At 63.1% G+C, this 57,200-nt stretch carries 51 protein-coding genes and 2 tRNA genes (2 of these 53 running past the window's edge); 24 read left to right on the forward strand and 29 right to left on the reverse strand.

Features of this window, described 5'->3' with window-relative positions; all coding sequences use genetic code 11:
• Window positions 1-76: the end of a saccharopine dehydrogenase family protein gene (locus GOX53_RS15020; protein ID WP_171177715.1), read on the forward strand. 1,058 nt of this gene lie to the left of the window's left edge; the window shows 76 of its 1,134 coding nt (coding positions 1,059-1,134); its start codon lies off the left edge, out of view; its stop codon occupies window positions 74-76.
• 56 nt (window positions 77-132) lie between these two features.
• On the opposite strand, the gene GOX53_RS15025 is transcribed toward GOX53_RS15020, so the two are convergent.
• Window positions 133-2,241 (reverse strand): tetratricopeptide repeat-containing sulfotransferase family protein, encoded by a 2,109-nt coding sequence (locus GOX53_RS15025; protein WP_171177717.1) that lies wholly within the window; start codon window positions 2,239-2,241, stop codon window positions 133-135.
• A 238-nt stretch (window positions 2,242-2,479) separates the two neighbouring features.
• Here GOX53_RS15025 and GOX53_RS15030 point away from each other — a divergent pair, with 238 nt between their 5' ends.
• The 3 genes from GOX53_RS15030 (at window position 2,480) to GOX53_RS15040 (ending at window position 7,998) form a co-directional block, all read left to right on the forward strand.
• Window positions 2,480-2,980, forward strand: coding sequence for a LuxR C-terminal-related transcriptional regulator (locus tag GOX53_RS15030; RefSeq protein WP_171177719.1), 501 nt, complete (start codon window positions 2,480-2,482; stop codon window positions 2,978-2,980).
• A 265-nt stretch (window positions 2,981-3,245) separates the two neighbouring features.
• Window positions 3,246-7,262, forward strand: a complete 4,017-nt coding sequence (locus tag GOX53_RS15035; RefSeq protein ID WP_171177722.1) for an autotransporter outer membrane beta-barrel domain-containing protein — start codon at window positions 3,246-3,248, stop codon at window positions 7,260-7,262.
• 268 nt (window positions 7,263-7,530) lie between these two features.
• Window positions 7,531-7,998 (forward strand): hypothetical protein, encoded by a 468-nt coding sequence (locus GOX53_RS15040; protein ID WP_171177724.1) that lies wholly within the window; start codon window positions 7,531-7,533, stop codon window positions 7,996-7,998.
• A 53-nt stretch (window positions 7,999-8,051) separates the two neighbouring features.
• Here the strand turns inward: GOX53_RS15040 and rtcR are convergent, their stop codons facing one another.
• A complete protein-coding gene (rtcR, locus tag GOX53_RS15045) occupies window positions 8,052-9,614 on the reverse strand; it encodes an RNA repair transcriptional activator RtcR (protein ID WP_171177727.1) in 1,563 nt (520 codons plus the stop codon).
• Between the two features lie 175 nt (window positions 9,615-9,789).
• Between rtcR and GOX53_RS15050 the strand changes: the two genes are divergently transcribed.
• The 4 genes from GOX53_RS15050 (at window position 9,790) to GOX53_RS15065 (ending at window position 13,642) form a co-directional block, all read left to right on the forward strand.
• Window positions 9,790-11,346 (forward strand): RNA-binding protein, encoded by a 1,557-nt coding sequence (locus tag GOX53_RS15050; protein ID WP_171177729.1) that lies wholly within the window; start codon window positions 9,790-9,792, stop codon window positions 11,344-11,346.
• Window positions 11,347-11,619: 273 nt separating this feature from the next.
• Window positions 11,620-11,693, forward strand: a tRNA-OTHER gene (locus GOX53_RS15055).
• A 281-nt stretch (window positions 11,694-11,974) separates the two neighbouring features.
• Window positions 11,975-12,049: transfer RNA gene (locus tag GOX53_RS15060), tRNA-Asn, on the forward strand.
• A gap of 177 nt (window positions 12,050-12,226) precedes the next feature.
• Window positions 12,227-13,642: an RtcB family protein gene (locus GOX53_RS15065; RefSeq protein WP_171177731.1), complete on the forward strand. Its 1,416-nt coding sequence runs from the start codon at window positions 12,227-12,229 to the stop codon at window positions 13,640-13,642.
• Window positions 13,643-13,704: 62 nt separating this feature from the next.
• On the opposite strand, the gene GOX53_RS15070 is transcribed toward GOX53_RS15065, so the two are convergent.
• Window positions 13,705-14,352: an RluA family pseudouridine synthase gene (locus GOX53_RS15070; RefSeq protein ID WP_171177733.1), complete on the reverse strand. Its 648-nt coding sequence runs from the start codon at window positions 14,350-14,352 to the stop codon at window positions 13,705-13,707.
• A 98-nt stretch (window positions 14,353-14,450) separates the two neighbouring features.
• Between GOX53_RS15070 and GOX53_RS15075 the strand changes: the two genes are divergently transcribed.
• Entirely contained in the window at window positions 14,451-14,861 is a 411-nt protein-coding gene (locus tag GOX53_RS15075; RefSeq protein WP_171177736.1) for a nuclear transport factor 2 family protein, read from the forward strand.
• Between the two features lie 2 nt (window positions 14,862-14,863).
• Window positions 14,864-15,610: an SGNH/GDSL hydrolase family protein gene (locus GOX53_RS15080; RefSeq protein ID WP_171177738.1), complete on the forward strand. Its 747-nt coding sequence runs from the start codon at window positions 14,864-14,866 to the stop codon at window positions 15,608-15,610.
• On the opposite strand, the gene rarD is transcribed toward GOX53_RS15080, so the two are convergent.
• The 9 genes from rarD to GOX53_RS15125 all read right to left on the reverse strand — a co-directional run bounded on the left by rarD (window position 15,568) and on the right by GOX53_RS15125 (window position 26,336).
• Entirely contained in the window at window positions 15,568-16,473 is a 906-nt protein-coding gene (gene rarD, locus GOX53_RS15085) for an EamA family transporter RarD (protein ID WP_171177740.1), read from the reverse strand. The genes GOX53_RS15080 and rarD overlap by 43 nt on opposite strands.
• A 291-nt stretch (window positions 16,474-16,764) precedes the next feature.
• The gene (locus GOX53_RS15090; protein WP_171177742.1) at window positions 16,765-19,218 is read right to left on the reverse strand and encodes an FAD-dependent oxidoreductase; all 2,454 of its coding nucleotides are present in this window, start codon (window positions 19,216-19,218) and stop codon (window positions 16,765-16,767) included.
• Window positions 19,219-19,307: 89 nt separating this feature from the next.
• Complete coding sequence (locus GOX53_RS15095; protein WP_171177744.1) at window positions 19,308-20,291, reverse strand: GlxA family transcriptional regulator; 984 nt, start codon at window positions 20,289-20,291, stop codon at window positions 19,308-19,310.
• 12 nt (window positions 20,292-20,303) lie between these two features.
• Window positions 20,304-21,197, reverse strand: coding sequence for a homocysteine S-methyltransferase family protein (locus tag GOX53_RS15100; protein WP_171177746.1), 894 nt, complete (start codon window positions 21,195-21,197; stop codon window positions 20,304-20,306).
• Window positions 21,198-21,206: 9 nt separating this feature from the next.
• Complete coding sequence (locus tag GOX53_RS15105) at window positions 21,207-22,253, reverse strand: alcohol dehydrogenase family protein (protein WP_171177748.1); 1,047 nt, start codon at window positions 22,251-22,253, stop codon at window positions 21,207-21,209.
• 38 nt (window positions 22,254-22,291) lie between these two features.
• Window positions 22,292-24,742, reverse strand: coding sequence for an FAD-dependent oxidoreductase (locus GOX53_RS15110; protein WP_171177750.1), 2,451 nt, complete (start codon window positions 24,740-24,742; stop codon window positions 22,292-22,294).
• 19 nt (window positions 24,743-24,761) lie between these two features.
• On the reverse strand, window positions 24,762-25,139 hold the full coding sequence (locus GOX53_RS15115) for a GFA family protein (protein WP_171177752.1): 378 nt from the start codon (window positions 25,137-25,139) through the stop codon (window positions 24,762-24,764).
• Window positions 25,140-25,143: 4 nt separating this feature from the next.
• Window positions 25,144-25,767, reverse strand: a complete 624-nt coding sequence (locus tag GOX53_RS15120; RefSeq protein WP_171177753.1) for a LysE family translocator — start codon at window positions 25,765-25,767, stop codon at window positions 25,144-25,146.
• Window positions 25,767-26,336, reverse strand: a complete 570-nt coding sequence (locus tag GOX53_RS15125; protein WP_171177755.1) for a helix-turn-helix domain-containing protein — start codon at window positions 26,334-26,336, stop codon at window positions 25,767-25,769. Before GOX53_RS15125 ends, GOX53_RS15120 begins: the two co-directional genes overlap by 1 nt.
• A 131-nt stretch (window positions 26,337-26,467) precedes the next feature.
• On the opposite strand from GOX53_RS15125, the gene GOX53_RS15130 reads away from it, so the two are divergent.
• Window positions 26,468-26,734: a DUF1294 domain-containing protein gene (locus GOX53_RS15130; protein WP_254446578.1), complete on the forward strand. Its 267-nt coding sequence runs from the start codon at window positions 26,468-26,470 to the stop codon at window positions 26,732-26,734.
• 21 nt (window positions 26,735-26,755) lie between these two features.
• On the opposite strand, the gene GOX53_RS15135 is transcribed toward GOX53_RS15130, so the two are convergent.
• The 3 genes from GOX53_RS15135 to GOX53_RS15145 all read right to left on the reverse strand — a co-directional run bounded on the left by GOX53_RS15135 (window position 26,756) and on the right by GOX53_RS15145 (window position 30,184).
• Window positions 26,756-27,370 (reverse strand): hypothetical protein, encoded by a 615-nt coding sequence (locus GOX53_RS15135; protein WP_171177759.1) that lies wholly within the window; start codon window positions 27,368-27,370, stop codon window positions 26,756-26,758.
• 234 nt (window positions 27,371-27,604) lie between these two features.
• Window positions 27,605-28,000, reverse strand: coding sequence for a DUF1801 domain-containing protein (locus GOX53_RS15140; RefSeq protein ID WP_171177761.1), 396 nt, complete (start codon window positions 27,998-28,000; stop codon window positions 27,605-27,607).
• A gap of 156 nt (window positions 28,001-28,156) precedes the next feature.
• Window positions 28,157-30,184, reverse strand: coding sequence for an NADPH-dependent 2,4-dienoyl-CoA reductase (locus GOX53_RS15145; protein WP_171177763.1), 2,028 nt, complete (start codon window positions 30,182-30,184; stop codon window positions 28,157-28,159).
• A 135-nt stretch (window positions 30,185-30,319) separates the two neighbouring features.
• Between GOX53_RS15145 and GOX53_RS15150 the strand changes: the two genes are divergently transcribed.
• Complete coding sequence (locus GOX53_RS15150) at window positions 30,320-30,826, forward strand: RNA pyrophosphohydrolase (protein WP_171177765.1); 507 nt, start codon at window positions 30,320-30,322, stop codon at window positions 30,824-30,826.
• Between the two features lie 27 nt (window positions 30,827-30,853).
• On the opposite strand, the gene GOX53_RS15155 is transcribed toward GOX53_RS15150, so the two are convergent.
• Together GOX53_RS15155 and GOX53_RS15160 are read right to left on the reverse strand one after the other, a co-directional pair.
• The gene (locus GOX53_RS15155) at window positions 30,854-30,994 is read right to left on the reverse strand and encodes a hypothetical protein (protein ID WP_171177767.1); all 141 of its coding nucleotides are present in this window, start codon (window positions 30,992-30,994) and stop codon (window positions 30,854-30,856) included.
• A 166-nt stretch (window positions 30,995-31,160) separates the two neighbouring features.
• Complete coding sequence (locus GOX53_RS15160) at window positions 31,161-31,496, reverse strand: hypothetical protein (protein WP_171177769.1); 336 nt, start codon at window positions 31,494-31,496, stop codon at window positions 31,161-31,163.
• Window positions 31,497-31,603: 107 nt separating this feature from the next.
• Between GOX53_RS15160 and GOX53_RS15165 the strand changes: the two genes are divergently transcribed.
• Window positions 31,604-33,274, forward strand: coding sequence for a winged helix-turn-helix domain-containing tetratricopeptide repeat protein (locus GOX53_RS15165; RefSeq protein WP_171177770.1), 1,671 nt, complete (start codon window positions 31,604-31,606; stop codon window positions 33,272-33,274).
• 319 nt (window positions 33,275-33,593) lie between these two features.
• On the opposite strand, the gene GOX53_RS15170 is transcribed toward GOX53_RS15165, so the two are convergent.
• Window positions 33,594-34,460, reverse strand: a complete 867-nt coding sequence (locus tag GOX53_RS15170; protein ID WP_171177771.1) for a branched-chain amino acid aminotransferase — start codon at window positions 34,458-34,460, stop codon at window positions 33,594-33,596.
• Between the two features lie 163 nt (window positions 34,461-34,623).
• Between GOX53_RS15170 and GOX53_RS15175 the strand changes: the two genes are divergently transcribed.
• From GOX53_RS15175 to dxs, 6 genes are read left to right on the forward strand one after another with little or no spacing between them, the layout of a single operon-like run.
• Window positions 34,624-35,136 carry a MarR family winged helix-turn-helix transcriptional regulator gene (locus tag GOX53_RS15175; RefSeq protein ID WP_171177772.1) on the forward strand — a complete coding sequence of 171 codons (513 nt, stop codon included), beginning with the start codon at window positions 34,624-34,626 and terminating at the stop codon, window positions 35,134-35,136.
• Window positions 35,133-35,834: a response regulator gene (locus GOX53_RS15180; protein ID WP_171177773.1), complete on the forward strand. Its 702-nt coding sequence runs from the start codon at window positions 35,133-35,135 to the stop codon at window positions 35,832-35,834. The genes GOX53_RS15175 and GOX53_RS15180 overlap by 4 nt, the downstream gene beginning before the upstream one ends.
• Before the next feature lie 48 nt (window positions 35,835-35,882).
• Window positions 35,883-36,809 (forward strand): histone deacetylase family protein, encoded by a 927-nt coding sequence (locus GOX53_RS15185; protein ID WP_171177774.1) that lies wholly within the window; start codon window positions 35,883-35,885, stop codon window positions 36,807-36,809.
• A complete protein-coding gene (locus GOX53_RS15190; protein WP_171177775.1) occupies window positions 36,806-37,048 on the forward strand; it encodes an exodeoxyribonuclease VII small subunit in 243 nt (80 codons plus the stop codon). The genes GOX53_RS15185 and GOX53_RS15190 overlap by 4 nt, the downstream gene beginning before the upstream one ends.
• Window positions 37,049-37,915, forward strand: coding sequence for a polyprenyl synthetase family protein (locus tag GOX53_RS15195; protein WP_171177776.1), 867 nt, complete (start codon window positions 37,049-37,051; stop codon window positions 37,913-37,915).
• A gap of 22 nt (window positions 37,916-37,937) precedes the next feature.
• Window positions 37,938-39,869: a 1-deoxy-D-xylulose-5-phosphate synthase gene (dxs, locus tag GOX53_RS15200; protein ID WP_171177777.1), complete on the forward strand. Its 1,932-nt coding sequence runs from the start codon at window positions 37,938-37,940 to the stop codon at window positions 39,867-39,869.
• A 119-nt stretch (window positions 39,870-39,988) separates the two neighbouring features.
• On the opposite strand, the gene GOX53_RS15205 is transcribed toward dxs, so the two are convergent.
• The 3 genes from GOX53_RS15205 to GOX53_RS15215 all read right to left on the reverse strand — a co-directional run bounded on the left by GOX53_RS15205 (window position 39,989) and on the right by GOX53_RS15215 (window position 43,111).
• Window positions 39,989-41,170, reverse strand: a complete 1,182-nt coding sequence (locus tag GOX53_RS15205; protein WP_171177779.1) for an MFS transporter — start codon at window positions 41,168-41,170, stop codon at window positions 39,989-39,991.
• A complete protein-coding gene (locus GOX53_RS15210) occupies window positions 41,163-41,921 on the reverse strand; it encodes a DeoR/GlpR family DNA-binding transcription regulator (RefSeq protein ID WP_171177781.1) in 759 nt (252 codons plus the stop codon). Before GOX53_RS15210 ends, GOX53_RS15205 begins: the two co-directional genes overlap by 8 nt.
• A gap of 344 nt (window positions 41,922-42,265) precedes the next feature.
• The gene (locus GOX53_RS15215) at window positions 42,266-43,111 is read right to left on the reverse strand and encodes an SDR family oxidoreductase (protein ID WP_171177782.1); all 846 of its coding nucleotides are present in this window, start codon (window positions 43,109-43,111) and stop codon (window positions 42,266-42,268) included.
• Between the two features lie 88 nt (window positions 43,112-43,199).
• Here GOX53_RS15215 and GOX53_RS15220 point away from each other — a divergent pair, with 88 nt between their 5' ends.
• Window positions 43,200-43,832, forward strand: coding sequence for a class I SAM-dependent methyltransferase (locus GOX53_RS15220; protein WP_171177784.1), 633 nt, complete (start codon window positions 43,200-43,202; stop codon window positions 43,830-43,832).
• A gap of 76 nt (window positions 43,833-43,908) precedes the next feature.
• Here GOX53_RS15220 and GOX53_RS15225 read toward each other — a convergent pair whose 3' ends face one another.
• The 3 genes from GOX53_RS15225 to GOX53_RS15235 form a co-directional block, all read right to left on the reverse strand.
• A complete protein-coding gene (locus GOX53_RS15225; RefSeq protein ID WP_171177786.1) occupies window positions 43,909-44,688 on the reverse strand; it encodes a carnitinyl-CoA dehydratase in 780 nt (259 codons plus the stop codon).
• Window positions 44,685-46,700 (reverse strand): acetate--CoA ligase family protein, encoded by a 2,016-nt coding sequence (locus GOX53_RS15230; protein WP_171177788.1) that lies wholly within the window; start codon window positions 46,698-46,700, stop codon window positions 44,685-44,687. The genes GOX53_RS15225 and GOX53_RS15230 overlap by 4 nt, the downstream gene beginning before the upstream one ends.
• Window positions 46,701-46,775: 75 nt before the next feature.
• The gene (locus GOX53_RS15235; RefSeq protein WP_171177790.1) at window positions 46,776-47,936 is read right to left on the reverse strand and encodes an acyl-CoA dehydrogenase family protein; all 1,161 of its coding nucleotides are present in this window, start codon (window positions 47,934-47,936) and stop codon (window positions 46,776-46,778) included.
• A gap of 78 nt (window positions 47,937-48,014) precedes the next feature.
• Between GOX53_RS15235 and GOX53_RS15240 the strand changes: the two genes are divergently transcribed.
• Window positions 48,015-48,962, forward strand: a complete 948-nt coding sequence (locus GOX53_RS15240; protein ID WP_171177792.1) for a GlxA family transcriptional regulator — start codon at window positions 48,015-48,017, stop codon at window positions 48,960-48,962.
• Window positions 48,963-49,047: 85 nt separating this feature from the next.
• Here the strand turns inward: GOX53_RS15240 and GOX53_RS15245 are convergent, their stop codons facing one another.
• Genes GOX53_RS15245 through GOX53_RS15260 form a run of 4 tightly spaced genes read right to left on the reverse strand, consistent with a single transcriptional unit; the run spans window position 49,048 to window position 53,006 of the window.
• Window positions 49,048-50,079, reverse strand: a complete 1,032-nt coding sequence (locus GOX53_RS15245; RefSeq protein ID WP_254446579.1) for a sterol desaturase family protein — start codon at window positions 50,077-50,079, stop codon at window positions 49,048-49,050.
• A 26-nt stretch (window positions 50,080-50,105) separates the two neighbouring features.
• Window positions 50,106-51,422 (reverse strand): Xaa-Pro peptidase family protein, encoded by a 1,317-nt coding sequence (locus GOX53_RS15250; RefSeq protein WP_171177794.1) that lies wholly within the window; start codon window positions 51,420-51,422, stop codon window positions 50,106-50,108.
• The gene (locus GOX53_RS15255; RefSeq protein ID WP_171177796.1) at window positions 51,401-52,240 is read right to left on the reverse strand and encodes a 3-methyl-2-oxobutanoate hydroxymethyltransferase; all 840 of its coding nucleotides are present in this window, start codon (window positions 52,238-52,240) and stop codon (window positions 51,401-51,403) included. The genes GOX53_RS15250 and GOX53_RS15255 overlap by 22 nt, the downstream gene beginning before the upstream one ends.
• Before the next feature lie 10 nt (window positions 52,241-52,250).
• Complete coding sequence (locus GOX53_RS15260; RefSeq protein ID WP_171177797.1) at window positions 52,251-53,006, reverse strand: class II aldolase and adducin N-terminal domain-containing protein; 756 nt, start codon at window positions 53,004-53,006, stop codon at window positions 52,251-52,253.
• 126 nt (window positions 53,007-53,132) lie between these two features.
• Here GOX53_RS15260 and GOX53_RS15265 point away from each other — a divergent pair, with 126 nt between their 5' ends.
• On the forward strand, window positions 53,133-54,008 hold the full coding sequence (locus GOX53_RS15265; RefSeq protein ID WP_171177798.1) for a LysR family transcriptional regulator: 876 nt from the start codon (window positions 53,133-53,135) through the stop codon (window positions 54,006-54,008).
• Window positions 54,009-54,216: 208 nt separating this feature from the next.
• Here GOX53_RS15265 and GOX53_RS15270 read toward each other — a convergent pair whose 3' ends face one another.
• Complete coding sequence (locus tag GOX53_RS15270) at window positions 54,217-54,648, reverse strand: glyoxalase (RefSeq protein ID WP_171177799.1); 432 nt, start codon at window positions 54,646-54,648, stop codon at window positions 54,217-54,219.
• 125 nt (window positions 54,649-54,773) lie between these two features.
• Here GOX53_RS15270 and ade point away from each other — a divergent pair, with 125 nt between their 5' ends.
• Both ade and GOX53_RS15280 read left to right on the forward strand, forming a co-directional pair.
• On the forward strand, window positions 54,774-56,576 hold the full coding sequence (gene ade / locus GOX53_RS15275) for an adenine deaminase (protein ID WP_171177800.1): 1,803 nt from the start codon (window positions 54,774-54,776) through the stop codon (window positions 56,574-56,576).
• Window positions 56,573-57,200, forward strand: the beginning of a protein-coding gene (locus GOX53_RS15280; protein ID WP_171177801.1) for an AMP nucleosidase. It continues 836 nt past the right edge of the window; the window shows 628 of its 1,464 coding nt (coding positions 1-628); it begins with the start codon at window positions 56,573-56,575; the stop codon falls past the right edge of the window. Before ade ends, GOX53_RS15280 begins: the two co-directional genes overlap by 4 nt.

The raw sequence follows: 57,200 nt of genomic DNA on the forward strand, positions 1-57,200 counted from the left end.
CAGCGATCCGAAGCTGGTCGAGGCTTGGATGGGTGAGATCGACAAACTGGCACAGCACCTGCAGGTGGTGGGGTAGCCTGAGCCCCTGCGGCCTTTGGCTGATCCTGGCCCGGGGAAACTGTCACCGCAGGGCTATGCTGTCTGCCCGCACCATTTCTCAACGATGTCGTGGAGCGGCTGCAGATGATCCTGATACCGGCGCCATTTCTCGATTGAGCCCCGGTACACGGGCTGGCGCACCTGGGACAAGCTGGCGGTGCGGACCCGTCGGCGTGATTTGTGAAAGTCCAGACACCGCTCATCCCAGTCCAGCCCGCAATATTGCAGCAGGTTCCTGGCCTCCTGCTCGGTATCGGCCACCAACGCCTCGTATTGCAGCTCGTGGAATGCGGTTGGGGGCAGAACACGCCTCCAGTGCTGCATCAGCCGGCGATAACCGTCATAGGCCCGCCCCAACTCCTCCAGATCATAGCTATGATGCTGGCTGCGTTCGAACAGCCGGGTAAAACAGGACAGGCAGGTGTCCATCGGGTGCCGCTGGATATGGACAATCCGGGCATTCGGCAGCAACGCGTGGATCAGTCCCACCATGTGAAAATTCGCGGGCATCTTGTCGGTGATCATGGCCGCATCCGGCGCGTGCGCCGTCAACCGGTCCACATAGTCCCGCGCGAGGGCAGAGAGTGCCTCGTCGGACAATGCCTTCAGGGTCTCGGGGAACTGCTTGGATTTGCCCTGAGCGTCGAAGCCGAAAATCCGCTGCAGGTCGTTCAGTTCACCCGCGCCGTGAACCTGCGGGTGGCTGGCGAGGATGGATTCGGTCAGGGTTGTGCCCGACCGGGGCATTCCCAGCACGAAGATCGGTTTCGCCGATGGCAGGGCCGCCGACCGCAAATGATCAATGAACTCCGGCGTAAATGTCTGAATGATCTGATCGACGTGCCGGTCATACAGGTCCGCGTCATAGCTCAGCAGCGACCGCTTGACCCTCGCCCCCATCGCGTATTGCCCGAACGCGTCGTCATGCCGGCCGAGGGCGTCGTAGCATTCTCCGAGTGCGAAGTGGAACGAGGCCCGTTTCTGAGGTGCCATGTTCTCGGAACGCGGCAGGTTCGCCTCAAGCGCGGCCAGCAACGGATCGTCCGGTGTTTTCACCTTGTCGAGCCGGCAGAGCGCCATCGTCGGGGACAGATCGTCCAGGTCCAGATCACGCGCCTGTTCGAACGCATCCCGCGCCGAGGCCATGTCGCCCATTTCCATGAGCAGGTGACCGCGCCCCATGATGCTGGCGGAAAAGGCGGGATCGATGGCCAGCGCCTTGTCATAAGCATCAAGGGCCAGTTTCTCGTCCGACAGATTGCTGTGGCACAGCCCCATCTGGTGCAGGCAAAGCGCGCTGTCCGGCTCGATCTCCACGGCCTTGCGCGCCGCGGCAAGGGCGAGGTCGGGATGGTTCTTTTCCAGCATCACCTGCGACAGCCCCACATGAGACTGGGCCAGTGCCGGGTTGATTTCGATCGACCGGCGGAACGACGTCTCGGCGGCATCGAGCCGGGCATACATCAGGTGAATGCGCCCCTGGTTGCGATGCGCTTCGGCGTTGTCGGGGGCCTTGGACAGCAGCCGTGACAGCTCGGTCTGGGCGAGATCGAGCTGCTCGTCCTCGATGAGGACCGTCACGAGATTGTTGTGCGTTTCAGCATTGTCCGGCGCCAGTTCGAGGACGCGGCGATAATACGTGATGGCCAGCGGGCGGTTCTTTTCATCCCGTGCCATGCTGCCCAGATTGTTGAGGGACGAAATGTGACCGGGGGCAAGCTGCAGAGCGCGCTCATGCAGGTCTTTAGAAAGGTCGAACTCTCCACAATCGTAATAGGCCAGCGCCAGATTGGCGAGCGCCGGGGCCGAGTTGGGTGCGGCCGCAACGGCACGCTTTCCCAGTTCGATCGCCTCCTGCCGGTGACCGGCGGATCGCATGATCTCAACCGCATTGGCCAACAGCGCCGCGTTTTTCGGGGCAAGGTCCAGCGCGCGGCGCAGATGGGAAAGCGATTGCTGCATCTGCCCCTGCCGAAACCGCGCAAGGCCGATCAGATGCAGCGCCTCGACATGTTCGGGAAGGCTCGCCAGAATCCGGTCGCAGAGATAGGCGCAGGCCTCAAGCTCTCCAGCCTGAAAGTTCTGCCGGGCCATCGCTATCGCCTGATCGGCGCTGAGTGTCTGAGTGGTTTGGGTCTGCATGCGCGGGCTTCTTCCTGAGATCTGCCACTTGTTAGTCTCAACCCAGTCACCCGGCAACTAAACATAAGTTGGACGTGGCGGCGCGGGGCCGGTTTTTGATGCCGAGATGCCGGTTTTCGGGCTGGATGGCCCCCGGGCCGGAACCGTTCCGTGAGTCGCAGCGTTCCGGGTTGTGATTCGAGTGCCGAATGCAATAAGCAGCCGCCCGACAGAACTCAGCAAACTCGGGAACCCATCCATGCCGTCCAAAAGCCGCCTTACAATCATATTCTTCGCCGCCCTGTTTTGCGCCTGCATCATGCTGTTTGAGGATATTGGCGAGGCCATGGGGGTGGCGTGGATCGACGAATGGGACGAGATCCACGTGTGGGAGGTTCTGATCATGCTGTCCCTATTCGGGGCCATCATCATGCTGGGCCTCGAAATCCTGAAAATGCGCCGCTATCAGGACACGCTTGAGGACAAGGTGGCCCGGGCCTCGGGCGCGTTCGAAGAGTTGCTGAACGCCTATTTCGACAAATGGGCCTTTTCGACCGCCGAGCGCGAGATCACGCGCCTTTTGATCAAGGGATGCTCGACCGCCGAGATGGCAGAGATTCGCAACGCCAAGGAAGGCACCATCAAGGCGCAGACCAGTTCGATTTACAAGAAATCCGGCTATGCGGGTAAGGCGCAACTGCTCAGCGCGTTCCTCGAAGACCTGACCGATGGCGGATCGGTTGCCAGCTCGTCACGATGAGGTTCCGGGATGCGCCCCCGTGTCACGATGAGACGTCCAGGGCCCCACCCTGAGACTTCTGACGCCGGGTCACCTAAACTATTGCCAATTAGGGCATAAACCAAAGTCATAACGGGCCATATTGGCCTCAATTACGCCTCTTTTACCCCTATACCGAGGTTTTCGGGTGTGCCACGAAACGGCGCAAAATGCACCAGAACGGGTGACCCTAAGGAAACAAACCCGAAGGTGCTGGGAACGGAAACTCAGGCCAGAAGAGGCAGGAATGAATCTGACAGAGCAACGAAAACGCGCCCTGGCGCGCGGGGGGCGTTTGACCAAGTGGAAAGGCAAGGTAGCGAGTATCGCGCCCTCGGTTTTTTTGTGTTCGGTGTCCGTACTGGCGATCTCTGCCGGTGAGGTCCGGTCGGACGTGATCGACTCGGCGCAAACCAGCGCCTTCGTCAGTTCCGATGACGTGGATCACACGATTACCGCATCGGGTTCGATCAATGTCGATCCGCTCACCACGTCCGGACTGGTCGTAATCAATGTCAGCGAATATTCCAGCACGCTGGAAAACGCGGGTCAGCTGATCTCGGACGGGGGGCTGGTCCGCAACCGTGCCGGGATCCACATCAACGGAGACGTTTCGGGCGCGGTGGTGAACTCCAACCTGATTACCCTGGGCGAAACCAACGGAGACAGCGCGGATCTCAGGGGTATCGACGTGGCCGGAACGGTCTCGGGCACGGTCGAAAACACCGGCACCATCCGTATCGCCAACTCTGCCCTGACCTTCGGCACGGCGGTCGGCATCGCGGCGGATAACATCGCCGGAGATGTGTCGAACAGCGGCACAATCGATCTGCTGGTCGAGACAAGCACTCAGGCCGACGCAAACGGCATTCAGGCCAACACCGTGGACGGGTCCGTCAGCAACAGCGGCGCCATCACCATCACCGTTGCAGGCGACGGGTCGCGCGGCGCTGCAAATGGTATCGTTCTGGATACGGTCAACGGAAGTCTGGAAAACTCCGGTCAGATCACGGTCGACGCGTGGGGCGGGTCCAGAGCCGGTGCCGACGGTATCGGGATCGGTACCCTGAACGGCACTCTGGTCAATTCCGGCAATATCTCGGTCTCCGGCAACGCGACCTCGAATGCGAATGGCGACGCCCTCGAGGTGCTTCGTATCAGTGGAAGTCTGGAGAACAGCGGCAACCTTACGGTGTCAATGACCGGCAGCGACTCAGGCGCCGCTTTCTTCGACATCATCGAGTCGCTGGACGTGAGCGGCAGTGTTCTGAACACCGGCACCCTCATCGGCGCGGCGACGGCGGGTCGGGCATCCGTTGACGGGATCGACGCCGGGGACATCAGCGAAACCGGCAGTTTCGAGAATGCCGGCGCGATCACGGTCGAGGCGACGGCCACGACATCCAGCGCCTATGCCGACGCGCTGGATTTCTCGACCATCGACGGATCGGTGACAAACAGCGGAACCCTGTCAGCGGTCGCAAGTGGCGTCACCTCGGCCCGGGCCAGAGGGATCGAGGCCAACGACATCAACGGCACCTTGTCGAACGGCGGTGCCGTCACCGTACAGGCCGATGCGTCCAGCGGGTCGGTACGGGCGCAGGGGATCGAGGTATCCGATATCGACGGTCAGCTCAGCAATACCGGGACGCTGACCGTGTCCGCCACGGCAACCTCTCAGGCATTGTCTCAGGGGATTTCGGCGCACAAGGTTTCCGGCACGCTCAACAACAGCGGCTCGATGTCCGTCGTTGCCAATGGGTCCACCGCGACCGCCGAAGGGATCGACGTCTTTGACGTCACCGGCACCGTAAGCAACAGCGGGACACTGACGGTGCAGGCGGTTGGCGATTATTCCGCCTCTGCAACCGGCCTCGATGCCCAGGATATCGGCGGTCAGTTCTCGAACACCGGGATGATCTCGGCCACCGCGCAGGGTTCTTCGGCCTTTGCCGAGGGCATCGACATGAGCACAGTCACAGGCACCGTGACCAACAGCGGCGATGTGACGGTATCGGCTACCGGCGTCTCATCCGCACATGCAAACGGCATGGATATCCGCGATGTCGACGGGCAGGTCACCAATTCAGGCGCCATCACGGTGGCCGTCGAGGGTGAGTTTGCGCGTGGCGACGGGATCGAGGTGGATGATATCACCGGGTCCTTTGTCAACGCCGGCACGCTGACCGTGCAGGCCACCGGCGCCTCAACCGCCAACGCAACCGGCATCGAAGCCGACGCCATCGGCGGCAGCTTTTCGAACTCAGGCGATATCGTGACGTCTGCCAGCACCGCAGGCGGCAGCTCGGTCTCGGCCTATGGCATTGAGACCGACAATGTCGAGGCCGGCGGAACCCTGACGAACTCTGGGGCGATAACGGTTCTGGTGCAGGGCGACAGCGCGCTTTACGCGGACGGACATGGTTTCACGCAAGGCCACATCGACGGCACGCTGACTAATACCGGGGACATCGCGGTCTCGGTGAGCGGCAGCCGGGGTGAAGAGGCGATGGCCTTCGGTATCGATGCGGGCGACATCGGCACCGACGGGCAGTTTTCCAACGCGGGTGCCATCAATGTTGCGCTGGCCGCGACCGATGTCACCGATGCAAGCGCCTTTGGCATCGACGTTTCCCATATCGAAGGAACGTTTGAGAACAGCGGGGATATCGCTGTCCAGCTTGAGCACAACGGCGGCCTGTCGGCCGCTGCGCTTGGAATGGAGCCCAACGATATTCTGGCGGATGCCACGTTCCTGAATTCCGGCGCGATCTCAGTCTCGGCCGCCGCAACAGACGTCTCGGACCTGTTTGCGCTTGGCATCGCCGCGTCGGACGTGGACGGCATGTTGGAGAATGCAGGCGACATCTCGGTCTCGGCCACGGGCGATCAATCCGTGCGCGCCTATGGCCTGGGCGCCGGAACGCTGTCATCCGACGGGGTGCTGACCCATAGCGGCTCGATCACGGTTTCGGCCCAGGGCACCGACGTTGAGGCCTATGGCCTCTACGTGGATACCGCCCAAGGCACGATCAACGTGACCGGAGACATCTCCGTCACGTCGTCCGGCGACGCCTATGCGGTGTTTCTGGGGGACGGTGGCGGCACGCTGAACATCGAGACCTCGGCAGATATCGACGGTACGATCCGTGTGAGCGATCACGACGTGAACCTGAAGAACGTGGGCGAAAGACGCGTCTACCGGTTCCAGGATGACGACACCGCAAACGGGACCTTCACCACCGAGGTGACCTCCGCCACCCAGGGGTGGTTCGTGGGTGACGAAGGCGGAAGCGCACCGGTCTATGCGACATTCGACACCGACAACGTTCAGCCCAACAGCAATCAGGCCTTCGAGATCGCCGGGCTGTCCTACACGCTTGGGCAGCAACTCAATCGCGCCTCGGGCGACGGTGTCGGGGGTGGGGATTTCATCCTCAGCACCAGCGGCAGCGGCCCGATCGAAGGCTTCCGGCCTTACGTCCTGATCTCTGGCAGCCGGAGCGATCGTGACGGCAACAGCAGCGCCCCCGCGCTCTCGTCCAACATGTGGAGCGTCAGTGCCGGGCTGACACGCGATCTGGGCACCGGGCTGAGATACGGGTTCGGGGCCAGCTATCTGGAAAACGACGGCACATTCGGGGCCAGCTCCTTCGAGACCTCGGGGGCCTACCTCAGCGCCATCGTCGCCCAGAACTTCGGTTTTGCGGATGTGAGTTTCGGGCTGGGCTACGGCAATCTGGACCACAGCGAAACGCGCACGATCATCGGTGCGTCCGATGCCAACGCGGACTATTCCAGCGACATGTTCACCGCCCTTGTCGCGGCTGAGCGCGAGCTGGCCCTGACGAACGGAATGACCCTGACCCCGCGGGCAAGCTTCCTCTATGGCGAGCAGAACCTGGATGGGTACACCGAGACGGGATCCGTGACGAACGCCACCGTGGGCGACCGCAAAATCACCTTCAACGAAACCCGGATCGGAGGCGCGTTTGCCACCCCGGCCGCAGGCGGAACATTCTCGGCCTCGCTGGCGGCGGTGCATCAGGACGCCGACGCGCCCTCGGCCATCGACGTCGTGATCTTCGGCAACAGCGCGACCCTGGCGTCCGGTGGCAGCGGCTCGGATACGTTCGGCGAACTGGGGCTCAGCTATGAAAAGACCTTTGATCATGGCGGCCTTTTGCTGTTGGAGGCGAAATCCACGCTGGGCGCGGACGTATCGACGCAAGGCGTCTGGGCCTCTTACGAGTGGGGGTTCTGAAGCCTGCAGGCGATCCCTGAACCGCGCCTGCCCCTGGCAGCGCGGTCAGGGAGACGGGCCGATTCTGCTTCTGAGCGGATGCAGCTCTCAACAAACAAGGCGCCCTGGACTCCGGCCAGGGCGCCTTATGCGTTGAACGACACTGTCGTGGCGTATTTCCCGAACGGGCAGTGAAGCAGCAGGTCGGATGGGATGGATAGGGCGCAATCTGGCGATGTGATATCCTCTCCCCGTCAACCCCAGTGTCAATTTCCAACCGCCCGGCCCGATGCCGAACCAAGCCGCAATCGTGTTTCCAATCCTCGTTATGCTGTCCTCGCAGCCAACTCAGGCGGAGGCGATTGATCCCTGTGCGCTCCTCACCCTGCAAGACGCCGAGCAGCACTTGGGAGCTGCCGTCGACGGGCCGCTGAACACGCCGGACAGCTATTGTGGATACTCCAATGCAGCTTACCAATCGGTCGCGGTCAGCATTGAGAACGCCAGCGCCTATGCCGACGGCAACGCACAGGATCTGGCGGACAAGCTGAACGAGATACAGCGCGCCAGCAGCTTCACCGCGGATTTCCCGCCCTGGCAAGTGGTGGATATCCAAGGGTATCTGGCCGTGGGTCAGGAGCTGTCAAACATGGCGTCCGTTCGGGTCGTGCACGGCGAGGTGGGTCTGCTGGTGGTCGCGCCAACTCTGGACGTCGCGATTGAGTTGGCGCGGGAACTGGCATCCCGGGTGCCATAAATCCTGCCTGTTTGTTTGGATCACATCCGGTGAGCATGCCCCTCATGCCACCCTCAAATCGCCTCCCACTCCAATCCGAACTTGGCCATGTACTTTCGCAACCGATCCGCGTCGTTCTGCGTTTTCCGCTTGCTGCGCGACACCGAAAACAGGGTACGCCCGGCCTCGCTCAGGCTGGAGGATTCGCGGCAGACCCGGATGACCTCGGCAAGCTGGACCAGATCGAACCGGTCGAGGTCGTTGACCCCGTCCCCCAGCACAGCGTGAACCAGCCGGAAATCGTGGTCCGCATCCGCCCGGCTCCACCCGCTGCGAAGGGCTGCGATTTCTTCGTCCACCATGGCCCGCGTGATCCGCCCCCGGGGCGCCAGAGTGCACAGCCGCCGGACCGAGGCGCTGAAATCCCGGAAGTTGCCCGGCCAGAGCGTGGCCGGGTTTTCTGCAAAGCGCAGAAACTTCTCGCGCGCGTCGGTGTTGAAGCCGACCTGAACGCCCAGGCTCTTTTCCGAGCGGACAAGCTCGAACGCCAGATTGGCCTCGATATCCTCGCGCCGGCTCCTCAGCGGCGGCAGCACGAAGCTCCACATATCAAGCCGCGCCAACAGATCGGGGCGAAACCCGCCGTCAGCGGCCAGCGCGCGCAGGTCGCGGTTGGCGCCGGCAATGACCTGAAACCGGCTGGTCACCTCATGATCGGAGCCCAACGGGTAAAAACGTCCGGTTTCCATCGCGTGCAACAGGATCGATTGGGCATTCGGGTTCAGCTCGTCCACCTCGTCCAGAAACAGGACCCCGCCATCGGCCTCGCGCAACAGCCCGCTGCGCTCGGACCCGGCCTGACCGGTATAGCTGCGGCGCTGGCCGAACAGCGATGCCAGCGCATCCGGGCCATTCAGGGTGGCGCAGTTGACATGGACCAGCCGGCCCTTGACGCGGCGGCGATCCAGTTTGAGGTTGTAGATCCGCTCGGCCAGTTCTGTCTTGCCGGTGCCGGTTTCGCCCAGCAACAGGATCGGCTCATCCGAATTGCTGGCCACCAGTTCGATCCGGTCGATCAGGGTGTTGTACGCGGCGTTTTTCGTTTCGATCCCGCCCTTCAGCTGATCGCTGTATTCGCGCGAAAGCTGATCGAACCGCTGTTGCAGCGCGTTGTACCGGCTCAGGTCCAGATCGATGATGTCGAATTTTGGCGCGTCCTCGCCAGCACCGGGCGGTCCGGTCTGGATCAGACGGGCCGGGATGTGACGGCTTTCAGTCAGCAGGAACCAGCAAATCTGCGCCACGTGCGAGCCGGTGGTCAGGTGAACGTGATAGCGCTCGCGCTCTTCATCGAACCCGTAGGTGCGCGCAAAATCGAAAAGCTTGCCATAGACCTCCTGAAAATCCCACGGATCGTCCAGATCCAGGTTCTGTAACAGAACCTCGGTATCCGGCGATGCCTCCTGAATCTCGCGCTGCACCTGCCGGGCCAGACGATGGAAATTCATGTCGTACAGAATCTCCAGCCGCTCGATCGGGAAATCGTCATGCTGGATCAGGCTGAGCGTCGGCCGCCAGCGCCGCTTTTTGCCCATATCGAGCTGCGTACCCAGAAAGCCCAGAACGACATTCTTCATGTGTATATCCATTTGGATAAGTTTGTATCTACACGTATAATATTTTGCAGAGCGTATTTCAGCAATATCGGATTTTATGATTTAGGAACAATGCATTAAGCGAAAAACGATTTCTTGTCGGAAACCAGGGCGTTCCATGCCAAAAACATCCTCGCTAACTAAGAGGATCAGAGAAATGGCAAACAAATCCATGTTTGCATCGATTAAAGGCCGGTTGCTGCCAAAGGCAACTGCAAGGAACGCCCACGCGGCGCCGGCCTACGCCTATTCCGAAGCACATGCCTTGGCTCAGGTTGCCGTGACCGGCACCTTCGGGGGCATGTTCTATCAGTCTCCGCAGGAGGAACTGGAATATGTCGTGGACGTGGCCGAGGCCGTCGACACGCGGTTTCTGGCCCGGGCAGCAATCTATGCGCGCAAAAGCGGGCACATGAAGGACATGCCGGCGGTGTTGCTGGCGGTTCTGGCCCGGCGCGATCCGGTGCTGTTCCGCGCCGTCTTTGATCGCGTGGTCGACAACGGCAAGATGCTGCGCACCTTTGTGCAGGTCGTCCGCTCGGGGCAGACCGGGCGCAAATCTCTGGGGTCGGCCCCGAAGGCGATGGTGCAGAACTGGCTGAACGCGGCATCCGAACGCGCGCTGCTGAACGCCAATATCGGCAACGATCCGTCCCTGGCTGACGTGATCAAGATGGTGCACCCGAAACCGGCAAGCCCGGAGCGGGAGGCGCTGTTTGCCTGGATCGTCGGGCGGCCGTGCAATCTGGCACGGCTGCCAGGGGCCCTGCAGAATTGGATCGCGTTCCGGGAGACCGGGAAAGGCCCGGTGCCGGATGTGCCGTTTCAGATGCTGACGCAGCTGGATCTGTCCGCCCATGACTGGGCCCGGATCGCGCGCAACGGGTCGTGGCAGATGGTGCGCCAGAACCTGAACACCTTCCACCGCCACGGCGTTTTCGGCGTGGCCCGGAATGTGGAGCACGTGGCTGCCCTGCTGCGCAACCCCGAGGCCATCGCCAAGGCGCGTGCGTTTCCGTACCAGTTGATGGTGGCGGCGCAGAACGTGGCCGCGGACATGCCGCATCAGATCGTGGACGCGCTGCACGACGCGATGGAAATCGCGGTGCAGAACGTGCCGAAGATCGCGGGGCAGGTTGTCGTCTGCCCGGACGTGTCCGGCTCGATGACCTGGTCGGTGACCGGGTATCGTCCGGGCGCGACCTCGGCCGTTCGCCACGTGGACGTGGCCGCACTGACGGCGGCAGCGTTTGCGCGGGTGAACCGTGGATGTCAGGTGCTGCCGTTCGACTTCGACGTGCGCGATGTACGTCTGAGGCCGCGCGACACGATCCTGACCAATGCCGAGCGTCTGGCCGCGCTGGGCGGTGGCGGAACCAACTGTTCCGCACCGCTCAAGTGGTTGAACGGTCGCGGACGGTCGCCGGATCTGGTGGTGTTCGTGTCTGACAACCAGTCGTGGGTGGATGCCCGCACGGGCGGTCAGGCAACGGCGATGATGAAAGAATGGGAGGTGATCAAGCGTCGCAACCCGAAGGCCAGACTGGTCTGTATCGACATCGCCCCATACGGGACCACGCAGGCGCAGACCCGCGAGGACGTTCTGAATATCGGCGGGTTCTCGGATGCGGTCTTTGGCCAGATCGCGGCATTTGCCGCCGGTCGGGCCGGCCCGGATCACTGGGTCGGCGAGATCGAAAAGATCAAACTTTGAAAACGGGTCAGGCGGAATGCCTGCGGGACTACAGCTGCAACCTGTCGGATGTCTCGCAAACACATTTGTCCGCCTGACCCACCCAAGATGAGATGAAAGGAACAAACTCGGCGAATGCCGGTGGAACTACAGATTGTTAATCTCCGTGTCGCGGGTTCGAATCCCGCCATCGCAGGCGCGATGTAGCTCAGTCAGGTAGAGCAGGGCGTTTCACCATGGTCGCGATTTGCGTGCAAACGCGACCGCCTTGTCGCCGGGACTTAATGAAACCGACGAAGGTGGGCTCGTGTTGGATAGAGCGCCGCATTTGCAAGCGGTAATCGAAGGTTCGATTCCTTCATCTTCGCAGCAGGAGGAATGCCTGCGAGACTACATCTGGTGCTGCCTGTTCGATTCAGGCTCGCCCTTCGGGGTTAGAATGTCTCGCAACCGATTGTCCTCCTGACCCGAAACGAAAGGATACCCCCGGCGAATGCCGAAGGAACTACATGGCTCAACCTGACCGGAGACCGAGCGGGTTCAACTCCCCTCCTTGCCGGCGCCCAGACGGCAAACGCATCTGCCCATTCAGATGCGGGGCGGGTCTCCGGGTTGTTTCTTCTCCCCTTGTCGCCGGGGCCAGACATGATCGGTTGTAGCTCAGCTGGCAGAGCAGCGGGTTGTTACCCCGTATGTCGCAGGTTCGAGCCCTGCAACCGAGCCAGAGAAACGAAAGGAAATCATCCGGGGGAATGCCCGTGGGAGTACATCGCTTGAAACGATCCGCCGAAAGGCCTCTCACGAACCCCTTGTCTCCCGGACACAAGTTATCACGGCGAATGCCGACGGAACTAAAGTCACCCCCTCGTTGTCGTGACTGGTGTTAGAGTGAGTTGAACAGATGAGTGAAGAAAACACATACGACCCGGTGACCGGGGACCACCTGAAAGACTGGGGCCATCGCCCCGGCAAGCATTTCCCGGCACTGCTGGCAAAAGCCAACGAGATGCGGGCCGAAGGGTTCGGGCTGGTGCGTATCCGGCAGGAGCTGGAGAGCGAAATTCCCCCCGCGCCGGTTCGGATGGAGCTGCGCGCGACCGGTGACGTTGCCTATTTCGAGAATATCGAAAGCAGCCACCCGGACGAACAGGACAACATCGGCAAGGTACGCGAAACCATGGGCGAGCTGATGCGCACGCCCACTATCGAGGCCGGTGCCATCATGCCCGACGCCTGCCCGGCAGGTCCGGTCGGAACCATTCCGGTCGGCGGTGTGGCCGCGGCACGCAACGCCATCCATCCGGGAATGCATTCCGCCGATATCTGCTGCTCGGTGATGATCACGGATCTGGGCAATGCCGACCCCAAGGCGGTGCTGGACGCCGCGCAGTCGGTCACGCATTTCGGCCCGGGCGGCCGCCCGCAAGGCAAGCGGTTCACGACCTCGCTGAAACTGCTGGACGCGTTCCGGGAAAACCCGTTTCTGGACAATCCCAAGTCGCTGCGGATGGCGCAGGAGCATATGGGGACGCAAGGCGACGGCAACCATTTCCTGTTCGTCGGACGCTCGCGCAAGACCGGACGCACCGCGATCGTGACCCATCACGGGTCGCGTGGGCCGGGTGCTGTTCTGTATAAGCACGGGATGCATGTGGCTGAAAAGTTCCGCAAGCAGCTCTCGCCGCAAACCGCGAAACAGAATGCCTGGATCCCGACGGACACCGAAGAGGGGCGCGACTATTGGGAGGCCCTGCAACTGATCCGCAAGTGGACCAAGGCAAACCACAACGCGATCCATCAGGCGACGGTCGAGGCCGCGCGCATCGGCGATGTCGGCGACCGGTACTGGAACGAGCACAACTTCGTCTTCAAACGCGGCGATCTCTACTACCACGGCAAGGGGGCAACGCCTGCGTGGGATGACTATGCGGCGGATGCCACGGGTCTGACGCTCATCCCGCTCAACATGTCCGAGCCGGTGCTGGTCGTGCGCGGCAAGGACGCCAGGAAAGGGCTGGGCTTCTCGCCGCACGGTGCCGGGCGCAACTTCTCGCGCTCCGAGCACAAGCGCCGGATGGGGTCGGTGACGCCCGACCAGATGCTGAAGGCCGAGACCGAGGGGCTGGATATCCGCTTTCACGCCGGTGGGGTCGACGCGTCCGAGCTGCCGTCCAGCTACAAGAGCGCGAAAAGCGTCGTGGCGCAGATAAAATCCTACGATCTGGCCGAGATCGAGGATTACATCGACCCCTATGGGTGCATCATGGCGGGCGATGTCCCTCCGTTCTGGGCGAACAAGAGGAAGGGGCGGCGCTGAACCAAAGCGGCGCGGCCCCCAGAGTAGAAATCGAAAACTCTGCAAATTAACTCGATTTCGCTCTAGAACTCCGCGTCCGCCCGGAACTTCATCGAGATGCCGCCATCGGGATGTTTCAGCCGCAATTCCTCGGAATGCAGCATCAGGCGGGGAAAATCGCGCGCGGCGCCCTCCGCATAGAACGGGTCGCCCAGGATCGGATGGCCCAGCGCCTGCATGTGCACCCGCAACTGGTGCGAGCGTCCGGTCCTCGGGCTGAGCCGGACGCGGGTGGTACCATTCTCATAGCGCTGCACCCGCCATTCGGTCACCGCCGGTTTGCCGGTCTCGTGACAGACCATCTGCCGGGGCCGGTTCGGCCAGTCCACGATCAGCGGCAGGTCGACGGTGCCGGTCTTGGGCTCAAGCCGTCCCCAGACACGGGCGACATAGGTCTTCCGGGTCTGCCGCTTCTCGAATTGCAGCCCAAGATGGCGCTGCGCGTGGGGGGTCTGGGCAAAGACCATCACGCCGGACGTGTCCCGGTCGAGCCGATGCACCAGCAGCGCCTGCGGGAACGCCGCCTGCACCCGGGCCAGCAGGCAATCGGCCAGATGCGCCCCCCGCCCCGGCACCGACAACAGGCCCGAGGGTTTGTTCACCACGATCAGCTGCGCATCCTCGTGCAGCACATCCAGCGGCGTTTGCGGGGGATCATAGGTCTCGCTCATGCGCGCCTGCCTATCGCAGGGGGCAACCTCCCGCAACGTCGTCCTTGTGTGTGCCGCGCGCTTCCGCAACCCTTGGCGCAACCGGGAAAGGAGAGATCATGCACCCCACCATCGCCAGATTGCAGGAGGTCGTGGCCAAGGGCGACGAGAGCCTGATCCACGACCTGCTGGCCGAGGACGTGCGGTTCATGCCGCCGACCTATTACAAGACATGGACAGGCCGCGCGCCGGTGGCTGCCGTGCTGGGCCATGTGGGACAGGTGTTCTCGGATTTCCGCTATCGCCGGGTCATGGGCGAAGGCTCGGATTGGGCGCTGGAGTTCCAGTGCAAGGTCGGCGACCTGGATGCCGTGGGCGTCGATCTCATCACCCTGAACGACGCGGGCCAAATTCAGGAGTTCGAAGTGGTGATGCGCCCCTACAAGACCGTCGGCGCCCTGCGCGATGCGATGAACGCACGGGTGATGACCGATGCGCGGTTCCTGAAATTCCGCGAGGCGCTGTCCTGACCATGCCCGCCCCGATCGCCGCCGACCAGATCCTGCGCCTGCCGCTGCTGCCGGTATTGGCGGCGCAGGGCCTGTGGGTGCGGCGCACGGCCCGGCTTTTGCCGGAACCATCAGGGCCGCGCGCAGGGTGCGAAGGGCATGGACCCCGGCTGCGGCTGCTGATCGCGGGCGACAGCTCGGCAGCGGGTGTCGGGGCCGAGACGCAGGCGCAGGCGCTCTCGGGCCAACTCGTGCAACGCCTCGCCCAAGACTATCGCGTCGCGTGGCGGTTGGAGGCCACCACAGGGCACACCACGCGCGACACGCTGGACCGCTTGCGGCAGATCGACGGCCCGTTCGACGTGGCGGTGACCGCGCTGGGTGTCAACGACGTGACCCGCGCCACGACGCGGGCGCAGTTCATGGCGCGCCAGACCGCGCTGCTTGAACACCTCACTGTCCCGCTGGGCGCGAACTGCGTGGTCCTGACCGGCGTGCCACAGATGCAGCGCTTTCCGGCATTGCCGCAGCCGCTGGCCTGGGTTCTGGGCCAGCAGGCGGCGCGCCTGGATGCAGGGCTGCATCAGGTCGCGGCCCGGTTTCCGCAGGCTCACCACCTGGCGCTGGACTTTCCCGACGATCCCGCCCTGGCGGCTCCCGACGGCTACCACCCCAGCCCGCGCGCCTATGCGCTATGGGCCGAGCGGCTGGCGCAGGACATCCACGCTCAGACCCGGGCGCGCATCTGCCGGACCAGCGGCACCGAATAGATCACCAGCGCCGACCAGATCATCGGAAAGGCGATCATCCGGCCTCGGTCCAGCGCTTCTCCGAACACGAAGATGGCGGTCAGAAAGATCATCGTCGGCGCGATGTATTGCAGGATGCCGATGGTCGACAGCCGCAGCAGCTTGGCGCCATTGGCATAGATCAACAGCGGCACCGCCGTCACTACGCCTGCCCCGATCAGCAGGGCGGTGTCCATCGTCGGCGCCCCGAAATGCCCGCCACCCCCGGCGCCCAGCCAAAGGACATAAGCCAGCGCGGGAAGAAGCAGAATCAGCACCTCAAGCAGAAAGCCCTGATTGGGACCGATGGGCAGGGATTTCTTAAAAAACGCATAAAACCCCCAGGTCACCATCATGCCCAGCGCCGCCCAGGGGATCTGCCCCGCCTCCAGCACCAGAACCAGCACGCCCAATGCCGCCAGCAGCACCGCCGCCAACTGCACCTTCGTCAGGCGCTCGCGCAGCAGAATCGCGCCCAGCGCGATGCTGAACAGCGGGTTGATGTAATATCCCAGCGCCGCGTCCAGCGCGTGGTCATTGGCAATCGCCCAGACGAAGATCGCCCAGTTGATCGAGATCAGCGCCGCCGTCAGGCACGCCATGCCCAACATCTTCGGATTGCGCAGCGCCGCCTTCAAATCCCGCGTCCGCCCCAGCGCGATCAACAACAGACCCGCAACCGGAACCGACCAGATCACGCGATGCGCCACGACCTCGACCGGGGGAATATGGGCAATCGTCTTCATGTAGAGCGGCAGAAACCCCCACAGCAGATACGCCGTGACGGCAAAAGCCAGCCCCTGCGGCGTGTCCACATTCTCGGAAGGGTGAGGCTGCTGCGCCATCTCGGTCTCCGCACGATTCTGGCGGCCTTTATGGCAGGGCAGACGATAAAGGAAACACCTTAAACTGTGCGACGCGCCATCACGGTTTGTGATGAGCGATCGGCCGCATCGACCCGGCGGCTTTCAGGTTTGTTTATTGCGAGGCTCTGCCTCGCGCTCCGGGATATTTATGAACAGAAGAAGCAGGGGAATGTGTTCTGTCCTTCTTCTGTTTGAAAACATCCCGGTGGGATGAACAGGCTTCCCGGACGCGATGCGCGATGGGGGCAGAGCCCCCGCCCGGCGACCCGCTCAGACCTTCACCCGTTCGGATTTTGGATCGTACATCGGCTTCAAGGAAGCTTCCGCTTTGACCTTCACACCGCAAACGTCGATCTCGTAGGTCGAGCCCAGCACATCCGCCGCCTTTTCGCCTTCGCAAGGCACGTAGCCCAGACCGATGGCGCCCCCCAGCGTGTGGCCATAGTTGCCCGAGCTCAGATAGCCCACATATTCGCCGTCACGGAGGATCGGCTCATTGTGGAACAGCAGCGGCTCGGGATCGGTCAGCCTGAACTGCACCAGACGGTTCTTGGGCCCGCTTTCCTTGCGCGCGATCACAGCCTCGCGCCCGATGAAATCGCAGCCCTTGTCGACCTTGACGGCAAAGCCCAGCCCCGCATCTACCACATGATCCTCGCAGGTGATGTCGTGGCCGAAATGGCGGAAGCCCTTTTCGATCCGGCAGCTGTCCATCATGTGCATGCCGCAGAGCTTGAGCCCCATATCCTGACCCGCCGCGTGCAGCGTCTCAAACACATGGCCCGCCATGTCGGAGGAGACATAGACCTCCCACCCAAGCTCACCCACGTAAGTTACCCGGTGGACGCGGGCGAGGCCCATGCCCAGCTCGATCTTTTGCGCGGTGCCAAACGGGTTGGCGGCGTTCGAGAAATCGTTGGGCGAAACCTTCTCCAGCAGCGCGCGCGCGTTCGGGCCCATGACCGCCAGCACGCCTTCGCCTGCGGTCACGTCGGTGATGACGACGCGGAAATCACCCAAATGGCGCATCATCCAGGTCTGGTCGGCCAGCCTGGTGGCGGCGGGGGTGACGACCAGATAGGCGGTCTCGGACAGGCGGGTGACGGTCACGTCAGCCTCGATCCCGCCGGTACGGTTGAGGAACTGGGTGTAGACAATTTTGCCGTTGGGCACTGCATAATCGCCGCCACCGATATAGTTCATGAAGGCCTGCGCGTCCGGCCCCTCGACCCGGATCTTGCCGAACGAGGACATGTCGTACATGCCCACATTCTCGCGCACGGCGCGGTGCTCGGCGGCCGAGTTCTCGAACCAGTTCTGGCGCTTCCAGCTGTACTGGTATTCGCGCTCCTGCCCTTCGTTCGCAAACCAGTTGGCACGTTCCCACCCGGCCAGCTCGCCCATAACCGCGCCCTGTTCCAGCAGATGGTGATGGAACGGCGTCCGCCGTACGCCGCGCGCGGTGGCCTTTTGGCGATAGGGGTAGTGGTCGGCATAAAGCAGACCCAGCGTTTCTTTCGAGCGTTCAAAGAGGTACTGTTTGTTGCCCTGGAACGGCTGCATCCGGCTGATGTCCACGTCACCCAGATCGAACGGCTTCTCGCCCGTGTCCATCCACTCGGCCAGCGCCATGCCCGCGCCCCCGGCAGACTGGATACCGATCGAGTTGAAGCCCGCCGCGATCCAGACATTGTCCATCTCGGGAGCCAACCCAAGGTGATAGGCATCGTCGGGCGTGAAGGATTCCGGGCCGTTGAAGAAGGTGTGGATACCGGCCTCGGCCAGAATCGGCATGCGTTCACACGCCGCTTCCAAGATCGGTTCGAAATGGTCGAAATCCTCGGGCAGTTGGTCGAACTCGAACGTGTCCGGAATGCCCTCCATCGCCCAGGGCTTGGCGTTGGGCTCGAACGCGCCCAGCAGGATCTTGCCCGCATCTTCCTTGTAATAGGCGCATTCATCCGGCACGCGCAGCACCGGCAACTGAGTCAGGCCGTCGATGTTTTCGGTGACGATGTAGAAATGCTCGCAGGCGTGCAGCGGCACGTTGACACCCGCCATGCGGCCCACTTCGTGCCCCCACATGCCCGCACAGTTCACCACCATGTCGCATTCGATATGGCCCGAGACGCTGCCATCATCGGCCACCCAGTCCACACCGATGACGGTGCGGCCGTCCTTGACGATATCGGTGACTTTCACACGCTCCTTGACGATGCCGCCGCGCTGACGTGCGCCCTTGGCCAGCGCCAGCGCGATATTGGCCGGATCGCCCTGTCCGTCGAGCGGCAGGTGCACGGCGCCCTTGACCCCTTCGAGGTTCAGATGCGGATAAAGCTCCTGCACCCGCTCGTTGGAAATCTCCTCGACCTCGACGCCAAAGGCGCGGGCCATGGCGGCCTGACGATAGATCTCTTCCTTGCGCTCTTCTGTCAGCGCCACGGTGATCGACCCGTTGCGCTTGAAGCCGGTGGCCACGCCGGTCTCTTCCTCCAGCGAGCCATAGAGTTCCTGGCTGTATTTCGCCAGCTTGGTCATGTTCGCCGTTGCACGCAGCTGGGCGATCAGACCGGCGGCGTGCCAGGTGGTGCCGGATGTCAGTTGCTTACGTTCCAGCAGCACAACATCGGTCCAGCCCTTCTTCGTCAGGTGATAGGCGACCGAACATCCGATCACGCCGCCGCCAATGATGACCACGCGGGCCTTGGTGGGAAGATCAACCATCCTCATCTCTCCGAATCTTCAGATTTGCCGCATCCTGCCATGGGAAGGCGGCAGAAAATCCACCAAAAACGTCACACCAATGGCGATAATCACCCCGGCCCGACGGCCCGCCGCTGACGGCGCAGGACAAAGGGCGTGATGCCGTAAAAGCTCTTGTAGACCGCCGAAAACCCGTTCGGGAAGCCGCAGGCAAGACCGATCTCGCGCACGCTCATGGTGGTGTTGAGCAGCAGGTTGTTGGCCTTGGCCAGCCGCATCTCGCGGTAGAACCCGTTGGGGGTGGTGCCCAGATAGGACTTGAACTTGCGTTCCAGCGAGCGGTTGGACAGGCCCAGCGCGTTGACCAGTTCGTTAATCGGCACCGGTTCTTCGATATTGGCCTGCATGATCTTGATGCACTGGTCCAGCGTCTGATCGCCGGTGGTGGTGGTCTTGATCCCGGAAAACGGCTGCATCGAGCTGAAATCGCGGATGTTTTCATGCAGCATGATGTCGGCCACGGTCATCCGCGCCGCGCCCGAGATATGCCGCCCGATCACCGCCAGCGCGACGTCCACCGTGGCCCCCATCCCGGCGCAGGTGACGACGGGGCCATGCTCGGTGGCAATCGAAAACTTGGCATCGAACCCGGCGCCGCGCTCGCGCAGGAACGAGGCGTTTTCCCAATGGGTCGCGTGATCCTCGGCGCCCTTGTCCTTGATATAGCGGCTGGCGGCCTCCGCCAGCAGGAACACCTTCGCATCGCGATAGGTGTAGTCCGAGATCACCCGCGCCAGCGACAGTTCCGGGTTGTCCGGATCGGTGTTGCCGATGACAAAGACATAATCCGCACGCGGCTGAGCCGGGATCGGGTCGGTCGGCACATAGGCCCCGGCGCTGCTGGACACCAGCCCGCCCTTGAGCGAGCGGTAGGTAAAGGTGAAGGGCGGCATCGGGCAGACACGGTTGGCGATCCGCAGCACGTCTACCACGCCCGCCAGCTCGGTCAGCACGAACCCATCGGCCACGATGATGTCGAACTGCCATTGCCGGGCAATGCCGGATGCCGATGCGTAATCTCCTCTGACTGCCATGTCGCCGCCTCCTCAGACGATCTCGTGCCCGGCGGCGCGCAGGGCGCGGGCCAGCTCGGCGATGTGATCGGGACCAACCTCGCAACAGCCGCCGACAATGGTGGCACCCTGTTCGACCCAGCCCATGGCGAGGGTTGCATAGGCGTGCGGGCCGAGATCCTGCCGCTGTTCCAGCGCATCCACGGTGGGCGCGTCCTTTAGGAACCCGTCAGAAATCCGGGTGAAGCCGTTGGCATAGGCCCCGAACGGGCAGCCCAGCCCCTTGACGATCTCCAGCGCCGCCGGGATCGCCTCGGGACGGGAACAGTTTATCAGCACCGCCGTTGGGGCAAAGCGCGCGACCAGCGGCGCAATGTCGCCCAGCGCCTCGCCCGAGCGCAGGCGGGTGCCGTCATCGTCCATCACCGTCAGCGCCAGCCAGACCGGCTTGCCGCAGCCTTCCGTGCCGCGCAGGGCGCCTTCGCCCTCCTGCACCGAGGACACGGTTTCGATCAGGAACAGATCGACGCGCGGCGCCATCAGGGCCACAAGCTCGCCGAACTTCTCCGCCGCGTCCGCCGGGTCAGGGTTCAGGTCGGGCCGGTACGAGGCCAGAAGCGGCCCCAGTGCTCCGGCGATCCGGCTCCCGGTTCCCGCGCGGGCGCGCTCGGCCTGCGTCAGGGCGGTGTCGATCAGGGTCGGCACCTGATCCTCCATCCCCACCCGCACCAGGCGCGAGCGGTGGACGGCATAGGTGTTGGTGGTGGCAACCGTGGCGCCGCAGCGAAAGTATTCACCATGCACCTCGCCCACCAGATCGGGATAATCGATCATCACCCGCGTCGACCACAGCGGCGTCGCCCGGTCGCCGCTGCGTTTCACCAGTTCCTGCCCGATCGAGCCATCCAGAAGCGTGATTTGTGCCATGCGAGCCTCTTACGGAATCAGAACCAGTTTTCCGGGCAGGGCCTTGGACTGAAAGTCCTCCTGTGCGGTTGCTATGTCGCGCAGCGGATACGTCTTTGAGATCAATGGCTTGATCCGGCCCTCGTTGATCAGGGTGACAAGGCGGCCAAAAACCTCGGGCGCCTGATGGGTGCAGCCGTGGATGGTGATGTCCCGCAGGTAGATGTCGCGCAGATCGGCCTCGACCATCGGGCCTGCGATGGCCCCCGAGACGGCATAATGCCCGCCGGGTTTCAGCGCCAGGATAAGCCCGGGCCAGGCCGGGCCGCCCACCACGTCGATGACAACGTCGAACTTGTCCCTGGGTAGCGGCGCGCCCCGGTCAAAGGTCTCGGCGGCGCCTTGCGCCCTGACCACCTCGGCCTTGGCCGGGCTGGTCACGCCCCAGACCGACGCACCCCGCAAGGCGGCCAGTTGCACCGCCGCCAGCCCGACCCCGCCCGAGGCACCGGTGATCAGAACCTTGTGCCCGGCAGTGACGCCGGCCCGGGTCAGCAGGTTTTCGGCGGTGCCGAACGCGCAAGGGATGGCGGCAATCTCCGCATCCGACAGCGGCGAGGCGGTGACGTCATAGAGATCCCCCACGTCAACCACACAATATTGGGCAAAGGCGCCGTCGATTTCCGAACCCAACGCGATAAAGCCCTGCGGGTTGCCCGGGCACGGGCGCGGCAGGTTGATCGGGCAGGTAACCCGCTGCCCGGGGCTGAACCCGGCATCAGGACCGGCCTCTTCGACGATGCCGCACAGATCCCCGCCCTGAATGCGGGGAAAGGCCAGGGCACCGCCCCAGCCGCCTGCATCCACCTCCTGATCCACAGCATCCGTCGCGCCGGTCACGTCCGGGGAATACCACCCAACGCGGGTATTGATGTCGGTGTTGTTGACCCCGGCGGCTGCCACCCGGACCAGAACCTGCCCCGGCCCGGGGACCGGAACAGGAATGTCTTCGCGCCATTCCAGCGCCTCCGGCCCGCCATGCCGGGTGAGATAGACGCCTTGCATCAGCCGGGTCATCGCTCTCTCCTTTTCACGGGCGGGCCGGGTCCGTCACATCAGGCGCGCAGGCGCTCGTTGGCCGGATCCCACAGGGGTTGGTCCTGCTCGACAATCGCGCGGCGCTTCTCGCCGTAGATCTCGACCTCAAGCTCGGTGCCCGGGTTGGCAAGCTCGGCCCGGATCATGCCCAGCGCGATGGACTTGCCGACGCGATAACCCCAGGCGCCGGACGTGGTCTCGCCCACGATCTCGCCATTCTGCCAGATGCAGGACATATACGGCGCGTCGCAATCGCCCGCATCCACCGTCATGGTGACAAAGGCCTTTTTCACACCCTGCTGCCTTTCGCTCAGGATCGCCGCCTTGCCGGGGAAGTCCTGCGGCTTGTCGAGCTTGACGAACCGCTCCAGCCCGCCTTCCAGTAGCGAGTAGTCGGAGCTCAGATCGCCCTTCCACGCGCGATAGCCCTTTTCGATGCGCAGGGAATTCAGCGCATACATGCCGAACGGCTTGGCACCTGCGGCAAGGATGGCCTCGTAGATCGCAGGCATATGCTCGTTGAGCGCATGCACCTCCCAGCCCAGCTCACCGGCAAACGAGACTCGGATCAGATAGGCAGGCTGGCCCGCAACGGTGGCCGACTGATGGGTCAGCCAGCCCGAGGACAGGTCCGCGTCGGTCAGGCCCGACAGAATCTCGCGCGATTTCGGGCCGGTGACGATCAGCGTGTCGCGGGTGGTGGTCACATCCTCGACGGTAACACCGGCAGGCATCACGTTCTGCAGCAGGTCGCGGTCATGCCATTGCGCGGGAGCGGCGGTGATCATCATGAACTCATCCTCGCCCATGCGGACACAGGACATCTCGGTCAGGATGCGGCCGCGGGGGTCCGAGATATAGACGAGGTTGATGCGCCCCACCTTGGGCAGACCGCCGGTAACCAGACCGCGCAGCGCCTCTGCGGCACCCTCGCCCTTGACCATGAAGCGCGAGAAACCCGGCAGGTCGAGCACACCGCAATGGTCGCGCACGGCCTCACATTCCTCTTTGATCCGCTGCTCCCACGGGCCCGACCGGCCCCAGGTGTGGGTGCTTTCCTCGGACACATCATCGCCCGGCTGCGCGAACCAGTTGGCGCGTTCCCAGCCATTGTAGGCGCCCATGACACCGCCCAGTTCCTTGACGCGTGAATGTACCGGCGACAGCTTCTTGTCCCGCGCGGCGGGCCATTCGTGATAGGGGAAATGCATGGAGTATTCGTTGCCGTAGGTCTCCATCCCCTTTTTCACGCAATAGTCGTGATCGGTGTAGTCGGTGTAGCGGCGCGGATCGACCGCCCACATGTCCCACTCGGTGGCGCCATCGACGATCCATTCGGCCAGCACCTTGCCCGCGCCGCCGCCCTGGGCGATGCCGAAGGTAAAGACACAGGCCTCGAACGCGTTCTTCACGCCCGGCATCGGACCGATCAGCGGCAGACCGTCGGGCGCATAGGGGATCGGGCCGTTGATGACCCGGGACACACCCGAGGTCGCCATCAGCGGCACCCGCTCCATCGCATCGGTGACGATATCCTCGATCCGGTCCAGATCGTCGGACCAGAGCTGAAAGCTGAAATCGTCGGGCATCGGGTCCGCGTCGGTATCCCAATGCGCCTTGCAGTTCGGCTCATACGGGCCGAGGTTGAAGCCGTGCTTCTCCTGCCGCAGGTAGTACGAGATATCCACGTCGCGCAGCAGCGGCAGCTTGCTTCCGCCATGCGCCTTGGACCACGCTTCGACCTCGGGGATTTCATCGGTCAGCAGGTACTGGTGGCTCATCACCATCATCGGCACGGTGCGCCCGCCATACGGCTTGAACCATTCGCCGACACGCTGTGCGTAATACCCGGCAGCGTTGACCACATAATCGCAGTCGATAACGCCTTTCCCGGTATGCACGGTCCACGTCCCGTCCTGATGCTGGGTCACACCGGTGGCCGGGGTGAAGCGCAGGATGCGGGCGCCCATGTCGCGCGCACCCTTGGCCAGCGCCTGGGTCAGCTGCGCCGGGTCGATGTCGCCATCGCTGGGATCGTACAGAACACCTTCGAGGTCGTGGGTTTCCAAGAACGGATAGCGCTCCTTCGCCTCTTCGGGCGACCACATCTCCATCTCGATGCCCTGATAGCGGCCCATGGCGTGGGCGCGCTCGAACTCCTGCACCCGTTCCTTGGTATGCGCCAGACGGATCGAGCCCGACTGGTGATAGTTCATCGGGTAATCGACCTCTTCCCCCAGCCGCGCATACAGCTCGGTCGAATAGCGCTGCATGTTCATGATCGCCCACGAGGTCGAGAATGTCGGCACGTTGCCCGCCGCATGCCAGGTCGAGCCGGCGGTCAGCTCGTTCTTTTCCAGCAGAACGCAATCGGTCCATCCCTTCTTGGCCAGATGGTAGAGCGAGGAGGTCCCCACCACACCGCCACCGATAATGACCACGCGGGCCTTTGTCGGAAAATCACTCATGTCTTTCTGTTCCCTTTATTCATGCCTCTTGAGGCAGGTCGTCCGTGATGTCGTAGTAGTCTCCCTTGTCCGCCACAAAGATGTGACGGGCGAGGGTCAGTCCGGTGGGCGCATTGAGCGCCCCCATGGAGATCGAGATCGTGTCCTCGTCATTGTGCTTCCAGAACAGGAACGATCCGCAATTGCTGCAAAAGCCGCGCTTGGCGATGTCCGAGGCGCGGAACCAGCCGAGCGTGTCGCTGGCGGCGAAACTCAGGTTGTTTTCGTGGGTCGAGGCCGAGGACCAGATATGGCCCGACTGTCTGCGGCACTGGCCGCAATGGCAGGCCGAGGGCGGGGAAAGCTCTCCGTCGATGCGGAAGGCGACCGAGCCGCACAGGCAGGAACCGGTATGCATCTGTTTACCCCCTTGCTGCAGGCGTGGTGCTGGTGCCCAGCAACACACCGTAGATGATGAAACAGGTGGCCATGACCCGGCGCACCCACGCGTTGAACACCGCCCCCATCGCCGCGCGGCCCATCAGAGCCCCAAGCAAGGTGAACCCGGTATAGCTGAGTGCGGTGATGGTGAGCGCGGTGGGCATGATCACGGTCATCTGCTGCCAGATCGGCACGCCGGGCTGCACGAATTGCGAAAACGCGGCAAGGTAGCCCGCGACGCTCTTGGGATTGATCGTCGCGATGGCAAGCGCGTGCAGATAGATGTGGCGCGCCGGACGTTCGGTGGCGGGCACGGGTTTGGTCGCATTCATCCAGCCCCGCACTCCCAGCCAGATCAGAAACCCCGCGCCGATCAGCTTGGCGGCAAAGAACCCGGTCGGCGAGGCGGCGATCAGAGCGGTGACCCCCAGCGCCGACAGGATCAGAAACGCGCTGGCCTGCGTCAGGATCGCCAGCACGCCCAGCAGGGCCTTGGCAAAGGGCAGGCTCATCCCGTTCGAGATGCAGTTGACCGCGTTCGGCCCCGGGGTGGTGACGAAGACCACCCAGAACAGCGCGAATATGGTCCAGGCCTCGAAACTCATCAGTACACCGGTGGCGCGATGACCCAGACGGCCACGGCTGGCTCGTCATAGGGGTTGGCCCATTGATAGGGTTCGTTCCGGATCCGGAAACTGTCGCCAGGGCCGACGGTAAAAAACCGGTCGCCGATGGTCAGTTCCAGCCGGCCCGAGACCATGTACCCGACCTCCTGCGTCGGGCGCTCGGCCGGGTTCTGCATCAGCGACCGGGGCTGGAACGTGGAATGCACCATCTCGAAATCGTCTGTCAGATCGGGCGAGAGCAGCTCTTCGATCAGCCCCTCATAACCCGACCCCATGGCCCGCCGCGCCCCGGCGCGCACCACGTACCCCTGTTCCTCGGCGGGCACCGAGTGATGCGCAAACAGCATCGACATCGGCACGCCCAGACACTCAGCGATCAGCCGCAGGTCCGAGATCGAGGGCTCGGACTTGTCGCGCTCCACCTGGCTGAGCCAGCCGACGGACCGGTCGAGCCGCTCGGCAATGTCCACCAGGGTCAGCCCACGCGCCTTGCGCAGGGCCCTCAGATCGGCACCCAAGGTTGCACTTTGTGGAGCTTGACTGTTCAAGGCTGTGGTCCGGGTCGTGAAAAATTCTCGCTGATTTTCACGATGCCGCGAATCGGTGAAATTTCCAAACGTTTTTTCATTGGCCTTCGGATTCTTACTCGGCTATCCCGGCGGCCATGTGGATCGCGATCATGTATCTCTGGATCGTCAACGGGGCGACGGTGCTGGCATTCGGCTGGGACAAGCTGCAGGCCCGCCGGCGGCGCTGGCGTATTCCGGAACGCAGGCTGCTATGGCTGGCGGCCATCGGCGGCAGCCCCGGCGCGCTGGTCGGACGCTGGATCTTCCGTCACAAAACCCGCAAGCGCGGCTTCGTCAAATGGCTGTTCATCATCGTCGCGATCCAGGCCGTGGTCGGCTATTTCCTGCTGACGGAAATCCTGCCGGAACTGCGGTGACCTGTTCCGCGCTCCGATACGTCACGCCGCACCGGCCTCCCCGCGTATGACCCGGCCCAGCACGACGGGCGAGAAATGCGCCTGTCCGCTGGGTCCAAAGACAAGCTTTTGCAGCTTGGCAAAGGCTTCGATGTAATGCGCGTATGAGGCCAGGTTGACGCCGCTGGGCGCGGGCAGCATCTCACCCAGCATGCCGCAATAGCCGCGAACGCTGATCTCCATCTGCGCGCGCGACAGGCCCAGTTGCGCCTCGGCGGCGATGTTGGGAACGGTGACCTGAACGCTGCTCTTGAAGGTGGTCGCCTCGATCTTGAGCTGCACCGCGACACCGATCTCGACCCGCTGGCCCTCGATCTCGCGGACCGTATACATCTTGGCCTCTTGCACGACGCCGACGGATTTACCCTCGGCATCGCCCTTCAGCAGCCCCGCGAACCAGCTCATCTTGCCGCTTGCCTCGCGTGTATAGGCGACCGAGGTGACAAAATGCTGATCCAGAGTCACCACGTCCTCCGGCGCACCGGCCGCCGTCGTCGCAAGGCCTTCTTCGCCGGACGGGCCGCCCACGCGGAACCGATAGCCGGACAGGGTTTCATCGCCGTCGAGCAGCGGGATGTAGGTGAGTGCGTCTGACATGTCATTCAATCCAAATCGGGTTCAAAGAATGACAACAGGTTAACACATCACCTCATTTGCCCAAAGTTTGCTTAGGTTCATGTGGAGCGTCGTGAAACTTTGAGTCGAAGAGCGTGATTTTCTGAATCCGATCAGTGAACCGCGTCGCGCATCACTGGCCCAAACGACAAGCATATTCGACCCAACGTCGGCTGTGCCGGACGAAACGGTCGAAAGGTCATTTAGCGAACCTCCTCAGATCAATCGTTCCAACCGCCCCTTACGCTTGTAAATGTTCTTATAATCCCACTGGATGTTCTGACCCTTTGTCAGCCACCGCTTCAGATCTTCCGCATCTATTTCTTCGGTGGCGGTGTAGCGGACTGATGCGTCTTTGAATTTGCCCGTCCCTGGCTTCAGACTGGGCTCGCCAAAATCGGCGCCACTCCAAAACATCAGGCGGATACAGCCCTTTAGCTTGCTATACCCGACAATCGGATTTCCAGCCAGAAACCAGACCGGATGGCCATGCCATATCTTGCTCTCGGCATTTGGGAGGCCAATGTCAATCTCGCTACGTAGCAGGTCACATATAGCTCTGTCTTCTGGCGACTGAGCACCGTGAAACTCGGAAATTGTTGTAGGTTTCATGACAACATGAATAGCATTGGATCGAAGACAATTGAATGTCCTGCTCGGGCCCTTTTCGACACCTGCGCCGCAGCTTGCGCCAAGGTCTGTTGTTCAATTTCGGGTCAGTTTGTGACGTGAAGGTCAAAGTCATCCGACGTTCGACTGTTCAGGACCCTAGAACGTCGCGGCCAGCCGCGTCCCCTGATTGATCGCGCGTTTGGCGTCCAGCTCGGCGGCCACATCCGCGCCGCCGATCACATGCGGGGTCACGCCCCGGTCGATCAGCGCGTCCGCCAGCGAGCGGTCCGAGACCTGACCGGCGCACAGCACGATGGTCTCGGCCTCGATCACGGTCGGGTTCTCGCGCGCCTCGCCAAAGCTCACATGCAGGCCCGCGTCGTCGATGCGCTCATAGTTCACGCCGCCAACGAAATTCACACCCTTCATCTTCAGCGTGGCGCGGTGAATCCAGCCGGTGGTCTTGCCCAAGCCCTTGCCATGCGCCTGTTTCTTGCGTTGCAGCAGCGTGATCTGCCGTGCGGGTGCCTCGGGCTGCGGACCTTCGGGGGCGAGGCCCGCGCGGTGCTCCGCCGGGTCGGTCACGCCCCATTCCTTCATCCACAGAGGCAGATCCTCGGTCGGGCTTTCGCCCTCATGCAGCAGGTATTCCGAGACGTCGAACCCGATGCCGCCGGCGCCGATCACGGCCACCGATTTGCCAACCGGGGCCTTGCCGCGCAGCACGTCGATATAGTTCAGCACATTGTCCCGGTCCTGCCCGGGGATCTGCGGATCGCGCGGGGTGACGCCTGTGGCAATCACCACCTCGTCAAAGCCGGTCAGGTCATCCGCCGTCACCTCGCGGCCGAGTTCCAGCACAATGCCCAGATCGGCCACCATGGTGCGGTACCAGTCCACGAGGCCCCAGAACTCTTCCTTGCCCGGTACCTGCTTGGCCATGTTGAGCTGCCCGCCGATCTCATCGGCCCTGTCGAACAGGGTAACGCTGTGCCCGCGCTGGGCGGCGGTCATGGCGGTGGAGAGCCCGGCAGGCCCCGCGCCGACGACGGCAACGCGCTTGGGCGTCTCTGCCTTTTCGATCACAAGTTCCGTCTCATGACACGCACGCGGGTTCACCAGACACGAGGTCAGCTTGCCGTTGAACGTGTGATCCAGACAGGCCTGGTTGCAGGCAATGCAGGGCGCGATCTGGGTGGCCCGTCCGGTCTGGGCCTTGGCGACGAACTCGGCATCCGCCAGCATCGGCCGGGCCAGCGACACCATGTCGGCGCAGCCCTCAACCAGCACCTGCTCGGCCACCTCCGGCGTGTTGATCCGGTTCGAGGTGATCACCGGGATAGACACCTTGCCCATCAGCTTCTTGGTGACCCAGGCAAAGGCCGCGCGCGGCACGCTGGTGGCAATCGTCGGTATCCGCGCCTCGTGCCAGCCGATGCCGGTGTTGATGATCGTGGCCCCGGCCTTCTCGATCTCCTGCGCCAGTTGCACTACCTCGTCATGGGTCGAGCCATTGGGCACCAGATCGATCATCGACAGCCGGTAGATGATGATGAAATCGGTGCCGACCGCCTCGCGCGTGCGGCGCACCACCTCGATCGGCAGGCGCATCCGGTTCTCATACGATCCGCCCCAGCGGTCGGTGCGCTTGTTGGTATGGGTGACGAGGAACTGGTTGAGGAAATACCCCTCGGACCCCATGATCTCGACCCCGTCATAGCCCGCGTGCTGCGCCAGAACCGCGGCATTCACGATGTCGGAAATCTGCTTCCCGATCCCTTCCTCGTCCAGCTCATGCGGCGGGAACGGAGAAATGGGCGACTTCACCGGGCTGGGTGCGACGCATTTCGGCCCATAGGCATAACGGCCCGCATGCAGGATCTGCATCGCGATCTTGCCGCCCGCCTCATGCACTCGCTCCGTGACAATCGAGTGGTTCGCCACGTCCTTGTCGGATACCATCATCGACGCCCCGGGCAGGACCGAACCCTCAAGGTTCGGACCGATCCCGCCGGTCACCATCAGCGCCACGCCGCCGCGCGCGCGATCGGCATAGAACTCGGCCACGCGGTTCCAGTCGCCGGTCTCTTCCAGACCGGTATGCATCGAACCCATCAGGACGCGGTTCTTCAAGGTGGTAAAGCCCAGGTCCAGCGGCGCCAGCATGTTCGGGTACGCAGTCATCACGAAAACTCTCCCTCAGGATTTGCGCCGAAGATTGACGCGCACGTCAACTTTGTCACGCGAAACCTGACGTCACCCCCTGTTCTGCCGGGATGGTGCTTGTTAGAGAAGGGTGAATTCAGGACGAGGCCGCAGATGACCCCCGAAGAAATCGCCAGACTGCCCTACCGCCCCTGCGTCGGGCTGATGCTGATGAATACCGACGGCAAGATCTTTGTCGGCCAGCGCAACGACCGTCACAAGGACGCCTGGCAGATGCCGCAGGGCGGGGTGGACAAGGGCGAAGACCCACGCGCCGCGGCCCTGCGCGAGCTGTGGGAAGAGACCGGCATACGTTCTGACCTGGTCGAGGTCATCGCCGAATCCGAGGATTGGCTGCCCTATGATCTGCCACATGACATCGTGCCCAAGATCTGGAAAGGCCGCTATCGCGGTCAGGAACAGAAATGGTTCCTGCTGCGCTTTGTGGGCTCGGACGACCAGATCGACATCGAGACCGATCACCCCGAGTTCACCCGCTGGAAATGGCAGGACCCGGCGCGGCTGGTGGGCGACATCGTGCCCTTCAAACGCGCGGTTTATGAACAGGTCCTCGCGGTGTTTTCCGAGCACCTCGACCATGGCGCAACACCATCCCGGTAAATGACCCCTCTTTGGCACCGTAATTTATTAAATGAGATCAAAGTGTTTTTCGATCCGCTCACTTTGATTCCCTTTTTTCGGCACCGTTTTCCCTTGAACTGGCACATCCCGCAAAAGTGAGACCGCCCGGATGCCGGCATAGCCTGCATCCGAATAGAGCGCAGTCACGAACTGCAGCCTCGGGATTTGCCCCAGTCGCCATTGGCGACATGCAGAAAGTGGTGGGTGGGTTCACACCGTGGACAATTCCGCCATCGAGAATTACGGAATAAATGTCCGCATTCTAGAGTGTGCGGGTTTTCCAAGATGCCACAGCCTTGCACCACGTCAGTGGTCAACTGTTCGGCTCGTTCGTTTTTGGACAAAGCGGTACAAACAGGTACTTAACTTCGCGTTCGTTGATCAAAAGATTTGCCAGTGTGCTGTCCATCTCCGGCGTTGCCGCGGGCCGTGTGCACAGATGAAACACATCGCCGACAGCCTGCACAATACGTGGATCGCCGTGGCGGATTTGCGTTTTCAGGCTGCGGATATAGTAGCCGTCGGGGTTGGCGTCGATATCCTCCAACGACACAGCCTCATTCACATGGCCCGGCCCACATAACGCGTCGATGCGGCTTTCGGCTTGGGCGGCGGCAAGTGTCAGCGCGGCGGAAATAATCAGTTTCATCTTATTTCTCCTGTCGTTTCTCGGATTGATGCGCGCCGCCTGAGGGCTGGTGAGCTTGCCAGCAGCGCGCCCGGTTCGCTATATTAGGACACGTGGAGGAGCGTGATTTGTCCCGAAATGGCGACGAAATTGACACGAATTCTTCTGAAATCGTTCGCATTGGCGATTTCACGCTCTCTCTTGAAAATCTGGAGATTCAAAGCGTTACAGGACAAACCGTTGATCTGCGCAGCCAAAGCGCGGACGTTTTGGCGGTTCTGGTGCAGCATGCCGGAGAGATCGTCTCCAAAGACACCCTGATAGACCGCGTCTGGGCCGATACTTTTGTGACCGATGACAGCCTCGTCCAATGCATCGCTGATATCCGGCGGGCGCTAGGTGACACGGATCACAAACTGGTTCAGACATTTCCTAAGAAGGGGTACAAACTCAACGCGACACCGGTCGATACCGCCGAAAAGACAGTTCATACCGGTCTCGCGTCCCGGGCTAGCCCTTCGGCCAGACGGCGTAACGTCATAGCGATTGCGTCGCTAGCCGCGCTGGCGCTGATCGGCATGATCTATCTGATACCTGGTGATCCGCCGCGCGGTGAAAGCGACCACTCCCCGCGCATCGCGGTGCTGGCCTTCGACGATTTCAGCGCGGGCGAGGATAAGGGCTACCTGTCGGATGCGATCGCCGAAGGCATTATCACCGAACTTGCCCGGTCGCGTTTTTATGACGTGATCGCCCGCAACTCGAGTTTCCGTTATCGCGGCCAGCCCATCGACATTCATCAGATCGGCGAAGAACTTGGGGTACAATTCGTCCTTGAGGGCAGCCAGCAAAAGTCAGGTGACAAGCTGAAGGTCACTGCGCAGCTCATAGACGCCACAACCGGAGAGCATCTTTGGGCGCATACCTACGACCAGAACATCGGGGATCTGTTTGTTGTGCAGGACCAAATCGTCCGAACGCTCGCTGACCGTGTGGGCGAGCGCCTCATGCGCCCAAGCCCCGTGAGCGACCCGGACAAAGTCACCGCCCAGCATCTGTTCCTGAAGGCCCGTCAATTCGTCGTTGATGACTTTTCCGAAGCAAGCAATTGGAAAGCATACGAAACCGTACAGAAAATTTTCGAAGTGGACCCCGACAGCCACTATGCACATCTCGGTATGGTGTTCGTGTATCGTCATGCCGGCGAATTCGGCTGGCATGGCTGGGATCGGCAGGAAGCCTTCGATACCGCGCTGGAGCATGGCCTTAAAGCACTAGAAATCGCTGCGGACGATCCAAGCACACACTACTTACTGGCGTTGCTAAGAGGCTCGCGCGGCGAAAATGAAGAAGCGTTGGCGCACTACGACAAGGCAGTGGCACTTAATCCCAGCGCGTCACGGTATCTGGCAGCCAGTGCAACTCCCTTGCTCAATGTTGGCCGTACTGACGAGGCAATCGAACGACTGGAACGGGCCAAGGGTATCGACCCCTTCCACTCTCGAAACGTCCATTGGAGGATGGGTTGGGCACTTTGGCAAAAGGGGGACTGTGAAGGAGCGCTTGATGCTTTTCTGCAAATGGACAAGATCGTGAAGGGCGCGCACCGCATGCTGGCCGCGATCTATGCGTGCCTCGGCGAGGTCGAAAAGGCGCAGGACGCATACAAAGTGTTTTACGCCGACGCGCATGAGCCGACGATTGCCGAGCAACGCGCCGAAAGTATCGACACCTGGACCGCGCCCGGCGCGTTAGAGCGCTATCTGGATCACATGCGTATTGCCGGGATGAAAGACTGACACCGGCCTTGGCGCGCCGGTTCACTCCCTCGGGGAATGCCATTCGTAATTTCAATAGCAGAACGCATGACCGATCTCTTGACTTCGACACAGATCTGTCTCTGCGCAACGTCTGGCACAGAGGCTGACCTTCATACGTTTCGTAGCATTAGTCGAAATTGGGCTCTCCCCGGCCGCTCTCTGTGCGCTGAACAAAGGTCTGGGTCGGTGTCAAAGGAAACCCAAGTGCTAAAAGGAAGAACTGTGGGAGTCAGGTTACCAGCTCAAACAAAACGCGCGGTGGATCAGACCCCCGCGCGTTCACGTCGTGACAGACAGATCAGCTCCTCACAAGTGCCTCATACGCCTCGGCAATCTCGCGGGTGATGTCGCCGACCTCGAACCGGTAAGGCCCGATCTCGCCCACCGGAGTGACCTCGGCGGCAGTGCCGGTCAGCCAGCATTGTTCGAACCCTTCCATCTCTTCCGGCATGATGTGACGTTCATGCACCGTGATGCCGCGATCCTTGAGCAGGCCGATCACCGTCTGGCGGGTGAGCCCGTTCAGGAAACAGTCGGGCAGCGGGGTGTGCACCTCGCCATCCTTGACGAAAAAGATATTGGCCCCCGTCGCCTCGGCCACGTAGCCGCGATAGTCCATGAACAGCGCATCCGAGCAGCCCTGCGCCGTCGCCTTATGCTTGGAGATGGTGCAGATCATGTAGAGACCGGCGGCCTTGGCATGCACCGGGATGGTCTCGGGGCTGGGCCGTTTCCACTCGGCAATCGCCAGCTTGGCGCCCTGCATCTTGGCGTCGCCATAATACGCCCCCCAACCCCAGACCGCGATCGCCATGCGCACCGGGTTCGCAGCCGACGCCACGCCCATGTCTTCACCCGAGCCCCGCCACACGAGGGCGCGCACGTAAGCGTCCTGCAGGCCGGAGGCTTTGAGCGTCTCTTCCTTCGCGGCCTCGATCTGATCCACCGTGTAGGGCATCGGCATGTCCAGCGCCTCGGCAGAGGCAATCAGACGCTCGGAATGCTCACGGCTCTTGAAGATCTTGCCGTTATAGGCGCGCTCGCCCTCGAACACCGACGAGGCATAGTGCATGGCGTGGGTCAGGATATGTACCTGTGCATCCCGCCACGGGACCAGCTCTCCATCCATCCATATGACACCATCACGATCGTCATAACCCGCCATGCCGCAACCTCCTGAACCGGGCCGATTTTCCGAAAATTGCGCAACTTAGGACCGAAGCGGACACATTGTTGCGCAAAAGCTTCGATTCGATACCTGTTCACTCTTGGAATGTCAACAAGACTGACATAAAGTGGCCGGAAGCAACAAAATGGGGCGCGATAACATGTCCGAAACCCGTACGGCGCAGGCATTTGGCGGAGAAAGCCTGCTGTTTCTGACCGACGAGCAGTTGCGGCAGGGGATCGAGGCAATGTTCTTTGCCTATCGCGGGTTTACCGCCGATCCCGACCGGATTCTGGCCGAGCTGGCCTATGGCCGCGCCCATCACCGGGCGATCCATTTCATCAACCGCGCGCCGGGCACCACGGTGAACAATCTGCTGGCCATTCTGGGCGTCACCAAACAGTCTCTGAACCGGGTGCTTCGGACCCTGATCGCCGACGGGCTGGTCGAAAGCCGCGTCGGCACCGTCGACAAGCGTGAACGGCACCTGTTCCTGACCGAGGCGGGCGCCGCGCTTGAGACAAAACTGTCCGATGCCCAGCGCGCCCGCATGCGCGCCGCCTACAAAGAGGCCGGGCCCGAGGCGGTAACCGGTTTCCGCAAAGTACTTGAAGCAATGATGGATGCTGATATGCGTCGGGCCTACACCAAACTGCGGGATACCACCTCATGAGCGATCTGGACGCCCACCTGCTGATTGTCGACGATGACGAGCGGATCCGCGACCTGCTCAAGAAATTCCTGATGCGCAACGGCTTTCTGGTGACGGCTGCCCGGGATGCGGCCCATGCGCGGCGGGTGCTGTCGGGGCTGGATTTCGACCTGATCGTGATGGATGTGATGATGCCGGGCGAGGACGGGGTCAGCCTGACACGCAGTCTGCGCGAAACCCAGGCCACCCCGATCCTGCTGCTGACCGCCCGCGGCGAGACCGAACACCGGATCGCGGGGCTTGAGGCCGGGGCCGACGATTACCTCGCCAAACCGTTCGAGCCCAAGGAACTGCTGCTCAGGATCAACGCCATCCTGCGGCGGATGCCCGACACCCCGGCGCAGGACACCGCGCCCAAGATCCTGCATCTGGGCCCGATCCGCTACGACATCGAACGCGGCGAGATGTGGCAGGGCGACGACCCGGTGCGCCTGACCGCGACCGAAAGCCAGCTGATGAAGATCTTCTCGGCCCAACCGGGTGAGCCCATCAGCCGCGCCAAGCTGGTCGAGGATCTGGGCCGCGACAAGGGCCAGGCGCAAGAGCGCGCGGTGGACGTACAGATCACCCGCCTGCGCCGCAAGATCGAACAGGACCCCAAGCAACCGCGCTATCTGCAGACGGTGCGGGGCGCGGGATATATGCTGGCGCCGGACTGAGCGGCCAACCGTCTCCGATAGCCTCAGCCCAACGTATAAGGGACCCCGATGAAAACAGCCCTGATCACCCATGCCGATTGTCTGGGCCATGTGACCCCCACCGGCCATCCCGAACGGGTGGCGCGGCTGGAGCACATCCTGCACGCGCTGGAGCCGCTGGACTTGAACCGGGTGACCGCGCCGCTGGCGGCTGACGATGACATTCTGCGAATCCATCCGGCCTCGTACCTGAGCGACATCCGCGATGCCCGGCCCGCAGAGGGGTTCACCCAGATCGACGGCGATACCTTCATGTCCCCGGGCTCGGTCGATGCCGCCTTTCGCGCGGCGGGCGCCGTGGTGCGGGCGGTGGACATGGTGATGGGTGGCGAGGCGCCCAACGCCTTCTGCGCCGTGCGTCCGCCGGGGCACCATGCCGAGACATCCACCGCCATGGGGTTCTGCCTGTTCGGCAACGCGGCACTTGCGGCAAAACATGCGCTCGATCACCACGGGCTGTCCCGCGTGGCGGTGGTGGATTTCGACGTGCATCACGGCAACGGCACGCAGGACCTACTGTGGGACGAGCCGCGCGCGCTGGTCATAACCTCGCAACAGATGCCGCTCTGGCCCGGCACCGGTCGCCCGGACGAAACCGGCGCCCATGGCAATGTGCTGAACCTGCCGCTGGCCCCCAACACCGGCGGGGCCGAGATGCGCGCGGCCTGGCGCGATCAGGCTTTCCCACGCCTGCGCAGTTTCCGCCCCGAGCTGATCGTGATCTCTACCGGGTTCGACGCCCATGCCGACGATCCGCTGGCCAATCTGAACTGGGAAACCGAGGATTTCGCGTGGATCACATCCGAGCTGTGCACGATTGCCCGCGAGGTCTGCGACGGACGTATCGTCTCGACTCTCGAAGGCGGGTATGATCTGAACGCGCTGGCCGCGGCAACGCGCGCGCATGTGCAAGAACTGATGAAGGCTGCCCAATGACCGAGACACCCGTTGATCAGATGACCTTCGAACAGGCGATGAAGGAACTTGAGGCCGTGGTCGGCCAGCTGGAACGCGGCGACGTGGCGCTGGACCAGTCCATCGCGCTCTATGAACGCGGTGCCGCGCTCAAGAAACGCTGCGAGGATGAGCTGAAGCGCGCCGAGGAAAAGGTGGCCGCGATCACGCTGGACGCCAAGGGCGAACCCACCGGGACCCAGCCTGTCGAAGGCCAGTAAATGTTTCGCGAACAACTGGCGCAGGATGCGGCGCAGATTCAGGACCAGTTCGATCTGGTTCTGGGCGCGCTGGACGATCTCGATGTGACGCGGGCCATGGCCTATACCACGCGGGGCGGCAAACGCCTGCGCGGGTTTCTGGTACTCGAAAGCGCCCGGTTGCATGACGTGGACGTGGCCCGCGCGATCTGGCCCGCAACCGCGATCGAAGCGCTGCACGCCTATTCGCTGGTTCATGACGACCTGCCCTGCATGGACGATGACGATCTGCGCCGGGGCAAACCCACGGTACATGTGAAATGGGACGAGGGCACCGCCGTTCTGGCCGGGGACGCCCTGCAAACGCTGGCATTCGAGCTGTGCGCCCGGCCCGAGACCGGCCCCGCGGAGGTCCGCGCCGATCTGGCGCTGACATTGGCGCAGGCCAGCGGCGCGCAGGGCATGGTGCTGGGACAGGCGCTGGATATCGCTGCCGAAACCGCTTCCGCACCTCTCACGCTTGATGAAATCACCCGCCTGCAGGCGGGCAAGACCGGCGCATTGATCGAATGGTCGGCCTGCGCAGGCGCCCGGCTGGCTGGGGCAGATCCCGAACAGTTGCGCCAATATGCCCGCGCGCTGGGGCTTGCTTTCCAGATCGCCGATGACATCTTGGATGTCGAGGGCGACGCGGAAAAGGCCGGAAAACGCCTGCAAAAGGACGCCGAGGCGGGCAAGGCCACCTTTGTCTCGCTTCTGGGTCTGGACGCGGCACGGGCCCGCGCGGCAGAGCTGGTGGATCAGGCCTGCGCGGCGCTTGACGGATACGGACCGCGCGCGGAAACCTTGAAGGAGGCCGCCCGCTTCGTTATTGCCCGCGACAGCTAGCCGTAAGGGACGCGCCGAAAACATGACGTCTGACCGCCCGAATACCCCCCTGCTGGACCTTGTGAACCGCCCCGCGGACCTCAAGCAGTTCTCGGATGCCCAACTGACCCAGTTGGCAAGCGAGCTTCGGGCGGAAACCGTCTCGGCGGTCTCGGTCACCGGCGGTCACCTGGGCGCAGGTCTGGGCGTGGTGGAACTGACCGTGGCGCTGCACGCAGTGTTCGACACCCCGCGTGACAAGATCGTCTGGGACGTCGGCCACCAGTGCTACCCCCACAAGATCCTCACCGAACGCCGCGACCGCATCCGCACCCTGCGGATGAAGGACGGCCTCAGCGGCTTCACCAAACGCAGCGAAAGCCCATACGACCCGTTCGGCGCCGCCCACAGCTCAACCTCGATCAGCGCCGCGCTTGGTTTCGCCGTCGCCCGCGACCTGGGCGGCGTGACGCCCGAAGGGCTGGGCGACGCGATTGCCGTGATCGGCGACGGCTCGATGTCCGCCGGCATGGCCTTCGAGGCAATGAACAACGCGGGCCACCTGAAAAAGCGCCTGATCGTTATCCTCAACGACAACGAGATGAGCATCGCCCCGCCGGTCGGCGCGCTGTCCAACTACCTCTCGCGCCTCTACGCAGAAGAACCGTTTCAGGAGCTGAAAGCCGCCGCCAAAGGCGCCGTCTCGCTGCTGCCCGAACCCTTCCGCGAAGGCGCCAAACGCGCCAAGGAGATGCTCAAGGGCATGGCCGTCGGCGGCACCCTGTTCGAAGAGCTTGGCTTCTCCTATCTCGGCCCCATCGACGGGCACGACATGGACCAGCTCCTGCCGGTTCTGCGCACCGTCAAGGCCCGCGCCACCGGTCCGATCCTGATCCACGTGCTGACCAAAAAGGGCAAGGGATACGCCCCCGCCGAGGCCGCCCGCGACCGCGGCCACGCCACCGCCAAGTTCGACGTTGTGACGGGCGAGCAGAAAAAGGCGCCCTCGAACGCGCCCTCCTACACCTCGGTCTTCGGCAACACACTGGTGGATCAGGCCGCCCGCGACGACAAGATCGTCGCCGTCACCGCCGCGATGCCGGACGGCACCGGGCTGAACCTCTTTGCCGAGCGCTACCCGTCGCGCTGCTTCGACGTGGGCATCGCCGAACAGCATGGCGTCACCTTCTCGGCCGCGCTCGCCGCCGGCGGGCTGAAACCCTTCTGCGCGATGTATTCCACCTTCCTGCAACGCGGCTACGATCAGGTCGTGCACGACGTGGCGATCCAGCGCCTGCCCGTGCGCTTCGCCATCGACCGCGCCGGACTGGTGGGCGCGGACGGCGCCACCCACGCGGGCTCGTTCGACATCGCCTACCTTGCCAACCTGCCCGGCATGGTGGTCATGGCCGCCGCAGACGAGGCCGAGCTGATGCACATGATCGCCACCGCCGCCGCCCATGACGACGGCCCCATCGCCTTCCGCTACCCGCGCGGCGAAGGCGTGGGCGTAGACCTGCCCGAACGCGGCGAGGTGCTGGAAATCGGCAAGGGCCGCATGATCCAACAGGGCGCCCGCGTGGCCCTCCTGTCCTTCGGCACCCGCTTGGCCGAGGTGCAAAACGCCGCCGAGGCGCTTGACGCAAAGGGCATCACCCCCACCATCGCCGACGCCCGCTTCGCCAAACCGCTGGACCGAGACCTGATCCTGCGGCTGGCCTCCGAACACGAGGCCCTGATCACCATAGAAGAGGGCGCCATCGGCGGCTTCGGCAGCCACGTGGCGCAATTGCTGGCGGACGAGGGCGTCTTCGACCACGGCCTCAAATACCGCTCAATGGTCCTGCCCGACACCTTCATCGACCAGGCCAGCCCGGCGGACATGTATGCCGTGGCGGGCATGAATGCCGAGCACATCGAAGCCAAGGTGCTTGAGGTTCTGGGCGTAGCGCAGATCGGGGAAAAGCGGGCGTAGAGGTTTGGGGCATGCCTTGAAAGCGGGCGAAGCGCATGATCGCTTCGGCAAGTCCGATACTATCTTCCGTGCGCGCCTTGCAAAGCGATGCGAACACAACGCCTCCTGAAGTACCGCCCTTAACCCTGCACCCTCAACCGTCCCGCCAAAACCGTAGCGAGAAGCGCCAACCCCATGAGGAGGGTAAAAGACAAGCGCATACCAGTGACTTGGGCGGCAAATCCTATGATCGGCGGTCCAAGCAGCATGCCGCCGTAGCCTAAGGTGGCCACGCTGGCGATGGCAGGGCCTGCGGCCACGTGGGGGTCCCGCGCCGCGCGGGAAAAGACGAGCGGCATGACGACGGCATAGCCAAGCCCTGTAAACGTGAAGCCGATGAGAACCATCGGAACGCTTTGGCCGATGATTGCGATTGCAAGGCCAAAGGCGGCTGTCGACGCGCTCGCACGAACGGTGGCGACGGCGCCAAAGCGCTCTACGAGAAGGCCGCCGCAGAGACGCATCAAGACCATCGCCGCACTGAAGACCGCGTATCCGAGCGCAGCCTGCGCCTCGGTCGCCTCGGCTGCGACCCGCAAAAAGACGGCACTCCAGTCAGCCATGGCGCCCTCACCCATCGACACCGCAAAAGCGATGAGACCGACGAGGAGGAGTGGTCCGGATGGCAGTGCAAATAGAGTGCCGGAGGCTGAACTGGCCGCAGCATCGTTCGACCTCGATGCGGGAAGCATCACCGCAAGTGCGACCGCTCCGCCGACAAGTGCCACAGCAGCGAAGTGTTCGCTGGGCCCTTGGCCAAAATGGGCGGCGGCGAAGCCGCTGGCAGCACCAAGCCCTGCTCCGAGGCTGAACATGGCGTGAAACACCGACATTGTGCTGCGCCCCGTGCGCATTTCCACCCGGGCCCCCCATCCGTTCATGGCCACGTCCATGGCGCCGTGCAACGCGCCGAAGATTGCCAATGTCACCCCAAGTGCCAGCGGCGTCGGGGCAACTGTAAGAAGGACCAACGCAGGTATGTAAACCCACGCGCAGCGCACGGTGAGCCTGGGTGCGCCCCACCGCTCCGACAAGGCGCCGGCCAGCGGGAATGCCGCGATGGCACCCCCGGCCAGAGCAAGGAGAAGCAGGCCCAGAGTGCCGGGGGCGAGACCGAAACCGTCCTTGAAGGCCGGTACGCGTGCAGCCCAGGCACCGAACAGAAATCCGTTAAGCGCGAAAGCGGCGACAACGGCGCGCCATTCAGCATCCGCCCACAAAGCTTCGACGGCATCACCGTCCCGCACTACACCGTCAGACATGGAATACCTCCATTCCTGCCTCCGCGAATGGGTTCGTCGCGTGATCCGATGCATCCGTGACCAGCGCGTCAATTTCGTTGAGTGAGAGCACACGATGGCGCCCAAGCCGGTCCAGCTTCGTCGCTGAAGTGACGACCACAATCTGCGTCGCAGCTCTCGCCATTGCGCGCTTAACACCTGCCTCTCCGGCATCCTCGGCGCTCAGCCCGAAGTCGGGCCAAAGCCCGCAGGCCCCGAGCATACAGAGGTCCGCCGCAATTGCAGTCACAGCCGCCTCCGCCTGACCACCCGTCGACATGGCCCCCTCGGGACAAAGGGCGCCTCCGACGAGATGCACCCGGGCTCCTGCATTCAATGCGGCAAGTGCGACCGAGGGCGCCGCCGTCACAATAAGACCACGAAAGCTCTGTGGAATACGGGCGGCAATCGCATTCATAGTTGTGCCCGCGTCGAAGAACACGGTGCCGTCCTCTGGCACCAGCTGTACCGCGCGTTCAGCCAAAGCTCCAAGAATGGGATCGGGTTCTTCGGCACGGGCGATGTAAGGAGGCATCGGGGCCGTGGTAGGTACCGCGCCTCCACGGACGCGGCGGACCAACCCTTGCCGCTCAAGAGCGATCAGGTCGCGGCGCACTGTGTCGATGGATACGCCAAGTTCTGCTGCAATGGACGCTGCAACGAGGGGAGCGCCCACGTCGAGCCTTTCGCGCAAGACGTTCTGTCGGGTAAGCGGGTTGTTAAGATCGAGCATTGCAGTGACATGCGTGATTTTGCGGAAAATTGCAAGTCACTGCAAAAACTCGAATCCGATTGGCGATTGTGCCCGCCAAAGCGGCTATTTATTCGCCGGGCAGCAGCGGTCACTCTGAGCTCAGAACCGCCATTTAGGCCTTTCGACTGATGACGGTCTCCCGAACATCGATCAGATGTTCCGTGAGCACCGAGCGTAGGGAAGATCGGCGTGAAATGCCCAAAGTTCCGCCCGTCGCAACATGTACAAAACGGCACACACCCCTCTGGCACCCTGTACAAACCGGACAATTCGCCCTGAACCGGGAGCAAGAGGCTCCCGTTCGGTCCCCGGGTTTCAGGCGATCAGATTTGATCCACCAGAGCCTCCAGCCCCACCCGATAATTCGGATAGATCAGCTCGACCCCCAGGTCCTCCTTGATCCGGTCATTCCGCACCCGCTTGTTTTCATTATAAAAACTGCGCGCCATCGGAGTCATGTCAGCCTCCTCGAACGGCACCGCAGGCGGCAGCGGCAGCCCCTGCAACTCGGCCGCATACCCGATCACATCTTGCGGCGGCACCGGCTCATCATCACAAACATTATAAATCGCCCCCGCATCAGGCCGCGCCATCGAAGCCGCCAAAACCTGCGCGATATCGTCCACGTGAATGCGGCTAAATACCTGATCTTGCTTTATAATTCTCCGCAACCCACCCCGACGCAGCTTCGAAAACGGCCCCCGCCCCGGCCCATAAATCCCCGCCAAACGAAAGATATGCAACGGCAATCCATCAACAGCAGCCCACTGTTCCTCCGCCTTCACCCGCCAGCGCCCCCGCTCAGCCGTCGGCGCCGGAGGCGTCGTCTCATCCACCCAGCCACCCTGATGATCCCCGTAAACAGCGGTGGTCGAAAGATACCCCACCCACTCAAACTGCCCCGCCCGCGCGGCAATCTCCTCACCCAGCGCCGCCAGAACTGGATCGCCCGCCGCACCCGGCGCGGTCGAGATCAACACATGGCTCACCCCCTCTAGCGACGGCTCCTCACCCGGCCAGACCACCGGTTCAGCACCCGAGGCGCGAATGTCCTGCACCTGCTCGGGATTGCGCGTGGTGCCGGTGATCCGCCAGCCCTGTGGCGCCAGCAGGCGCGACAGCGCGCGGGCGGAATAGCCATGTCCAAAGGATAGAAGCGTGCCTGTCATGCGTCCTTGATGGGCCGCCCCGCGAGCGGATGCAAGCGCCCGATGGACGCACTTGATTCGAATCCCCCCTTCGGCCTTTGATGAAAACATGAGCGACAAGACACCCGACCTGCGCACGGCTTATTCGCTGGAAAGCCCCGAGGACCACAAACGGCTCTATGCCGAGTGGGCCGGGGATTATGACGAGAGCTTTGCCGCGCGCGAGGATTACCAGTTGCACATCCACACCGCCCGCGCCTTTGTCGGCGCCGGGGGGCAGGGTCCTGTGCTTGACGTGGGCGCGGGCACCGGCCTCTGCGGCGCGGTGCTGGCGGGTCTGGGTGTCGGCCCCATCGATGCCACCGATATCAGCGCCGAAATGCTGGATCAGGCCATGCGCAAGGACATCTACCGCGACGCCATCGAGGCCGACCTGAACGAGGGCATCCCGGTCCCGCGCGAAAGCTATTCCGGCATCGTCTCATCCGGGACTTTCACCCATGGCCATGTCGGCCCCGAAGCTCTGTCTGCCCTGCTCCGCGTCGCCCGCCACGGCGCCCAATTCGCGCTGTCGATCAACACTAAGCATTTCGAGGCCAAGGGCTTTGCCGACGCCCTCCGTGCCCTCGAACAGGACCAGATCGAGAACCTCAAACTACCCCAGGTCCGCATCTACGGCGACCTCGCCGCCGGAGACAACAAAGACGACACCGCCTTCATCGCCCTTTTCGAAAAATCCTGAGCGAACTCCAGCCCCTTCTTCTGTTTGAAAATATCCCCGGGGGAGTCCCGGCTTGCCGGGACGGGGGCAGAGCCCCCTAGCACCCCTTCCAAACCGGGTCCCGCTTCTCAGCAAAGGCGCGCGCGCCTTCCAAATTGTCCTCGGAGCCATAAAGAACATCCACCGTCCGCAACTGCCGCTTGGTGATCTTGTTCATCGCGTCCTGAAACTTGGCGTCTTCCGCCTCGCGCACGATCTCCTTGATGGCGGCATAGACCAGCGGCGGCCCGCTCGCCAGCAGACGCGCCAACTCCCGGGCCCGGTCCATCAGCTGGTCGGCGGCGACGATCTCGTTCACCAGCCCCCAGCGATGCGCCTCTGCCGCGTCGAACCAGCGGCCTGTGAGCAGCAGCTCCATGGCGATGTGATAGGGGATGCGCTTGGGCAGCTTGACGCTCGCCGCATCCGCCACGGTCCCTGACCGGATCTCGGGCAGGGCAAAGCTCGCGTGATCGGCGGCCAGGATCATGTCCGCGCTCAGCGCTAGTTCCAGCCCGCCGCCGCAGGCAATGCCGTTCACCGCGGCAATGACCGGCTTGTTCATGTCCCGCAGCTCCTGCAGGCCACCGAAACCGCCAATGCCATAGTCGCCATCCACGGCATCGCCCTCCGCCGCAGCCTTCAAATCCCAGCCGGGGCAGAAGAATTTCTCACCGCCCCCGGTCAGGATCGCCACCCGCAGCTCGGGGTCATCGCGGAAATCACGGAACACCTCGCCCATGACCCGGCTGGTGGCCAGATCGATTGCGTTGGCCTTGGGCCGGTCCAGCGTGACCTCCAGAATGGCGCCATCGCGCTTGGTCTTCACAGGGTTCATGAGCTTGCCTTTCGGATCAGGGCATCCACCGCAACCGCCCCGTCAGCGGTACAGATGAGCGGATTGATTTCAACTTCACTGACGCTGGCCGCATTGGCAACCACATAGGCCTGCACCGCCTCGACGGCGTCCAGCAGCGCGTCCATGTCGGCCCCCGGTTTGCCGCGATACCCGGCGAGCAGGGGGGCACAGGCCAGCCGCTCGAACGCGGCGCGTATGGCTGTGCGATCCGACGGCACCAGCAGTGAGACCGTATCGCACAGTATTTCGGTCATCACCCCGCCTGCCCCCAGCGTCAGCACAAACCCGTGCGCCGGATCACGTGTGATGCCGACCAGTAACTCGGCCACAGTACCGGTCGTCATTTCTTCGATCAGCACCATGGCGGTGCCGACACCTCTGGCGGCCTCGCAGACGCCGTCGGCACCGATGCCCAACTGCACGGCGCCATATTCGGATTTATGGGCCAGGCCGATCCCCTTGACCGCAAACGGCGCCGTCAGATGTGACGCAGCCTCGACCGCCTGACAGGCCCGCACCTCGCAGCTGCGCGGCACGGTCAGACCGTATTCCGCCAGCGCCGCCTTGGCCTCGGCTTCGGTCAGGATCACATCGGCTTCATCCTGCCCCGGCAGCAATACCGGCGCCGATGGGGCAGGCACAGGCCGCGCAGCGGCCTCGGCGGCCGCCAGGGCCTCGTTGAGCCCCGCAAACGGCACCGCGCCGCCTGCTATCAATTCCTGGGCCACATCCTCGGGCATCAGCTCGGGCAACGATGCCGCCACCGCGAAGGGCCGCCCGGTCTGTTCCACGACGCTCTGCGCCGCTCGCGTCGCACAGGACCAGTCGGCGGCATCGGTGTGCGGGTAGTCGACAATCGACAGGGTCATCCCGATCTCCGGCCCTGTCATCCCGGCCCAGGCCCGCGCCATCGCGGGCGCATCGCGCCATATGTAGGTGTGGTAATCCAGCGGATTTGCCAGCGCCACCATCGGCCCCAGGGCCGCGCTCAGCGCATTCCGCTGCGCCTGCGTCAGCGGCGGAAACTCCAGATCCCGTCCCACCGCCATATCCGCGATCAGGCTCGCCTCACCACCCGAACAGCTGATCGAGGCGATGCGGTTGCTCTCCAGCCGCCCGGTCACGTGCAACAGCTTCAGGGTCTCAAGAAACCCCGGCACATCCTCAAGCCGCGCAATCCCCAGCCGGTCCAGAAACGCCTGTGCTCCTGCGTCATCCCCGGCCAGCGAGGCCGTGTGCGACACCGTCGCCGCCCGCGCCTGCGCCGAGCGCCCGGCCTTGAGTGCCACGATCGGCACGTCGCGCTCCCGCGCCTTGGCCGCCAGCGACTCCCACTTGCGCAGATCGCCGAATCCCTCGATGTGAACGCCAATCGCGGTGATGCGCGGATCGTCCAGCAGGGCCATGGCGATCTCGGCCTGATGGGTCTGGGCTTGATTGCCGCAGGTCATCATCACCGCCAGCGGCAGGGCGCGGCGCTGCATGGTCATGTTGATGGCGATGTTCGAGCTTTGCGTCAGAATGGCCACGCCCCGCTCAACCGGCCGCATCCCATGCTGATCCGGCCAGACTGCCACGCGGTCGAGCGCGTTGACGAAACCGTAGCAATTCGGCCCGAGGATCGGCATACCGCCCGCCGCCGCGATCAACTGCGCCTGCAGATCGGCGGCCCCGGCATCCTCGGCCAAAGCCTCGGTAAAGCCCGAGGCGAAACAGACGGCACCGCCTGCCCCCATCTCCGCCAACTCGGCAACCGCCTCGATCGTCGCGCGGCGATTGATCCCGACAAAGGCCACGTCCGGAGCATCCGGCAGCTCCCCCAGCGCGGCATAAGCCTGCTCCCCCGCAACCTCTGCGGCTTTTGGGTGCACCGGCCAGATCGCGCCCTCAAATCCCAGCTTCCGCGCCTGCCGGATGACCTCGGCACACCACGCACCGCCGCCAATCACCGCCAGCGACCGGGGACGCAGCACACGGCTCAGATCACGCATGAACGCCCCCGCTTCTTCTTGCGAAAAATACGCCCGCCGGAGGCATCGCGCGCCAGCGCGATACGATCCCCATCCTCACGCCCCCAACGCGCGCAGCAGGTCGCGGCTGATGATGTGGCGCTGAATTTCCGAGGTACCGTCCCAGATTCGTTCGACCCGGGCATCGCGCCAGAACCGCTCCAACGGATAGTCGTCCATCAGCCCCATCCCGCCATGGATCTGGATCGCCGCATCGGTCACCCGCGCCAGCATTTCCGAGGCGTAGAGCTTGGCCGACGCGATTTCGCGATTGGCGGGCAGCCCCTTGTCCAGCCGGTCCGCGGCGGCGAGTGTCAGCAGATCGGCGGCGTCGATCTCGGTGATCATGTCGGCGATCTGGAACGACACGCCCTGAAACTTGCCGATCTTCTGCCCGAACTGCTCGCGCGTGGCGGCATAGTCCAGCGCATAGTCGAAAGCCCGGCGCGCCCGGCCCACGGACATGGCGGCAACCGTGATGCGGGTGGCGTAGAGCCAAGTGTTCATCACCTCGAACCCGCCATCGACCTCGCCCAGAACCTGCGCATCAGGCAGGCGGCAATCGTCGAATTCCAGCACCATGTTCTTGTAACCACGGTGGCTGACCGATTTGTAGCCGTCGCGGATGGTGAAACCGGGCGTGCCGCGGTCCACCAAAAACGCAGTGATCCGCTTTTTCGGCCCTTTCGGCGTCTGATCCTCGCCGGTGGCGATGAACACAATGATGAAATCCGCGTGCTCGGCGCCCGAGATGAAATGCTTGGTCCCGTTGACCACCCAGTCGCCACCATCACGCACCGCCGAGCATTTCATGCCGCGCACATCCGATCCGGCGCCGGGTTCGGTCATCGCCAGCGCGTCCATCCGCTCCCCACGCACGGCGGGCATCAGGTAGCGTTCGACCTGCTCGCCCTCGCAAGCCATCAGGATGTTCTGCGGGCGGCCAAAGAAGTGGTTCAGCGCCATCGACCCGCGCCCCAGCTCACGCTCGACCAGTGCAAACTCAACATGGTTCAGCCCGGCGCAGCCCACGCTTTCAGGAAAGTTGCAGGCGTAAAAGCCCAGCTCGAGGGTCTTGCGCTTGATCTCGTCCGCGATCTCCTGCGGGACTTCACCGGTGCGTTCTACCAGTTCTTCATGCGGATAGATCTCGTTCTCGACAAAGCTGCGGACGGTCGAGACGATCATTTCCTGTTCATCGGTCAGGCCATATTGCATCGCTGCACTCCGGGAATGAGGTTGCACCTATCCTGCCCGGGGCTTGCGCGACCGATCATGCAAAAGTAGACGTTCATCATGCAGGATTGGTCAAAAACTCCCTCTGCAACGCAGCATATCGGCGTGCTGCTGTTTGACGGCTTTTCGAACCATTGCCTGGCCAACACGATCGAGCCCCTACGCGCCGCCAACACCCTGTCCGGGCGGGCCTTGTATGACTGGCGGTTTCTCGCGCTGGACCCCGGTCCGGTCTCCTCGTCCTCGGGCCTGCAGGTCTCGCCGCACGACATACTCGCCCAGTCGGCGGGGGACATGCTGGTGGTGATGCCGTCTTATGGCTTTCTGGATCATGGCGGCTGGCGCACGCAGGCGGCGCTGCGGTCGGCGGCGGGGCGCTTCGGCGTGCTAGCCGGGATGGATACAGGCAGCTGGCTGCTGGCCGAGGCCGGGCTGCTGGACCGGCATCGCGCCACAATTCACTGGGAAGAGCTGACCGGCTTTGCCGAACGCTTCCCCGAGGTGGATGCGTGTCGCGAGCGCTTCGTGATCGATGGCAACCGCATCACATGCTCCGGGGCGATGGCGGCCTTCGATCTGGTGATGCATCTGATCGGGCGGGATCAGGGGCAGGCGTTGGCGCTGGAGGTGGCGCAACTGTTCATGACCCGCGACTCGGCGCGCTCGCATATGGGCGGGGCTGGGTCGGCCAGCGGCTATGTCAACCGCGCGCTGGCGGTGATGCAGGAAAACCTCGAGGCCCCTCTGCCCATCCCCGAGATCGCCCGCCGGGTGGGGCGGACGCAAAAGGTGCTCGAAGCCCGGATGCGCGCCGATCTCGGTGCAAGCCCGGCACAGGTCTATCGCCGCCTGCGCCTGAATCTGGCGCGCAAACTGGTGGCTGAGACTGACCTGACCGTGGCCGAGATCGCCCTGCGCGCAGGCTATGACGACCCCAGCGCAATGACCCGCGCGTTCCGGGCGGAATTCGGGCAATCGCCGCGCGCCATGCGGTCGGCAAATGCCTGAATTGTCCGGAGTAGAGTACCTGTGCTGAACTTTTCTTTGGCCGCCGCCATTGAGGTGTCAGGCGGCGGCCTGAAGATGTTGGCAATCAGCCGAACATCCGCTTCTTGCGTGCGCGGGTCTCGGCAGTCGCTTCAGGCGAACCGTCATGGAACGTGCCAAACCAGCGGTCCCACGGCATCTCCTGATTGCCGTAATTGCACTCGTAATACCGGTGGTGCAGTTGGTGATAGAAGGTGCCCAGCGCCAGCCGCCGCTTGTCCTTGATCAGCAGGTCCTCATATCCGGTATGGGTCATTGCCGCCCCCGGCCCCTGGAACACGATGTGGAAATAGAGGTGGATCGGATGCGACGCCACGATCCAGTGGATACAGAGCGTGGTCAGGTAGATGAAATGCTCGACCGGATGCATCGAGAACCCCGACCACGGACCGATATTCACGTTGCGGTGGTGCAGCGAGTGCACGCGCTTGTAGAGGAACGGCTGATGCAGCAGGCGGTGAACCCAGTAGAAATGGAAGGCTGACCACATCGGGATGATCACCAGCCAGGCCAGGAACCAGACCGGGTTCTCGGCGAGTGTGATGACCGGCGCATAGCCATTGGCCATCAGCCACATGGTCACGACCTGAAACCCGGTCAGTTGCAGCACGCCCGAGCCCAGCGACCAGAACATGTTATCGTGGACCTGATCGCTGAAATCCCACAGTTTGTTGTTCTTGCCCTGATCCCGGCGCTCGAATTTCAGCTTTCTGCCCTGACCCTTACGCATGTAGAAATACCAGTGCAGGCCGCCTGCTGTGGCGAAGATCATCACAAAATTCACCACCCAGATCTGGAAAATCCAGCCAAGGGCAAAACTCTTGGCCGTCTCCAGCGACGGGTAGAAGAAGTACCACAGCGCCACGGCGAGGATCAGCATCAGCACTCGCTCGCTGAGCGTCAGCCAGTTCTTCGCCAGCCAACCCGCCAGAAACGCCGGATCGGGCGGCCAGCGAAAGATCGACGAGTTTTCCAGAGGCAACCCGGGGTGATAGTTCCACTCCCGGCTCATATCCTCCATCTGTTCGCCCTGAACCGGCTGGATGGGCTGATCAAGGGACGATGTTGCGCCGGTCATTTTGGCATCTCCTCTTTGGCCAAAACTCAGATCTCGCGCGACAAGAGCGCGTCTTCGAACGGGTAGCGCGACAGGCAGACCGCGCCGGTATCGGTGATGAGGTACTGGTCTTCGAGCTTGACGCCCTCATGCCCGCCAAGCTTGCCCACATAGCTTTCGACACAGATCACCATGCCGGCCTCAAGCTCTCCGTCGTAATGGAACTGCTCGTCCGCGGGGTAGTAGATTACCGGGTATTCGTCGGCCATGCCGAGGCCGTGCATCATGCAGGGATAGGTCTGGTCGTTATACTCTTCGGGCTGGCGGTAACGCTGCTCGATCAGCTCGCGAAAGCTGATGCCGGGGCGCAGAAGCGCACCGTTATGCGTCACCTCGTTATGGGCGTATTGATAGAGCCTGCATTGCTCATCCGTGGGCCGCCCCGGCCCGCAGTGGTAGGCGCGGCTGATGTCGGCGCCATAGCTCCACGGGCCCACCATGCCGCAGTCGAACACCACCAGATCGCCCGCCCGGATTGTGCGGCTGGAGGCCTCCTGCTGCCACGGGTTGGTGCGCTCGCCCGAGGCCAGCAGGCGATAGTCGATCCACTCGCCGCCGCCCTCGATATTAGCGGCCCACATATGCGACCACAGCTCCTGCTCTGTGATGCCGTTGACCAGATTGTTGCGCATCCGGGTCATGCCGTCCTCGGCCACCGCGATGGTCTGGTTCATACACAGGATTTCTTCGGGGCTCTTGATCTTGCGCGCATGGGCCAGCGCCTCACCCGCATCGGCCAGAGTTAGGCCCTCATTTTCAAGCGCCTGATGTGGCAGCGGCGCGGTGCGCTCAACGCCGATCCGGGTCTCGCCGCCGCAGTGTTCATCCACCAGTGCCTTCATTTGCTGCGCCCATTTGGTGCACCATTCCTGATGGCGGTAGCCCGCGAACATGTAGGAAAGTGGCAACAGGTCGTCGCGGATCTCATCGATGGTCTCAAGCTGCGCGCCGGTGTCCCGGCCCGGTTCACCGTCGAAATAGATCACCGGACCCTCGGCGGGCAGGAAGAGATAGCCCGCATGAATGTGCATCTGAAACAGGGTGCAGTTGCGCACCCCGGTGGCGTAGCGGATCGACAGCGGATCGGTCAGGATCACGGCGGCCAGCCCCTGCGCCTTCATCTGCTCGCGCAGGCGGTTCTGGCGATACCGCCGCATCCGGGGGACGTCGATCATGCCCTCGGTATCCACCAGTTGGGTCGGCGGCGTCATCCACGCGGCCTGTTCCAACGTCAGCGGCAAGGGCTTGGCCGCGAAGCGCTTGGTGTAGTCGGTGGCATCGTTCACTGATGTACGGGCGTCCATTTGTCCAAAGCCTCTTTGAGTTTCTCATGCTCGCCCGGCAGCATTCCCACGGTATGCGCCGCATCCGGGAACGCCCCCGACTGCACATCCGCGCGAAAACCGGTCAGCGCCTTCTCACGCTCGGCCCCCATCGCCCTGCGCAGCGACAGCAGGTCGCCCCATGCCTTGGCATGACGCGGCGGGTTTTCTACGTCGCCGCAGATGTCTTCCATGAAGGAAAAGATGATGTCGCCGCCCGACCCGGCGCCGATGGAATGGGTCAGAAGCGAGGTCTTGTGGTTGATCGCCTCCAACGCCTCGACCGCGACGCATTCCACCTCGACCGCCGCCGCCCCTGCATCCTCGTACCGGCGCATCCAGTCCAGAAGCTGCATCGCTTCATCCGCGGTCTTGCCATAGGTCTTCAATCCCCCGGTCAGGGTCGATTTTCGCGGCACCAGGCCAACATGCCCTTGCACCGCCAGCCCTTCATTGGCGATCAGTTCGACAATGCCCATGCCGCGGGGGGTAAAGATCGCATCCGCCCCCTTTTCGGCGGCCTTCAGTGCCGCCGTCAGGCAGTCCTGCGGCGCGTAATACTGGCACATGGTCTGGCTGGAGGTGATAAACGTATAAGATGCGCCGCGCCGCACAGCGTCATAGTCCAGATCCGAAATGGTGATCATGTCGATCCCCATCTCTTCGCAGGCGCGCGCCTCTTCCTCGGTGGTGGCCGAGGCCTGAGTCATCTTCCGCCCCGCCGCCTTGTTGGCCCGCAGGCAGGCAACGGTCAGATTGCGACGGGCCGGTCGACCGCCGTATGTGTAGATATTCTTCATCTGGCGGTCCCTATTGGGCGTAGGTCGAACCTTCGGCGTCGAGGATGGCCTTGATCTCACGCATATGCGCCTCGGCCTGACCGGGATAGTCGTCCAACTCCTGCGCGGTCTTCTCCGCGATCTCGTGGCTCAGCACCCGCAGCTTCTGCCCGGTCTGCAAGGCGCGGATATAGGTTTCGGCGGCGCGCTCGAAGTAATAGAGTCTGTTAAAGGCATCCGCCGGGTCGCTGCCGATCACCAGAACGCCATGGTTGCCCATGATCATCACCTTCTTCTTCGGGTCGGTCAGCATCGAGGCACAACGTTCACCCTCGCTTTCAAAGGCCAGCCCACCGAATTCCTCGTCAATCACATAGCGGTTGTAGAAGGTGGCGGTGTTCTGGTCGATCGGCGGCAGGTTGCTGTCGGCCAGCGAGGCCAGAACCGTGGCGTGGATCGAATGCACATGCATCACGCAGCGCGCTTGCGGGCACAGCCGGTGGATCGAGCCATGCAGCCCCCAGGCCGTCGGGTCCGGCGCGCCGGGCTGGTCCATCACGTTCGGGTCATTGGCATCCAGCAGCAGCAGGTCCGAGGCGCGAATGCGCTCGAAATGCATCTGATTGGGGTTCATCAGGAATTGGGTGCCATCCTCGTTCACCGCCAGGCTGAAATGGTTGGCCACCCCTTCATGCATGTTCAGCCGCACCGTCCAGCGGAACGCGGCGGCCATGTCCACACGCTCGGACCAGTGGTCCATGTTGGGTCGCAGATTGGTGACTGTCATGGCTGATTCTCCGTGGTGCCAGGGCCTTTTCCCCGGGTATCTAAAAACCTGCATCCCGCGCCCGAATTTGACCAACGAAAAATTCGCAGCTATTCCATTAGCTCAACTTATGCCAAGGTTATGCACATGCAGAACCCACTCCCCCCGCTTGGCTGGCTGCGCACCTTCGAGGCCGCCGCCCGCCATCTGTCCTTTACCGGCGCCGCGCGCGATCTGAACATGACGCAAAGCGCGGTCAGTCAGCAGATCAAATCGCTTGAGGGCTATCTGGGCCAGCCCCTGTTTCACCGCCGCCCCCGTGCGCTGGAACTGACCGAGGCGGGCATCACCTATCTGCCCGTGGTCCGCGAGGCGTTCCGCACGCTGGTGCGCGGCACGCGGGCGGTAACCGGGGATCAGCAGAACACGGTGCAGGTGCAGTCCAACATCACCTTTGCGGTGAACTGGCTGGGCCCCCGCCTGCCGGCCTTTCGCGCGCTGCATCCCGAGGTGCAGTTGAACATCTTCACCGAATTGTGGGAGCCGCGCGAGATGGCAGAGGGCGCGGCAGTCGAGATCCGCTATTCCCTGCGCCCCGCCGACACGGTGCGGACCGAGCTGTTGCGGACCGATCACTACTATCCAGTCTGCGCCCCCGATTTTGCGGTGACGCTGGACGATCTGCACATGCAGCCGCTCTATGACTGCTCGAACCTGCTTTCGAACTGGACGAGCTGGGCCGAGGATCAGGGTCTACCCTGGTCCAACCCGCCAATCACCTATGCGACGACCTATATGGTCAGCCTGTCGGTGGCGATGGCGAGGGGCGGGCTGTGTCTGGCCCATGACACCATTGCGCGCGGCCTGATCGCAGAGGGTCGTCTGATCGCCCCGTTTGAACACCGCGTGCCGATGCCCGAGGCCTATTACCTGCTGCTCTCCCCACAGGCCGAGGAAACCCCCGGCGCGGTGGCGTTCGCCAACTGGATACGGGCGGAGATTGCGGCGGAAGTAACGGATTAGAGACTGGTCGAGCAACTCATAGCCCACGGAGGGCCGCGCCCTCCCTCGGGTGGGCGGTCGGAACGCCAATGGTCAGCGATTTATCTCAAAGCGCCAGACGACGGCGGAACGGCGCGCGACACTGCCTCCGCGCCCTCCCATGCGGGAGGGAGGGCGCGGCCCGGCGGCACTGCGTGCCTTGATTCCGGGCCTGACAAACCCCTCGGTTTCACTCAACCTGGTCCTTGGGGCGGCTCGGCACCCACGCATATCCGTTTTCACACAGGATATAGGCCTCGCGCAGCCCGTGTGGCTTGTCAGCGGCGGCCTGTAAAACCATCGCACCGGCCTCCTCGGCGCGCGCGGCGGCGGCATCCGGATCGGTATCATACAGCCGGATTTCCACCCCCGCCCCGCGCGGTGGGCTTTCCGGCAGCAAACCCAGCAACGGATTGGAATGATAGGTGCCATCGCTATGCAGCTGAAACACCTGATCCCCATAGGTGACAATGGCAAAATCCGCCGTCACCTGATGGCTCTCCATCCCAAAAACAGTCTCTAAAAAGGCACATTCCGCCTTCACATCCCGCACCAGCAGGTTCAACCCGATCCCGCGCAGGGACCGGCCGAACCCGTCCGCATCTATCGTCTCATAATCCATGCGCCCACCCTGACCCGGGCACGCAAGGGCACGCAAGCCCTTATGACCAAGCAGATTTCATGACGGTTTCACGATACCGCCTCGGCGGGGGTTGCACCTGCCGCAGCATTCGGGAAAGTTGAGCCATGGAACACGCACCCTTCCCCAGTTGGCCCGATGTCGCCCCCCGTCTGATCGCCGTTGCCGCCGGCCGCGCGCCCGCAGACATGGTGATCCGTGACGGCATCTGGATCAACGTCCACAGCCGCGAGGCGCTGCCCAATCATTCCATCGCCATCACCGCAGGCCGCATTGCCTTTGTCGGCCCCGACGCCTCGCATTGCATCGGGCCGGACACGCAGATCGTCGAGGCAAATGGCCGCTACATGATCCCCGGCCTGTGCGACGCGCATATGCACATCGAATCCGGCATGCTGACCCCCGCCGAATTCGCCCGCGCGGTGATCCCGCACGGCACCACCTCGATGTTCACCGACCCGCATGAGATCGCCAATGTGCTGGGGCTGAACGGCGTGCGGATGATGCATGACGAGGCGCTGATGCAGCCGGTGAATATCTTCACCCAAATGCCCTCCTGCGCGCCCTCGGCGCCGGGACTTGAGACCACCGGGTACGAAATCACGGCCGAAGATGTGGCCGAGGCGATGACCTGGCCCGGCATCATCGGACTGGGCGAGATGATGAACTTCCCGGGCGTGTCCAATGCCGACCCCAAGATGCTGGCCGAGATTGCCGCCACTCAGCGGGCAGGCAAGACGGTCGGTGGGCACTATGCCTCGCCCGATCTGGGGCCCGACTTCGCAGCCTATGTCGCCGGTGGTCCGGCAGACGATCACGAGGGCACCTGCGAGGCCGACTCCATCGCGCGTGTGCGTCAGGGGATGCGGTCGATGATGCGGCTGGGCTCGGCCTGGTATGACGTGGAAAGCCAGATCACGGCGGTGACCGAAAAGGGCCTCGACCCGCGTAGCTTCATCCTGTGCACCGATGACTGCCACTCGGGCACTCTGGTCAATGACGGCCACATGAACCGCGTCGTCCGCCATGCAATTGGCTGCGGCTGCGATCCGCTGGTTGCGCTGCAGATGGCCACGATCAACACCGCCACCCATTTCGGGCTGGAGCGCGAGATCGGCTCGATCACCCCCGGGCGCCGGGCGGATGTGATCCTCAGTTCCGACCTGACCGAACTGCCCATCGAACTGGTGATCGCGCGTGGCCGGATCGTGGCCGAAAACGGCTCTATTACGGTGGATTGTCCACATTACGACTGGCCGGATACCGCCCGCAACACGGTGCATCTGGGGCACGCGCTGACGGAAGAGGACTTCGAGATCAAGGCCCCCGAGGGCGCCAACCGGGTGCGTGCAAACGTCATCGGCGTGGTGGAAAATCAGGCCCCGACCAAGGCGCTCAAGGCCGAGTTGCCGGTGGCAAACGGTCTGGTCGAAGGCGAGAGAGATACCTGCCAGATCGCGCTGGTCGAACGCCACCGTGCCACCGGCGGCGTCACCAACGCCTTTGTCTCGGGCTTTGGCTATCATGGCCGGATGGCCATGGCCTCGACCGTTGCCCATGACAGCCACCACATGATCGTGGTGGGCACCGACCGCGCGCAGATGGCGCTGGCCGCCAACCGGCTGGCCGAGGTTGGCGGCGGCATCACCATCTTCCGCGACGGCGAAGAACTGGCGCTGGTGGAACTGCCCATTGCCGGGCTGATGTCCGACAGCCCGGCCACCGAGGTTGCCGCCAAGGCGCAGGCCTTGGTCGAGGCGATGCAGGCCTGCGGCTGCCAGCTGAACAACGCCTACATGCAGCACTCGCTGCTGGCGCTGGTGGTGATCCCCGAGCTGCGGATCTCGGACCTGGGCCTTGTGGACGTCCGCACTTTTCAAAAGATCGACCTTCTGGAACCGCTTGCATGACAACGATAAAAACACCGAACGCACCCGAACCGGAACGATTCACCGACGCCGACGCTGCCGTCGCGCGGCTGGAGGAGCTATACAAACAGGCCACCGATTTCCTGTGCCAGAAGTTCTCGGAAACCATGGCAAACGGGACGCCCAAAGGCCGGTACCGCGCCTTCTACCCTGAAATTCGCATCGCAACGTCATCCTATGCGCAGGTCGACAGCCGGTTGAGCTATGGGCACGTGTCGAACCCCGGCTCTCACGCCACCACCGTGACCCGGCCCGACCTGTTCCGCGCCTACCTGACCCAGCAGATCGCCCTGCTGATCCGCAACCACGGCCAGCCGGTCACGATCGGCCCTTCGACAACGCCGATCCCGGTGCATTTCGCCGTGGCCAACAACCCGGATCTGGTGGTGCCGCAGGAAGGCGCCGCCGGTTTCACCTTGCGCGACGCGTTCGATGTGCCCGACCTTTCGACCACCAACGACGACATCGTCAACGGCACCAACAGCGAAGAGGACGATACCGGCCCGCTGTCGCTGTTCACCGCCCAGCGCGTCGATTACTCGCTGGCCCGGCTGGCACATTACACCGCCACGGCGGCCGAGCATTTCCAGAACCACGTGCTGTTCA

It is taken from the genome of Ruegeria sp. HKCCD8929 (assembly GCF_013031405.1).
Classification (GTDB): Bacteria; Pseudomonadota; Alphaproteobacteria; order Rhodobacterales; family Rhodobacteraceae; genus Ruegeria.

Coding starts and splice junctions, on each gene's coding strand:
- GOX53_RS15025 (WP_171177717.1), bottom strand. CDS start 2,241: ATGCAGACCCAAACCACTCAGACACTCAGCGCCGATCAGGCGATAGCG.
- GOX53_RS15030 (WP_171177719.1), top strand. CDS start 2,480: ATGCCGTCCAAAAGCCGCCTTACAATCATATTCTTCGCCGCCCTGTTT.
- GOX53_RS15035 (WP_171177722.1), top strand. CDS start 3,246: ATGAATCTGACAGAGCAACGAAAACGCGCCCTGGCGCGCGGGGGGCGT.
- GOX53_RS15040 (WP_171177724.1), top strand. CDS start 7,531: ATGCCGAACCAAGCCGCAATCGTGTTTCCAATCCTCGTTATGCTGTCC.
- rtcR (WP_171177727.1), bottom strand. CDS start 9,614: ATGAAGAATGTCGTTCTGGGCTTTCTGGGTACGCAGCTCGATATGGGC.
- GOX53_RS15050 (WP_171177729.1), top strand. CDS start 9,790: ATGGCAAACAAATCCATGTTTGCATCGATTAAAGGCCGGTTGCTGCCA.
- GOX53_RS15065 (WP_171177731.1), top strand. CDS start 12,227: ATGAGTGAAGAAAACACATACGACCCGGTGACCGGGGACCACCTGAAA.
- GOX53_RS15070 (WP_171177733.1), bottom strand. CDS start 14,352: ATGAGCGAGACCTATGATCCCCCGCAAACGCCGCTGGATGTGCTGCAC.
- GOX53_RS15075 (WP_171177736.1), top strand. CDS start 14,451: ATGCACCCCACCATCGCCAGATTGCAGGAGGTCGTGGCCAAGGGCGAC.
- GOX53_RS15080 (WP_171177738.1), top strand. CDS start 14,864: ATGCCCGCCCCGATCGCCGCCGACCAGATCCTGCGCCTGCCGCTGCTG.
- rarD (WP_171177740.1), bottom strand. CDS start 16,473: ATGGCGCAGCAGCCTCACCCTTCCGAGAATGTGGACACGCCGCAGGGG.
- GOX53_RS15090 (WP_171177742.1), bottom strand. CDS start 19,218: ATGGTTGATCTTCCCACCAAGGCCCGCGTGGTCATCATTGGCGGCGGC.
- GOX53_RS15095 (WP_171177744.1), bottom strand. CDS start 20,291: ATGGCAGTCAGAGGAGATTACGCATCGGCATCCGGCATTGCCCGGCAA.
- GOX53_RS15100 (WP_171177746.1), bottom strand. CDS start 21,197: ATGGCACAAATCACGCTTCTGGATGGCTCGATCGGGCAGGAACTGGTG.
- GOX53_RS15105 (WP_171177748.1), bottom strand. CDS start 22,253: ATGACCCGGCTGATGCAAGGCGTCTATCTCACCCGGCATGGCGGGCCG.
- GOX53_RS15110 (WP_171177750.1), bottom strand. CDS start 24,742: ATGAGTGATTTTCCGACAAAGGCCCGCGTGGTCATTATCGGTGGCGGT.
- GOX53_RS15115 (WP_171177752.1), bottom strand. CDS start 25,139: ATGCATACCGGTTCCTGCCTGTGCGGCTCGGTCGCCTTCCGCATCGAC.
- GOX53_RS15120 (WP_171177753.1), bottom strand. CDS start 25,767: ATGAGTTTCGAGGCCTGGACCATATTCGCGCTGTTCTGGGTGGTCTTC.
- GOX53_RS15130 (WP_254446578.1), top strand. CDS start 26,468: ATGTATCTCTGGATCGTCAACGGGGCGACGGTGCTGGCATTCGGCTGG.
- GOX53_RS15135 (WP_171177759.1), bottom strand. CDS start 27,370: ATGTCAGACGCACTCACCTACATCCCGCTGCTCGACGGCGATGAAACC.
- GOX53_RS15140 (WP_171177761.1), bottom strand. CDS start 28,000: ATGAAACCTACAACAATTTCCGAGTTTCACGGTGCTCAGTCGCCAGAA.
- GOX53_RS15145 (WP_171177763.1), bottom strand. CDS start 30,184: ATGACTGCGTACCCGAACATGCTGGCGCCGCTGGACCTGGGCTTTACC.
- GOX53_RS15150 (WP_171177765.1), top strand. CDS start 30,320: ATGACCCCCGAAGAAATCGCCAGACTGCCCTACCGCCCCTGCGTCGGG.
- GOX53_RS15160 (WP_171177769.1), bottom strand. CDS start 31,496: ATGAAACTGATTATTTCCGCCGCGCTGACACTTGCCGCCGCCCAAGCC.
- GOX53_RS15170 (WP_171177771.1), bottom strand. CDS start 34,460: ATGGCGGGTTATGACGATCGTGATGGTGTCATATGGATGGATGGAGAG.
- GOX53_RS15175 (WP_171177772.1), top strand. CDS start 34,624: ATGTCCGAAACCCGTACGGCGCAGGCATTTGGCGGAGAAAGCCTGCTG.
- GOX53_RS15180 (WP_171177773.1), top strand. CDS start 35,133: ATGAGCGATCTGGACGCCCACCTGCTGATTGTCGACGATGACGAGCGG.
- GOX53_RS15185 (WP_171177774.1), top strand. CDS start 35,883: ATGAAAACAGCCCTGATCACCCATGCCGATTGTCTGGGCCATGTGACC.
- GOX53_RS15190 (WP_171177775.1), top strand. CDS start 36,806: ATGACCGAGACACCCGTTGATCAGATGACCTTCGAACAGGCGATGAAG.
- GOX53_RS15195 (WP_171177776.1), top strand. CDS start 37,049: ATGTTTCGCGAACAACTGGCGCAGGATGCGGCGCAGATTCAGGACCAG.
- dxs (WP_171177777.1), top strand. CDS start 37,938: ATGACGTCTGACCGCCCGAATACCCCCCTGCTGGACCTTGTGAACCGC.
- GOX53_RS15205 (WP_171177779.1), bottom strand. CDS start 41,170: ATGTCTGACGGTGTAGTGCGGGACGGTGATGCCGTCGAAGCTTTGTGG.
- GOX53_RS15210 (WP_171177781.1), bottom strand. CDS start 41,921: ATGCTCGATCTTAACAACCCGCTTACCCGACAGAACGTCTTGCGCGAA.
- GOX53_RS15215 (WP_171177782.1), bottom strand. CDS start 43,111: ATGACAGGCACGCTTCTATCCTTTGGACATGGCTATTCCGCCCGCGCG.
- GOX53_RS15220 (WP_171177784.1), top strand. CDS start 43,200: ATGAGCGACAAGACACCCGACCTGCGCACGGCTTATTCGCTGGAAAGC.
- GOX53_RS15225 (WP_171177786.1), bottom strand. CDS start 44,688: ATGAACCCTGTGAAGACCAAGCGCGATGGCGCCATTCTGGAGGTCACG.
- GOX53_RS15230 (WP_171177788.1), bottom strand. CDS start 46,700: ATGCGTGATCTGAGCCGTGTGCTGCGTCCCCGGTCGCTGGCGGTGATT.
- GOX53_RS15235 (WP_171177790.1), bottom strand. CDS start 47,936: ATGCAATATGGCCTGACCGATGAACAGGAAATGATCGTCTCGACCGTC.
- GOX53_RS15240 (WP_171177792.1), top strand. CDS start 48,015: ATGCAGGATTGGTCAAAAACTCCCTCTGCAACGCAGCATATCGGCGTG.
- GOX53_RS15245 (WP_254446579.1), bottom strand. CDS start 50,079: ATGACCGGCGCAACATCGTCCCTTGATCAGCCCATCCAGCCGGTTCAG.
- GOX53_RS15250 (WP_171177794.1), bottom strand. CDS start 51,422: ATGGACGCCCGTACATCAGTGAACGATGCCACCGACTACACCAAGCGC.
- GOX53_RS15255 (WP_171177796.1), bottom strand. CDS start 52,240: ATGAAGAATATCTACACATACGGCGGTCGACCGGCCCGTCGCAATCTG.
- GOX53_RS15260 (WP_171177797.1), bottom strand. CDS start 53,006: ATGACAGTCACCAATCTGCGACCCAACATGGACCACTGGTCCGAGCGT.
- GOX53_RS15265 (WP_171177798.1), top strand. CDS start 53,133: ATGCAGAACCCACTCCCCCCGCTTGGCTGGCTGCGCACCTTCGAGGCC.
- GOX53_RS15270 (WP_171177799.1), bottom strand. CDS start 54,648: ATGGATTATGAGACGATAGATGCGGACGGGTTCGGCCGGTCCCTGCGC.
- ade (WP_171177800.1), top strand. CDS start 54,774: ATGGAACACGCACCCTTCCCCAGTTGGCCCGATGTCGCCCCCCGTCTG.